Annotated in this window: 36 protein-coding genes and 1 pseudogene; 13 read left to right on the top strand and 24 right to left on the bottom strand. The window is 61.2% G+C overall.

Going from position 1 to position 41,013, the window contains the following annotated elements:
• A partial coding sequence (locus tag FFS64_RS21645) for a YgcG family protein (RefSeq protein WP_137807093.1) occupies positions 1-696 on the bottom strand: 696 nt, incomplete at its 3' end.
• An 8-nt stretch (positions 697-704) separates the two neighbouring features.
• On the bottom strand, positions 705-1,310 hold the full coding sequence (locus tag FFS64_RS21640; RefSeq protein ID WP_137807092.1) for a LemA family protein: 606 nt from the start codon (positions 1,308-1,310) through the stop codon (positions 705-707).
• 246 nt (positions 1,311-1,556) lie between these two features.
• On the opposite strand from FFS64_RS21640, the gene bglX reads away from it, so the two are divergent.
• Positions 1,557-3,848 carry a beta-glucosidase BglX gene (gene bglX / locus FFS64_RS21635; protein WP_137807091.1) on the top strand — a complete coding sequence of 764 codons (2,292 nt, stop codon included), beginning with the start codon at positions 1,557-1,559 and terminating at the stop codon, positions 3,846-3,848.
• Between the two features lie 69 nt (positions 3,849-3,917).
• On the opposite strand, the gene FFS64_RS21630 is transcribed toward bglX, so the two are convergent.
• The 9 genes from FFS64_RS21630 to FFS64_RS21590 form a co-directional block, all read right to left on the bottom strand.
• On the bottom strand, positions 3,918-5,075 hold the full coding sequence (locus FFS64_RS21630; RefSeq protein WP_137807090.1) for a phosphatidylserine/phosphatidylglycerophosphate/cardiolipin synthase family protein: 1,158 nt from the start codon (positions 5,073-5,075) through the stop codon (positions 3,918-3,920).
• 1 nt (position 5,076) lies between these two features.
• Complete coding sequence (locus FFS64_RS21625) at positions 5,077-5,667, bottom strand: YceI family protein (protein WP_137807089.1); 591 nt, start codon at positions 5,665-5,667, stop codon at positions 5,077-5,079.
• Positions 5,668-5,770: 103 nt separating this feature from the next.
• Positions 5,771-6,541, bottom strand: a complete 771-nt coding sequence (locus FFS64_RS21620) for an IclR family transcriptional regulator (protein ID WP_137807088.1) — start codon at positions 6,539-6,541, stop codon at positions 5,771-5,773.
• An 83-nt stretch (positions 6,542-6,624) separates the two neighbouring features.
• Positions 6,625-8,067, bottom strand: a complete 1,443-nt coding sequence (locus FFS64_RS21615; RefSeq protein WP_171017117.1) for an amidase — start codon at positions 8,065-8,067, stop codon at positions 6,625-6,627.
• A gap of 2 nt (positions 8,068-8,069) precedes the next feature.
• Entirely contained in the window at positions 8,070-9,380 is a 1,311-nt protein-coding gene (locus FFS64_RS21610) for a citrate-proton symporter (RefSeq protein ID WP_095195425.1), read from the bottom strand.
• Positions 9,381-9,458: 78 nt separating this feature from the next.
• The gene (locus FFS64_RS21605; RefSeq protein WP_137807086.1) at positions 9,459-10,634 is read right to left on the bottom strand and encodes a M20 aminoacylase family protein; all 1,176 of its coding nucleotides are present in this window, start codon (positions 10,632-10,634) and stop codon (positions 9,459-9,461) included.
• Between the two features lie 285 nt (positions 10,635-10,919).
• Positions 10,920-11,249, bottom strand: coding sequence for an amidase (locus FFS64_RS21600; RefSeq protein ID WP_137807085.1), 330 nt, complete (start codon positions 11,247-11,249; stop codon positions 10,920-10,922).
• A complete protein-coding gene (locus FFS64_RS21595; RefSeq protein WP_137807084.1) occupies positions 11,246-12,340 on the bottom strand; it encodes a serine hydrolase in 1,095 nt (364 codons plus the stop codon). Before FFS64_RS21595 ends, FFS64_RS21600 begins: the two co-directional genes overlap by 4 nt.
• 144 nt (positions 12,341-12,484) lie before the next feature.
• Positions 12,485-13,363, bottom strand: a complete 879-nt coding sequence (locus tag FFS64_RS21590; protein WP_137807083.1) for an acyl-CoA dehydrogenase family protein — start codon at positions 13,361-13,363, stop codon at positions 12,485-12,487.
• Between the two features lie 155 nt (positions 13,364-13,518).
• Here FFS64_RS21590 and olsB point away from each other — a divergent pair, with 155 nt between their 5' ends.
• Together olsB and FFS64_RS21580 are read left to right on the top strand one after the other, a co-directional pair.
• Positions 13,519-14,274 carry an L-ornithine N(alpha)-acyltransferase gene (olsB, locus tag FFS64_RS21585; RefSeq protein WP_137807082.1) on the top strand — a complete coding sequence of 252 codons (756 nt, stop codon included), beginning with the start codon at positions 13,519-13,521 and terminating at the stop codon, positions 14,272-14,274.
• The gene (locus FFS64_RS21580) at positions 14,274-15,065 is read left to right on the top strand and encodes a lysophospholipid acyltransferase family protein (RefSeq protein ID WP_137807081.1); all 792 of its coding nucleotides are present in this window, start codon (positions 14,274-14,276) and stop codon (positions 15,063-15,065) included. The genes olsB and FFS64_RS21580 overlap by 1 nt, the downstream gene beginning before the upstream one ends.
• A 106-nt stretch (positions 15,066-15,171) precedes the next feature.
• Here FFS64_RS21580 and FFS64_RS21575 read toward each other — a convergent pair whose 3' ends face one another.
• Positions 15,172-15,750, bottom strand: coding sequence for an ACP phosphodiesterase (locus FFS64_RS21575; protein WP_095195418.1), 579 nt, complete (start codon positions 15,748-15,750; stop codon positions 15,172-15,174).
• A 171-nt stretch (positions 15,751-15,921) separates the two neighbouring features.
• Between FFS64_RS21575 and FFS64_RS21570 the strand changes: the two genes are divergently transcribed.
• The 4 genes from FFS64_RS21570 (at position 15,922) to FFS64_RS21555 (ending at position 19,470) form a co-directional block, all read left to right on the top strand.
• On the top strand, positions 15,922-16,224 hold the full coding sequence (locus tag FFS64_RS21570) for a helix-turn-helix transcriptional regulator (protein ID WP_137807080.1): 303 nt from the start codon (positions 15,922-15,924) through the stop codon (positions 16,222-16,224).
• A gap of 91 nt (positions 16,225-16,315) precedes the next feature.
• A complete protein-coding gene (locus FFS64_RS21565; protein WP_137807079.1) occupies positions 16,316-17,482 on the top strand; it encodes an MFS transporter in 1,167 nt (388 codons plus the stop codon).
• A gap of 29 nt (positions 17,483-17,511) precedes the next feature.
• The gene (locus FFS64_RS21560; RefSeq protein ID WP_137807078.1) at positions 17,512-18,561 is read left to right on the top strand and encodes an alkene reductase; all 1,050 of its coding nucleotides are present in this window, start codon (positions 17,512-17,514) and stop codon (positions 18,559-18,561) included.
• A gap of 612 nt (positions 18,562-19,173) precedes the next feature.
• Positions 19,174-19,470, top strand: coding sequence for a DUF3077 domain-containing protein (locus FFS64_RS21555; protein WP_137807077.1), 297 nt, complete (start codon positions 19,174-19,176; stop codon positions 19,468-19,470).
• 466 nt (positions 19,471-19,936) lie between these two features.
• On the opposite strand, the gene emhR is transcribed toward FFS64_RS21555, so the two are convergent.
• Positions 19,937-20,569, bottom strand: a complete 633-nt coding sequence (emhR, locus tag FFS64_RS21550; protein ID WP_137807076.1) for an efflux system transcriptional repressor EmhR — start codon at positions 20,567-20,569, stop codon at positions 19,937-19,939.
• A gap of 267 nt (positions 20,570-20,836) precedes the next feature.
• On the opposite strand from emhR, the gene emhA reads away from it, so the two are divergent.
• The 4 genes from emhA (at position 20,837) to FFS64_RS21530 (ending at position 28,318) form a co-directional block, all read left to right on the top strand.
• Positions 20,837-21,994, top strand: coding sequence for an efflux RND transporter periplasmic adaptor subunit EmhA (gene emhA / locus FFS64_RS21545; protein WP_095195413.1), 1,158 nt, complete (start codon positions 20,837-20,839; stop codon positions 21,992-21,994).
• Between the two features lie 3 nt (positions 21,995-21,997).
• Positions 21,998-25,159, top strand: a complete 3,162-nt coding sequence (gene emhB, locus FFS64_RS21540) for an efflux RND transporter permease subunit EmhB (RefSeq protein ID WP_137807075.1) — start codon at positions 21,998-22,000, stop codon at positions 25,157-25,159.
• A complete protein-coding gene (emhC, locus tag FFS64_RS21535) occupies positions 25,159-26,619 on the top strand; it encodes an efflux RND transporter outer membrane subunit EmhC (RefSeq protein WP_137807074.1) in 1,461 nt (486 codons plus the stop codon). The genes emhB and emhC overlap by 1 nt, the downstream gene beginning before the upstream one ends.
• A 439-nt stretch (positions 26,620-27,058) precedes the next feature.
• On the top strand, positions 27,059-28,318 hold the full coding sequence (locus FFS64_RS21530; RefSeq protein WP_137807073.1) for an OprD family porin: 1,260 nt from the start codon (positions 27,059-27,061) through the stop codon (positions 28,316-28,318).
• Positions 28,319-28,432: 114 nt separating this feature from the next.
• Here FFS64_RS21530 and pcaC read toward each other — a convergent pair whose 3' ends face one another.
• The 11 genes and pseudogenes from pcaC to pcaR all read right to left on the bottom strand — a co-directional run bounded on the left by pcaC (position 28,433) and on the right by pcaR (position 38,117).
• On the bottom strand, positions 28,433-28,825 hold the full coding sequence (pcaC, locus tag FFS64_RS21525; protein ID WP_007976697.1) for a 4-carboxymuconolactone decarboxylase: 393 nt from the start codon (positions 28,823-28,825) through the stop codon (positions 28,433-28,435).
• A gap of 10 nt (positions 28,826-28,835) precedes the next feature.
• A complete protein-coding gene (gene pcaD / locus FFS64_RS21520; RefSeq protein ID WP_137807072.1) occupies positions 28,836-29,627 on the bottom strand; it encodes a 3-oxoadipate enol-lactonase in 792 nt (263 codons plus the stop codon).
• Positions 29,628-29,638: 11 nt separating this feature from the next.
• Positions 29,639-31,003, bottom strand: a complete 1,365-nt coding sequence (locus FFS64_RS21515) for a 3-carboxy-cis,cis-muconate cycloisomerase (RefSeq protein WP_137807071.1) — start codon at positions 31,001-31,003, stop codon at positions 29,639-29,641.
• 45 nt (positions 31,004-31,048) lie between these two features.
• Positions 31,049-31,207 (bottom strand): annotated as a pseudogene (locus tag FFS64_RS21510) (alpha-ketoglutarate permease); the annotation flags it as partial.
• Between the two features lie 176 nt (positions 31,208-31,383).
• Positions 31,384-31,950: a protocatechuate 3,4-dioxygenase subunit alpha gene (gene pcaG / locus FFS64_RS21505; RefSeq protein WP_137807070.1), complete on the bottom strand. Its 567-nt coding sequence runs from the start codon at positions 31,948-31,950 to the stop codon at positions 31,384-31,386.
• A 1-nt stretch (position 31,951) separates the two neighbouring features.
• Positions 31,952-32,656: a protocatechuate 3,4-dioxygenase subunit beta gene (pcaH, locus tag FFS64_RS21500; protein ID WP_095195405.1), complete on the bottom strand. Its 705-nt coding sequence runs from the start codon at positions 32,654-32,656 to the stop codon at positions 31,952-31,954.
• A gap of 37 nt (positions 32,657-32,693) precedes the next feature.
• On the bottom strand, positions 32,694-33,899 hold the full coding sequence (gene pcaF, locus FFS64_RS21495; protein WP_171017116.1) for a 3-oxoadipyl-CoA thiolase: 1,206 nt from the start codon (positions 33,897-33,899) through the stop codon (positions 32,694-32,696).
• Complete coding sequence (locus FFS64_RS21490) at positions 33,896-34,675, bottom strand: CoA-transferase subunit beta (protein WP_095195403.1); 780 nt, start codon at positions 34,673-34,675, stop codon at positions 33,896-33,898. Before FFS64_RS21490 ends, pcaF begins: the two co-directional genes overlap by 4 nt.
• Positions 34,675-35,532: a CoA transferase subunit A gene (locus FFS64_RS21485; RefSeq protein WP_008054173.1), complete on the bottom strand. Its 858-nt coding sequence runs from the start codon at positions 35,530-35,532 to the stop codon at positions 34,675-34,677. Before FFS64_RS21485 ends, FFS64_RS21490 begins: the two co-directional genes overlap by 1 nt.
• Before the next feature lie 272 nt (positions 35,533-35,804).
• Positions 35,805-37,151 carry an MFS transporter gene (locus tag FFS64_RS21475; RefSeq protein ID WP_137807067.1) on the bottom strand — a complete coding sequence of 449 codons (1,347 nt, stop codon included), beginning with the start codon at positions 37,149-37,151 and terminating at the stop codon, positions 35,805-35,807.
• Positions 37,152-37,274: 123 nt separating this feature from the next.
• A complete protein-coding gene (gene pcaR, locus FFS64_RS21470; RefSeq protein WP_095195401.1) occupies positions 37,275-38,117 on the bottom strand; it encodes a pca regulon transcriptional regulator PcaR in 843 nt (280 codons plus the stop codon).
• A 688-nt stretch (positions 38,118-38,805) separates the two neighbouring features.
• Between pcaR and FFS64_RS21465 the strand changes: the two genes are divergently transcribed.
• The gene (locus tag FFS64_RS21465) at positions 38,806-39,006 is read left to right on the top strand and encodes a hypothetical protein (protein ID WP_008056863.1); all 201 of its coding nucleotides are present in this window, start codon (positions 38,806-38,808) and stop codon (positions 39,004-39,006) included.
• Positions 39,007-39,382: 376 nt separating this feature from the next.
• Entirely contained in the window at positions 39,383-40,858 is a 1,476-nt protein-coding gene (locus tag FFS64_RS21460) for an inorganic phosphate transporter (protein WP_137807066.1), read from the top strand.
• Positions 40,859-41,013 lie beyond the last annotated feature (155 nt).

Raw genomic sequence — 41,013 nt, 5'->3', positions numbered from 1 at the left:
GCCTCCGCCTCCTCCGCCGCCAAAACCGCCACCGCCGAAACCGCCTGAGCCGCCCGAACCGCCGCGGCCGGCGGGAAGGATACCGAGCATCTGACCTACAAAAAAAGTGAGGATGAACAACAACACCAAAAACACGAACAGCCCCGGATGCCGCGAAACGAAATCGTCTTGCGGGTCACCGCTGGATTCATACACCGTCGACGGTTCGTCCAGAGGGTTCCCGCCCAGCACCACCAGCATCGCCGCCACGCCGTCGCTGATACCTTTGCTGAAATTGCCGGCCTTGAACGCCGGGGTGATGACCTGATTAATGATCACCGAACTCTGCGCATCGGTCAGGCGCTCTTCCAGGCCATAGCCGACTTCGATGCGCAGTTTGCGCTCATCACGGGCGACGATCAGCAAGGCACCGTTGTTTTTGTCTTTCTGGCCGATGCCCCAGTAGCGCCCCAGTTGATAGCCGAAGTCGGCAATGTCGGTGCCCTGCAAGTCCGGCAAGGTCACCACTACCAGCTGTTCACCGGTGACTTTCTCATGGGCCTGAAGCTGTTGCGTCAGTTGCTCGCGCACCGATGGCTCGATCATCCGGGCGTTATCCACCACCCGCCCGGTCAGCTCCGGAAACTTCAATTCGGCCTGGGCCGCCAGGGTGAACACCCACAGCAACAGCACCAGGCCAGCTTTCAACACGCGCATGGGCAACCTCAAAATTTGACTTCAGGTGGCTTCTCCGAACCCGGCGTGGCCTCGAAGGTCTCGCGAACCGGCAGGTTGCTGTACATCACGCTGTGCCACAGGCGACCAGGGAAGGTGCGGATCTCGGTGTTGTACTTCTGCACCGCCAGGATGAAATCGCGTCGGGCCACGCTGATGCGGTTTTCGGTGCCTTCAAGCTGTGACTGCAGGGCCAGGAAGTTTTGATTGGCCTTCAGATCCGGATAGCGCTCGGATACCACCATCAGTCGGCTCAAGGCGCCGCTGAGTTGATCCTGGGCCTGCTGGTACTGCTTGAGTTTTTCCGGGTTGTCCAACGTGGAGGCGTCGACCTGGATCGAGGTGGCCTTGGCCCGGGCCTCGATGACGGCAGTCAGGGTCTCTTTTTCATGGGCGGCGTAGCCCTTGACGGTTTCCACCAGGTTGGGGATCAGGTCGGCGCGGCGCTGATACTGGTTCTGCACCTGGCCCCAGGCGGCTTTGGCCTGCTCATCGAGGGTCGGGATATTGTTGATGCCGCAGGCGGTCAGCAACGTGGCCAACACCAGCAATGTGGCGATTTGCAGGTTCGACCGAGTGGCGAGTTGTACATTCATCAGAGTGATGCTCCCTTCACATTTCATGGAAAAAACAACCAGCGACCCTCTCGGCCGGCTCTTGGGGCATAATCGGCCGCGCTACTGGATCGCATCGGGGCAATAGGCTAAAAAATGCCCTGCGCAAAAAACACATCCGAACTTCGGCTGTCGTTTTTCAATCAGCACCCGAACAACAATAGACGCTCCCTAAATTTTGGCTGGCCGGCGAGTCCATCGCCGTTTGGGCCTTTGAGAAAACAATTCATGAAGAAGCTGTGTTTGCTGGGCCTGCTCGTCAGCCTGGCCAGTCATAACGTATTGGCCGCCACGACGCCCGCACCTCTGGAAAACAAGGACGCCTTCGTCAGCAACCTGATGAAGCAGATGACCCTCGATGAAAAAATCGGCCAGTTGCGCCTGATCAGCATCGGCCCGGAAATGCCCCGGGAGCTGATCCGCAAGGAAATCGCGGCAGGTAACATCGGCGGTACATTCAACTCGATCACCCGCGCGGAAAACCGTCCGATGCAGGACGCGGCCATGCGCAGCCGGTTGAAGATCCCGATGTTCTTCGCCTACGACGTGATCCACGGCCACCGCACCATTTTCCCGATCCCGCTGGCCCTGGCGTCGAGCTGGGACATGGACGCCATTGGCCTGTCCGGGCGCATTGCCGCCAAGGAAGCCGCGGCGGACAGCCTCGACATCACCTTCGCGCCGATGGTCGACATTTCCCGCGACCCGCGCTGGGGCCGGACCTCCGAAGGCTTCGGCGAAGACACCTACCTGGTGTCGCGCATTGCCGGCGTGATGGTCAAGGCGCTCCAGGGTGTCGGCGCCAACGCCGCCGACAGCATCATGGCCAGCGTCAAGCACTTCGCCCTGTACGGCGCGGTCGAGGGCGGTCGCGACTACAACGTCGTCGACATGAGCCCGGTCAAGATGTACCAGGACTATCTACCACCGTATCGCGCGGCGATTGACGCCGGTGCCGGCGGGGTGATGGTCGCGCTGAACTCGATCAACGGTGTACCGGCCACCGCCAACACCTGGCTGATGAACGACCTGTTGCGCAAGGAATGGGGCTTCAAAGGCCTGGCGGTCAGCGACCACGGGGCGATTTTCGAGTTGATCAAGCACGGCGTCGCCGCCGACGGTCGCGAAGCGGCGAAGCTGGCGATCAAGGCCGGCATCCACATGAGCATGAACGACACCTTGTACGGCAAGGAACTGCCGGGGCTGTTGAAATCCGGCGAGATCCAGCAGAGCGACATCGACAACGCCGTGCGTGCGGTACTGGACGCCAAGTACGACATGGGCCTGTTCAAGGACCCGTACCTGCGCATCGGCAAGGCCGAGGATGATCCAGCCGACACCTATGCCGACAGCCGTCTGCACCGCGCTGAAGCCCGTGACGTGGCGCGTCGCAGCCTGGTGCTGCTGAAAAACCAGGGCGAAACCCTGCCGCTGAAGAAAACCGCGAAAATCGCCCTGGTCGGTCCGCTGGCCAAGGCGCCGATCGACATGATGGGCAGCTGGGCCGCCGCCGGTCGCCCTGCGCAATCGGTGACCCTGTTCGATGGCATGAGCAATGTTATCGGTGACAAATCGACGCTGATCTACGCCCGTGGCGCCAACATCACCAGTGACAAGAAAATCCTCGACTACCTGAACTTCCTCAACTTCGATGCGCCGGAAGTGGTCGATGACCCGCGTCCGGCCAACGTGTTGATCGACGAAGCGGTGAAAGCCGCCAAGGATGCCGACGTGGTCGTTGCCGCTGTGGGCGAATCCCGTGGCATGTCCCACGAATCGTCGAGCCGTACCGACCTGAACATCCCGGAAAACCAGCGCGCGCTGATCCGTGCCCTGAAAGCCACCGGCAAACCGCTGGTGCTGGTGCTGATGAACGGCCGTCCGCTGTCGATTCTCGAAGAGAACGAACAGGCTGACGCAATCCTGGAAACCTGGTTCAGCGGCACCGAGGGCGGCAACGCCATCGCCGACGTGCTGTTCGGCGACTACAACCCGTCGGGCAAACTGCCGATCACCTTCCCGCGTTCGGTGGGCCAGATTCCGACCTACTACAACCACCTGAGCATCGGCCGGCCATTCACCCCGGGCAAACCGGGCAACTACACCTCGCAGTATTTCGATGACACCACGGGTCCCCTGTACCCGTTCGGCTACGGCCTGAGCTACACCGATTTCAGCCTGAGCAACATGGCCCTGTCATCGACCACGCTGAACAAGACCGGCAAGCTCGACGCCAGCGTCACCGTGAAGAACACCGGCAAGCGTGACGGCGAAACCGTGGTCCAGCTGTACATCCAGGACGTGACCGGCTCGATGATCCGTCCGCTTAAGGAACTGAAGAACTTCCAGAAAGTGATGCTCAAGGCCGGCGAACAGAAAGTCGTGCACTTCACCATCACCGAGGATGACCTGAAGTTCTACAACACCCAGCTCAAGTATGCCGCGGAGCCGGGCAAGTTCAACGTGCAGATCGGCCTGGATTCCAAGGACGTGACGCAGCAGAGCTTTGAATTGCTGTAATCCTTCAAACGCCGCAAAAACCTGTGGGAGCTGGCTTGCCAGCTCCCACAATGTTTTAGGGGGTGGCGACTATCCCCGCCGATCCAACAGATTCACCACCACCCGATCCACCCATCCCCACACCCGCTGCTTGACCCGCCGCCACAGCGGTCGGCGTTGCCATGTCTCCAGGCTGACTTCCTGGCTCAGGGCAAAGTCCCTTTCGAAACTCGCCGCCACCGCCCGGGTCAGTCCGGGGTCCAGGGCTTCAAGATTGGCTTCGAGGTTGAAGCGCAGATTCCAGTGATCGAAATTGCACGAACCGATGCTCACCCAATCATCGATCAGGACCATTTTCAGATGCAGGAAACACGGCTGGTACTCGAAAATCTGCACGCCGGACTTGAGCAGTCGCGGGTAGTAACGATGCCCGGCGTAGCGCACTGACGGGTGATCGGTACGCGGGCCAGTCAGCAGCAGACGTACGTCGACGCCACGGGAAGCCGCGCGGCGCAGGGAGCGACGGACTTTCCAGGTCGGCAGAAAGTACGGCGTGGCCAGCCAAATCCGCCGCTGGCCGCTGTTCAGCGCACGAATCAGCGATTGCAGGATGTCGCGATGCTGGCGGGCGTCGGCGTAGGCAACCCGGCCCATGCCCTCGCCCATGGACGGCACGCGGGGCAGACGTGGCAGGCCGAAATGCGCGGCGGGTTTCCAGGCGCGACGATGGCGGTTGGCGATCCATTGGCGGTCGAACAGCAGCTGCCAGTCGATCACCAGCGGGCCGGTGATTTCCACCATCACTTCATGCCATTCGCTGACGTCTTCACCCGGCGTCCAGAACTCATCGGTAACGCCGGTGCCACCGACCACGGCCATCGTTTGATCCACCAACAACAGCTTGCGGTGATCACGGTAGAAGTTGCCGAGCCAACGCCGCCAGCTCAGGCGATTGTAGAAACGCAGCTCGACCCCGGCAGCCATCAGGCGCTGGCGCAAGGTCAGGGTGAAGGCGAGGCTGCCGTAATCGTCGAACAGGCAACGCACTCGCACGCCGCGCTCGGCCGCCTGGACCAATGCCTGCACCATGGCCTCGGCACAAGCGCCCGCCTCCACCAGGTACAGCTCCAGTTCGACCTGTTCTTCGGCCCGGGCAATCGCCACCAGCATGCGCGGGAAAAACTGCGGGCCATCAATCAGCAGTTCGAAGTGGTTACCTTCACGCCAGGGAAAAATTGCACCGGCCATGTCAGCGCGCCGTGAAGATCAGGACAGCGCCCACCGGCACCGACAGGCTGATGGCCGACAGCCCGGCGACCTTGCGCAGGGTTTCCAGGCCGGGCGCCAGGTCGAAGTCTTCGGCATTAATCACCAACGGTTCCAGGGTTACCACCTGGAAACGCCGGTCATCGAGGCGTGTGGCCAGCAGTTCGGCGTTGTAGGTGTGTTGCTTGCCGTGCAAATCGACGGTCAGCGGCAGGCGCAATTCCAGTTGCGCACCGGGGGCGAGGTCGTTGATCGGGCGCAAGTCGATTTGCGTGGTGATCAGCGCTTCGGGAAAGGTCTGAATCTCGAACAAGTCCTTGCGCATGCGTTCGTCGCGCAATGGAATGCCGCTGTTGATCGAGTCGAGCTCGACTTCCACCTGCGCCAGGCCCTTGGGGTCGACCTTGCCGTGCAGCACCAGAAAGCGCTGCACTTCGGAAACATTGGCGTTTTTGGTGCTGACGAACGACAGCCGCGAGGATTCGCCGTCCAGATACCAATTGGCCCGGGCAGACAGCGAAGCGCCGGCCAACAGCAGGATGGCGAGGGTTTGGGTGACAGACCGCATGAACATAGAGACTCGTGGGGGCAGATAAACCTGTGCTGAACCTTAACTGGCCTGACACAGGTTGCAAACTTTCTGTTGCCTTGAGTCTATAACCCGTCACAAGTTCCGCTTAGGCCATCGCCTGCTGCACATCGCCAATGGTCGCCGCCAGGCTGTTGAGGTGCAGGCTCAGCACCCGCTCCACCGGCGCCTGATCCATCGGCCAGTGCAACGCCATGCTGCCGACCAGGCGACCCTCGGTATGAATCGGCAAGGCCACCGCACGAATCAGGAACGGCAGGCGCACCGGGTATTCCCAGTAGCCTTCGGTACGCTGGCCGAAGCCCTGATGCAGTGCCTCCTGGGTGGTGGTGTACAAGGATTCGTCGTTCAGCCGCTCGCGCTCGGCCAGGCGTTCCACCTCATGGCTTTGCAGTTCACCCAGGCAAGCGCGCCCCATCGCCGAATGAAACAGGCTGGCGTGCTGGCCGACGATCTGGCAGTTGTTCGGATAGCGTTTGCGCAACACCGTGGGGATCGCGCTTTCCATGACCTCCACCCGCTCGCCGTCAAAACACGACAAGTCCGCCACCAGCCCGGTGCGCTCGCTCAATTCCACCAACAGCGGCGCGGCGTTTTCCACCAGGCGCCGCTTGAAGCGTTGCCGGTTGTCACCGAACAGGCGCTTGGCGCACAGGCGATAACGCCGGTCGCTCAAGCCGCGATAGACCCAGCCCTGCTCCTGCAAGGTCAGCAACATGCGCGACACCGTGGCCTTGGGCAGGGTCGTCAGGTAGTGCAATTGCTCAAGGCCCAACGCCTGATGCTCGCCCAGCAACTCGACGATCGCCAGGGCGCGCTCCACGGAACGTACGCTGCCGGTTTCTGCCTTGCTGTCCATGTGATCGACCTCCGTATGCCCGAAATGGATGATCGATTGATCGGTTTACAAAAGAAAGCAAATTACGCGCCCGTCCGCAGTGCTCAGGCATTTTGCAGACAACCGGGTGGCCGCCGTTTGACCCATTGCGTCAGTTGTTCATGGGCATAAGCCAATTGCAGCACCGCACGGTCGGCCTGGGCCGGGCCAATGATTTGCAGGCCCATTGGCAAGCCGGCCGGGTTGAAACCCACCGGCACGTTCATGCTCGGCAGACCGGCCAGGGTCGGCCCGATCACCACTTCCATCCAGCGGTGATAAGTGTCCATGGCCTGCCCGCCGACGACGCGCGGCCAAGGGGTCTGTGCATCAAAAGGGAACACTTGGGCGGTGGGCAGCAACAGGAAATCGTAGCGCTCGAACAACTCGCTCAAGGCTCGATACCATTCGCTGCGGCTGATCGACGCCTGATAGACATCCGCCGCGGTCAGGCGCCGTCCGCCCTCGATCTCCCATCGGGCTTCGGCTTTGAGTTGCTCGCGCTGGTGCGGATCGGCATACAGCGCGCCGAGGCCGCCTTGCACCAGCCAGTGGCGGTGCACCAGCCAGGTTTGCCACAAACGCTCCATGGAAAAGTCCGGCTGGCAGGCCTCGACTTTGCAGCCCAGCGCTTCGAAGTCCGGCAACGCCGACTCGCACAGGCTCATCACCCCCGGGTCCATCGGCAGGTAGCCGTTGTAGTCGCCCAGCCAACCGAGCCGGACATCGCTAAAATCCTGCGCCAGCGACTGATGGAAAATCTCTGGATCTTGTGTCAGCGACAACGGCACACGCGGGTCGTAACCGGCCTGAGTGCCCAACAAGCGAGCCACATCCGTGACGGTACGGCCCATCGGCCCTTCGGTGGCCAGTTGCTGGACGAACACTTCCGGCGCCGGGCCGTGGGGCACGCGGCCCTGGGATGGGCGCAAACCAAAGACGTTGTTGAACGCCGCCGGGTTGCGTAGCGAGCCCATCATGTCGCTGCCGTCGGCCACCGGCAGCATGTGCAAGGCCAGCGCCACCGCTGCCCCGCCGCTGCTGCCGCCGGCGACCAGTGTCGGGTCGTAGGCGTTGGTGGTGGTGCCGAATACGCTGTTGTAGGTCTGCGAGCCGAGGCCGAATTCCGGGACGTTGGTCTTGCCGATGATGATCGCCCCGGCATTGCGCACCCGCGCCACGCTGATCGCATCCTGTTGCGGGACTTGCTCGGCGAACAGCGGCGAGCCCATGGTCGTGCGCAACCCGGCGGTGGCCGCCAGGTCCTTGATCGCTTGCGGCATGCCGTGCATCCAGCCACGGGACTGGCCCTGGTCCAGTTGTCGGTCACAGGCGTCGGCTTCAGCCAGCAGCTCTTCAGGCGGGCGCAGCGATACCAGCGCATTAACCTGCGGATTAAAACGCTCGATCTGCGCCAGATAGGCCTGCATTACTTCGCGACAGGACACCTGGCGTGCGTGGATGGCCCGGGACAGCGCATCGGCGTCCAGTTCGACAATCGGATGGATGCTCAAGGTTTCACTCCAAGGTCAAGTTCAACGGATTGCCTGGCGCGCGGTGCTTCATGCATGCAGTAAGTACCCAGCAGCGTCAGTACACAAGCGAACAGCACATAGAAGGATGGCGCCACCGGCGTGGCCAACGCCTTGCTCAGCCAGGTGACGATCAGCGGGGCAAAACCGCCGAACACCATGACCGCCACGTTGTAGGCCACCGAGACTCCCGTGGACCGCACTTCGATGGGAAACTGCTCGGCCAGCGCCGTCGGGGCCGGGCCGAAGAAACCACCAATCGCGCTGCACAACAACAGTTGCATCACCAGCAAACGTTCCACCGACGGCGCTGCCGCCACCCAGACATATAGCGGATACACCATCAGGAAAAACGCCAGGGTGAAGGCCATCAACACCGGACGCCGGCCAAGACGGTCCGACAGCGCACCGGACAACGGAATCACCACGGTCATCAGCGCCACCGCGAGCATCTGCACCAGCAGCACCTGATCCAGCGGCAGGCCCAGGTTCTTGTGGGCAAAGGTCGGCATGTTCACCAGCACCACGTAGAACGACACGGTCGCGCCACAGGCCAGGCCCATCGATACCAGAATGCTGCGCCGATGTTCGCGAATCACTTGCAGCAATCCCGGATTTTCGCCCTTGGCCTGTTTACGCGCCTCGAGGAATTCTTCCGGTTCCTCCATGTGCTTGCGAATCCACAACCCCACCGGGCCGATCAACAGACCGATGACGAACGGAATCCGCCAGCCCCAGCTGTCCAGCGCCTCGGGCGACAGCAGATGTGTGAACAACGCCACCATGCCCGCGCCGGAGAATACCGCCAGGCATTGCCCGACCAACTGCCACGAGCCGTACAGCCCCTTGCGGTGCGCCGGCGCGCTTTCCACCAGGAAGGCCGTGGCACTGGCATATTCGCCGCCCGTGGCGAAGCCTTGCAGCATCCGCGCGACCACGATCAACAGCGGCGCGCCCATGCCGATGGCGGCGTAGTTCGGCGCGAAGGCAATCAGCGCGATGGACACGGTCATCAGGCGGATGATCATCTGCATCGCCGCCTTGCGCCCTTTGCGGTCCGAATACATGCCCAACAAAATGCCGCCCACCGGGCGCATGAAAAAGCCGACGCCGAAGGTCGCCAGGGCCATCAACAACGATGCGTATTCATCCTCGGAGGGGAAGAACTGCCGGGCGATGATGCTCGCCAAAAAGCCGTAAACGATGAAGTCATACCATTCCAGCGCGTTGCCGATGACGGCGGCGACCACCTGCCGGGTACGCGAAACGCCAGTACTCGAAGTCTGCATGGGGAACTCTCCAAACCTGTTGGGTGATGCCGGGCGCGACATTACGCACCCGGTCCAGCGGCAGTAGAAAGTGAAAGGTCAGGCCGGCTTGAGCCAGCTCTCGGTCAGCGCGCCCCAGTACGCCGCGCCGGTCAGCAGGATGTCATCGTTAAAGTCATAGGCCGGGTTGTGCACCATCGGCCGCGATACGCCGTTGCCGATGAACAGGTAAGCACCGGGGCAACGTTGCAGCATCCAGGCGAAGTCTTCGCTGCCCATCAGTTTGGCGGTGTTGCCATCGACGGCGTCGGCACCGAGCAGCTCGACGCCGACTTGCCGGGCAAATTCGGTTTCGGCCGCGTGATTGACCAGTACCGGGTAGGCCGGACGGTGTTCGAGGGTCGAGGTGCAGCCGAAGCTGCGGGTCTGGGCTTCGATGATCGCGCGTACCCGCTCAAGGGTTTGTTCACGTACCTGGGCGTTCAGCGCACGCAGGCTCAGGCGCAGGATCGCCTGTTGCGGAATGACGTTGGCCGCTTCCCCGGCCTGCAATGCACCGACCGTCACCACCGCCGCCTGCTGCGCATCGATATTGCGCGCGACCACGGTTTGCAGGGCCATGACCACGCTGGCCGCCGCCACCAGCGGGTCCACCGCCAGATGCGGCATCGAGCCGTGGCCGCCGACGCCTTCAATCGTCACCGTGAGCAGATCCTGTGAGGCCATCATCGGCCCTTCGCGAAAGCCCAGATGCCCGGCCGGCAGGCCCGGCATGTTATGCATGCCGAACAGGGCGTCGCAGGGAAAACGTTCGAGCAAGCCATCGGCGAGCATCGCTTCGGCGCCGCCCTGGCCTTCTTCGGCGGGCTGGAAAATCAGGGTCAGGGTGCCGTCGAACTGGCGAGTCGCCGCCAGGTAACGCGCCGCACCCAGCAACATGGTGGTGTGGCCGTCGTGCCCACAGGCGTGCATGCAGCCCTGATGCCGGCTGCTATAGGCCGCGCCGGTGTTTTCGATGATCGGCAACGCGTCCATGTCGGCCCGAATCCCGAGCTTGCGCGGGCTGCTGCCGTTGCGCAGCACACCGACCACGCCGGTCTTGCCGATGCCGGTGTGCACCTCATAACCCCACTCTTTCAAGGATTGGGCGACCAGCGCCGAGGTACGGTTTTCCTCGAAGCCAAGTTCAGGGTGGGCGTGGATGTCCTGGCGGGTGGCGTGCAGGTCGCTGGCCACGTCGTTGAGCCAGGCAAGGATGTGCTGATGTCGGGTCATGACGATTGTCCTCGGGCCGGGTGTATTCCCGTTCTTTTTGTTCGCGGTGATTTCGCGACACATCAAGGCAGGTCGCGCTCACTGCCAGATAACCGCGAGTCGCGCGCGAGGACAATCGAATGTGGTTCCACGGTGTGGAACCTGAGGAGCCGATCAATTGAAACTCACATAAAACCCTGTGGGAGCGAGCCTGCTCGCGAATGCAATTGCAGCCCCACTACTTGTGTCGCGCCTGCCGACGCTTTCGCGAGCAGGCTCGCTCCCACAGGTGTTGTGTATATGGAGTCAGGGGTCCAAGCGACAGCCCTGACGCTCGCCAATCCAGGTCGCGCTGTTGCTGCGCCCTAACCCGCTGACGGTGATGCGTTTGGTCGCGGCGTCATCGTTAAAGCCGTTGGTCGGCAGCCACTGTTTCACGTAGCTGTGGCAATACGCCGAGTCATTGTTCATCACATATCGACACGAGCAATATTCCTTGGCGGTGTAGGCGCTGATGATGTCCGGGAATGCCCAGAGCGCCACGCGCTCCTGCCATCCCCATCCGAGCAAGGCGACTAGCAGAATCAACAACACCGTGCTGAACAGTCGTCGACGCACAAATGAACGACGGCTCATGGCTGCACCTTCCCGGCAAAGGCCTTGAGCGCGAGTTTGAGCAGTTCGTTGTGCCGGTAACTTCCATCACGGTCATCGCCGTAACGCACGATTACCAGGTTTTCGCTGGGGATCACGTACATCGCCTGCCCCCAATGGCCCAGCGCGGAGAAGGTATCGGCGGGGGCATCGGGCCAGGGTTGTGCCGCGCTATTCACCGCACGGTTCAGCCACCAGTGGCCGCCAGGCACTGCATCATCCTGGTTGGTGCGATAGTGGACGAACGGTTCGCGGTTGAATGCGACCCAATCCTTGGGCAGCAATTGCCGATCGCCCCAGCGACCGTCGCGGGCCATCAACAAGCCGATGCGGGCCAGGTCGCGCGCGCTGAGGTAGGCGTAGGACGAGGCGACGAATGTGCCCGTGGCATCGGTTTCCCAGATCGCATGACGAATGCCCAGCGGCTCGAACAATGCGGTCCACGGATAGCTTGCGTAACGATCCGGGCCGACGATGGTTTTCAGTGCGGCGGACAACAGGTTGCTGTCACCGCTGGAATAACGGAACGCCTGCCCCGGTGCGGCATAGGTGTCGTGAGCAGCGGTGAACGCGGCCATGTCCGGGTGTCCACGGGTGTAGAGCATGGCGACCACCGAGGACTTCAACGGTGCGTATTCATAGTCTTCCTGCCAGTCGAGTCCGGATGCCCAATGCAGCAGGTCGGCCATGGTCATCTCAGGGTATTTTTTTAGCGGCGGATAGTATTGGGCGACCGGATCCTGCAGTTTGAACCGGCCTTCGCCATAGGCCACGCCGAGGACCGTGGCCATCAGGCTCTTGCTGATCGACCAGGTCAGGTGCGGCGTCTCGGCGGTGGTCGGGTCGGCGTAGCGTTCGTAGATCAACTGGCCGTCGCGGATCACCAGCAAGGCGTCGGTACGGATGCCTTGGTGGGTGGTGTCATCGCGGGGTGGGAAGGCGTATGCCTCAAGTGCCTGAAGCGCCGGGCCGGTGATGGTCGGGCCGGCTGGCCATTGCTCGGTGGGCCAGTTTTCAGCGTGGGCTGTGAGGCTGAGCAAGAGGATGAAAAATAAGGACAAGCCTTTGAACATGGCGAGGGCTCAGGGTGAATAACCTGCTGAGCCTAGCCGAGGTTGATGACAGTTCCGGGATTTGTATCGTCTGTAATATCGCCTTCGCGAGCAGGCCTGCTCCCACAGGGGAATGCATTTCAAACTGTGCTCGCGAAGGGTCCGTCAATACGCCGCCAACGCCTTGGCCAACCGCTTCACCCGCGCCCCCGTCGCCAGATCCATCACCGCTTGATCGCGCTGCCACATCGCCGCCCACTCCGGCGGCCCTTCGACCAGCGCCTGATTCACTTCAGCCTTGAGCCCCTCGAACTGCGCAAACAATCCACCAAGCAGTACATGTCCAGCTTGATTGCCGGGCGCCTGGCGGCTGACTTCGGCACAACCGGCCAGCAGCGCCAGTAAACGCAGTTGCAGGGATTGCGGCCAGTCGCTGTCCTGACCGACGCCATACAGCCATGCCGTCATCGCGCTCAGCACATAAATGTCTTCCAGGGTGCGAAACGGTTTGACGTAGGCATCCCAGCCATCCCCCGCCAGCAATTCGCACAGCGCGTTATCCAAAAACAACCGACCGTGACTGATGTCCGGCATCAACGGGATCGCCGGCAGTTTCTCCACCCGCACCCCCGGCTCATCGGGATAGACCACCGCCAGGCTCAGGCGCGGATTTTCGCCGGGTTGTTCGCAACGCGCAGCGACCAGCAACCAGTCGGCGGCGTCGCCCGCAGTGACGAAATCCTTTTGCCCGCTCAAGCGCAATTCCCTCAGGCGAGTCTGCATGCTCGCCACCCGCAGGCTGCGTTGTTCGGTGGCGCACAGCGCGCCGAGGCTGGGCGGCGCGCTCGGCCAGAGCATGCGCAACGCCGCCTGATACCCCACCAGAAACGCCAGTCCCGGTGTCGCCATCATGCGTCCACCGACCACCGCCAGTTCAAACGGGGTGACGTTGCCCAGCTGCTGCAACAGCGTCACGAAACCCTCGCCCAGGTCCGGGTAGGCGGGCAAGCGATCGCGGCGATTCAACAGGGTCTGCCAGGGCATAAGAGGCTCCTTGTGGGCTGTCATATAAGCATCACCAAAGCTTAACGGCGATGACACCGGGGCTACATAGCCTGACTTTGCACAACAAGGCTGGATAAAGAAAGTCGATCCGCTGTAACCCAAAGACGGGTGAGCAGCCCGCACGGAGATTCGCCATGACTCAGATCGCCCGCATCAGCGACACCGGCAACGAACGCCGCCTGCAAGCCGAACGCCTGGTGGGCGCCGAGGCTTTGCAAGAGGCACAGGCCTTGCGCTTCAACGTGTTCAGCGGCGAGTTCAATGCCAAGCTGAAAGGCGCGGAGCAGGGTCTGGACATGGACGACTACGATGTTCATTGCGCCCATATCGGTGTGCGCGACTTGAACACCGGCCGCCTGGTGGCGACCACCCGCTTGCTCGACCACACGGCTGCCAGCAGCCTGGGTAAATTCTACAGCGAAGAAGAATTCAGCCTGCATGGCCTGGTCCATCTGCAAGGCCCGATCCTGGAAATCGGCCGTACCTGCGTCGACCCGGCCTACCGCAACGGCGGCACCATCGCCGTACTCTGGGGTGAGCTGGCCGAAGTGCTGAACCAGGGCGGCTACAGCTATTTGATGGGTTGCGCGAGCATCCCGATGCAGGACGGCGGCATCCAGGCCCATGCGATCATGCAGCGTCTGCGCGAACGTTACCTGTGCACCGAACACCTGCGGGCCGAGCCGAAAAAACCGCTGCCGTCCCTGGATATCCCATCGAACGTCATCGCGGAAATGCCGCCGCTGCTCAAGGCCTATATGCGCCTGGGGGCGAAGATTTGCGGCGAGCCGTGCTGGGACGAAGACTTCCAGGTCGCCGACGTGTTCATCCTGCTCAAACGCGACGAACTCTGCCCGCGCTACGCCAAACACTTCAAGGCGGCTGTGTAATGCGTCGGTTGCGCGTGTACGCGCGAATCGCGCGAGTGCTGCTGGTGGTTGCGCTCGGCCTGAGCATGGCCACTGTGTTCGGCGTGTTCGAACGCCTGGGCCTGGCTCACTCGATGGTCCGCCGCCAGCGCTGGTCGCGGTTTTTCATGGCGCGCCTGAGCAACGCCCTGCCCTTCGATGTGACCGTGCACGGTGAGTTGCCGAAGACACCGATGCTCTGGGTCAGCAACCACGTGTCCTGGACCGACATCCCGTTGCTGGGGATGCTCACGCCGCTGTCGTTCCTGTCCAAGGCCGAAGTGCGCACCTGGCCGGTGGCGGGCTGGTTGGCGGCCAAGGCCGGCAGCCTGTTTATCCGTCGCGGTTCGGGCGACAGCCAGTTGATCCGCAAACAGATGACCCGCCACCTGCAACAGGCACATCCGCTGCTGATGTTCCCCGAAGGCACCACCACCGATGGCCGCTCGCTGCGCACTTTCCACGGACGCCTGCTGTCGGCGGCGATCGATTCAGAAGTGAAGCTGCAGCCGGTGGCGATTCGTTATGTTCGCGACGGCAAGCCCGATACGCTGGCGCCGTTCGTTGGCGATGATGATTTGCTCTCGCACCTGATGCGCTTGTTTGCCAATGACCGGGGGGCGGTGGAGATTCACCTGCTCAAGCCGATCCCTTGCGAAGGCCGCGAACGTGCCGCACTGGCGTTCGAAGCGCAGCAGGCGGTGCAGAAGGCGTTGTTTGGCGCCGTGGTGGAGCCTCAACAAGCCCCGATGCGTCCTGCGATTGCAGCCTGAGTACATTTCCCTGTGGGAGCGGGCTTGCCCGCGATGAGGCCGGATCATCCGATGCATGTGTTAACTGACACATCGCCATCGCGGGCAAGCCCGCTCCCACAGTGATCTATGTTGCCGGTCGGTTTTGGGCAAATGCCTGAAGCTGCGGATAGAACAACCGGAAATCCTCGCTCAACGGCTCATACAACACCCGCAATTCCTGCATCGCTGCCGCCAGTTCCTCTGGCCGGGTCAAGCGCCGCGATATCCCCCGCAACACCTGTTCCAGCACTTCAAACTCCTGATACGAACCCAACCAGTCATTGGCCACCATGTGCGGCGCGATCCGCGCCAGGCGCTCCGGCAGTTGCGGCTGGCTGGACAGCACCCGGTACACGTCGGAGGTGAACAACTCCAGCGGCCGGTCCGCGTACAGCGTCCAGTCCCGTGCCAGGCAGTGATCGAAAAACACGTCGAGAACGATCCCGGCATAACGCCGGCGAGTCAGGGAAAAACGCGACAACGAGGCATCCACCAACGGATGGCGGTCGGTGAACACGTCGATGCTGCGATGCAGCTGGATGGCCGCCTCGATCTCCGGGTCGAACTGCCCTTGCAGCCGTCCCTTGACGAAATCGCCATAGAGACTGCCGAGCAATTGACCGGGACGCTGGCCACCGAGATGAAGATGTGCGAGATAGTTCATGGACGCAGCTTAGCACTGCGCCATTGTGCCTATACAATCCTCGTATCGTTATAACCCGATATATCGATTTATGCGGTCGTCAGATCGAAATCATATTGGTATATCGCGAAATACCGATTTAAAGTTCGCTTCATCGCGATATAGCGTTTTACTAATCACGAGCCCCCGATCATGAACATTGACCTCGACGAAATAATAAAAGCCCTGGCGCACCCGGTACGGCGAGACATCCTGCACTGGCTAAAAGACCCAACCGTCGAATTCCCCGATCAGTCTCACAGCAACGAGCACGGCGTTTGCGCCGGGCAGATCGATCAACGTTGCGGGTTGTCGCAGTCCACGGTGTCCGCACACCTGGCGACCCTGCAACGCGCCGGCCTGATCAGCAGCCGCAAAGTCGGACAGTGGCATTTTTTCAAACGTAACGAGGAAACCATCCAGGAGTTCCTCAAAGTCTTCAGCCAAGAGCTCTGACCCTGTGGGGCGTTCTCAATTGGTTTTCAAGCAGCGCCGTGAAAACCAATTGAGAACGCCCCCACGTCAGCCAGCCAAAAGGAAACAAACGATGCCCCTCTCGCTACTCATCCTGGCGTTAAGCGCCTTCGCCATCGGCACGACCGAATTCGTCATCATGGGCCTGCTGCCCAACGTGGCGGCCGACCTCGGTGTGTCAATCCCCGGCGCTGGCTGGCTGGTGACCGGTTACGCCCTGGGCGTGGCCATCGGTGCGCCGTTCATGGCGCTGGCCACCGCCAGGCTGCCGCGCAAGGCCGCCCTGGTAACGTTGATGGGTATCTTCATTGTCGGCAACCTGCTCTGCGCGGTGGCCAGTGACTACAACGTGCTGATGTTCGCCCGTGTCGTCACCGCCCTGTGCCACGGCGCCTTCTTCGGTATCGGTTCGGTAGTTGCGGCGGGCCTGGTGCCGGCCAACAAACGCGCCTCGGCCGTGGCCTTGATGTTCACCGGCCTGACCCTGGCCAACGTCCTCGGCGTGCCGCTGGGCACGGCGCTCGGTCAGGAAGCCGGCTGGCGCTCGACCTTCTGGGCGGTGACCGTGATCGGCGTCATTGCATTGATCGGCTTGATTCGCTTCCTGCCGGCCAAACGCGACGAAGAAAAACTCGACATGCGTGCCGAACTGCGTGCCCTCAAAGGCGCCGGTATCTGGTTGTCCCTGAGCATGACCGCGCTGTTCGCCGCTTCGGTGTTCACCCTGTTCACCTATGTCGCGCCACTGCTGGGCGAAGTCACCGGTGTCTCGCCCCGTGGCGTGACCTGGACCCTGATGCTCATCGGCCTGGGCCTGACCGTCGGCAACATCATCGGCGGCAAACTGGCTGACAAGGGCCTGGCCGCGACGCTGATCGGCGTCTTCATCTCGATGGCCGTGGTGTCCACGGTGCTGACCTGGACCAGCGTCGCGCTGATTCCGACCGAAATCACCCTGTTTCTCTGGGCCACCGCGTGTTTCGCCGCCGTGCCTGCCCTGCAAGTCAACGTGGTGACCTACGGCAAGGCGGCACCGAACCTGGTCTCGACCCTGAACATCGGCGCCTTCAACGTCGGCAACGCCCTGGGCGCCTGGGTCGGTGGCAGCGTCATCGCCCACGGTTTCGGCCTGACCAGCGTGCCCCTGGCGGCAGCGGCCCTGGCGGTACTCGCCTTGCTGGCGACCCTGATCACTTTCCGTCAGAGCGGTAATCCCGAGCTGGCTCCTGCTACCAACTAACTCACTGATACCTCACGAGGGTGCATTTCATGACGACTATTTTCGATCCGATCAAACTGGGCGACATCGAGCTTGCCAACCGCATCATCATGGCCCCGCTGACCCGCTGCCGCGCCGACGAAGGTCGGGTGCCCAACGCGCTGATGGCCGAGTACTACGTTCAACGCGCCTCGGCCGGCCTGATCCTCAGCGAAGCCACCTCGGTTACCCCGATGGGCGTCGGCTACCCGGACACCCCGGGCATCTGGTCCAACGACCAGGTACGCGGCTGGTCCAACGTGACCAAGGCGATCCACGGCGCCGGCGGCAAGATCTTCCTGCAACTGTGGCACGTGGGCCGGGTCTCCCACGAGTCGTACCTGAACGGCGAAGCGCCGGTCGCTCCAAGTGCCATCCAGCCCAAAGGCCACGTCAGCCTGGTTCGCCCATTGTCCGACTACCCGACGCCACGCGCGCTGGAAACCGCTGAGATCGCCGACATTGTCGACGCTTACCGCGTCGGTGCCGAAAACGCCAAGGCTGCCGGGTTCGATGGCGTGGAAATCCACGGCGCCAACGGCTACCTGCTCGACCAGTTCCTGCAAAGCAGCACCAACCAGCGCACCGACAACTATGGCGGCTCCCTGGAAAACCGTGCCCGCCTGTTGCTGGAAGTGACCGATGCCGCGATCGAAGTCTGGGGCGCAGGCCGAGTCGGCGTACACCTGGCACCGCGCGCCGACGCCCATGACATGGGTGACGACAACCTGGCCGAAACCTTCACCTACGTCGCTCGCGAACTGGGCAAACGTGGCATCGCCTTCATCTGCTCCCGCGAAAAAGAAGCCGACGACAGCCTCGGCCCACAGATCAAGGAAGCCTTCGGCGGCCCGTACATCATCAACGAACGTTTCACCAAGGACAGCGCCAACGCCTGGCTGACCGCCGGCAAGGCCGACGCCGTTGCCTTCGGCATCCCTTTCATCGCCAACCCGGACCTGCCGGCACGCCTGAAAGCGGATGCACCGCTGAACGAGGCGCGTCCGGAACTGTTCTATGGCAAAGGCCCGGTCGGCTACATCGACTATCCGACGTTGTAATCGTTAGCCGTTGAAATGCAAAAGCCCCGGACTCGTAAGAGCCGGGGCTTTTTGTTGTGTCGAAATCATCCAGGTGCGGCAAGTCTCGAATGGCAACCTGTGGATGCGGTCGTTGAGCCGTGGAGCGCATTTGGTCCATATAAGCTCAAACTGTCCTCTGTCCCAGGACAAAGGACAGTTGCTAGCCCAGGATGCATGAAGAGTCAAGACCGTACTCTTGCTGATCAGCGAGGTATGTTTTTTCGCCTGATGTTTAGTTCCGCTTATTTAAGGTGTCGAAATATCGGATGACGCCTTAGGACGTTGTAGGCAAACTCCGAATCTCGCTTTTGGGCTCTTTGATGCCTTGTTGCGCTTTTCTTTGACGGGATAGTCTCCGGACGTCGCTGACCATTCGGCGATCGGGCTTGGAAACCCGTCTGACCAAAGCGCAACAGCGCCCCCAATTCGTTGCAGCAGCTTTTTCGCTTGCGATGTCTAGTTATGGCGGCTGTGCGTGGGACGCCTTTGGGCGTGCCGGTTTCCTTGGTCCCGGTTTTCCAACCTGCGTACAGCTGCCACCCCTTCGCTTGGAAACGAACGTGGCGGCTCCTCAATCCAAGGAGTTACACCATGAGCAAAACCAGTCCGCCCGATCCTTCAGAACTGAAAACCGTTGGCTTCACCCCCTTCCTGTACCTCTCGAATCACCCCCTGTTCCACGTCTGCCGAGACGTCCCCATCACCGACGCCCTAGCCCAAGCCTCCAATCTGTTGTTCCTCGCCAGGGAGCTCACTGTGGATGCTGCCTATGCCAAAGACACCGACCGCCACGCCTGGGCGGCGCATTACCTGACGGCGATGAGTAAAGCCGTGATTGATGATGTGACGAAGGTGTTGGAGCGTGGGACTGATCGCACTCACAAGTAAGCCGCGCAATAGCGATAACTCATGAACTCGAAAGCCCCGGTTCCAAAGAGCCGGGGCTTTTTATTGACTGGGTTTGGCGCAGCTTCTGTGGGAGCGAGCCTGCTCGCGAAATACCCGAGGGCGCTGCGGGGTATCTGGTTTTACGCGTTATTGCTCACGACCTTCGCGAGCAGGCTCGCTCCCACAGGAAATTGAGTAAACCCGCGAGAGTCAGATCGGCTGCCTGGCCGCCATCGCTGCGATGCGGCGACCCGACAAGCCAGCTCCCACAGGGAGCGGTTCAGCACTCGGTATTCACGCTTTCTCACAAACGCGACACAAAATCCCTACAAAATACCGAGCTTGCTACCTGTCAACCGATCAAACGTAAGTATATAAAAGCACCCCACTGCCCCGGCGCCCATGAAGAACTGTTCATCCAAGGCTTCAGCGGTTGACACACGGGAAGCCGATTACGCATGTTGTTTCATTTACGCAGGCTGGGGCTGAAACGCAGCATATCCAGCCCGGTATCGACCCAACGCTCGGCCTCGGTGTGCAGCTGGAAACTGTCCGGCGCGAGCAACCATTGGTACAGCAGGCCGTCTATATAAGCATGAATGCTGACAGCCGCGCGGGCGGTGTCGAGATTTTCCGGTAGCTGCCCGCGGTTCACGGCATTGCGCAGGGTCAGGCCGATGCGCATGTTGCAGTCCAGGCTGGCGGTCCGGCGCTGCTGGCGCAGGTCGCACATTTCATCGGTGAATTCGCACTTATGAAACAGAATCTCGTTGATGCGCCGGGTCTTGGGGTCCAGTGCAACTTCATGAAACAAATGAATCAGCAGCCGGCGCATGCAGCCCAGCGGGTCGAGCTCGTCTTCGCTCTCCGCAGCCTTGGCCAGTTCATCAAGGGGCTCATGCAAGCTGTCGAGCATGGCCTGCACCAGATCGGCCTTGTTGCTGAAATGCCAATAGATGGCGCCACGGGTCACGCCGGCCAGGGTCGCGATGTCCGCCAGCGTCGTGCGGGCCACGCCCCGCTCGAAAAAGGCCTTTTCGGCCGCCTCGAGTATCTGGCTGCGGGTTTCTTGAGCTTCCTCTTTGGTGCGACGGACCATGGCAGTACAACCTCAATCAGGGTGCTTCAGCGATGTCTGAATATCAGCTGAATAAAAGTGGGGCGAGCGTTCTTGGGCATCGTCCCCGGGCCTACAATTCGAACCTTGCGACGGCTTCTGTAACAGCGAGGGTACACAGCCAAGGTATTTACAAACAACCGTGAATGTAAGTATATTCCTTAGCAAGCTACTTATCCACCCGGCACCCAATTTTTAACGTTCCATCTTTTCTTGTGCGTTTTTTGCGCGCCTGACCCGAGGATTTTCATGCAATTCAAGCCAGCTGTTACCGCTCTGGTCGCCGCCGTCGCCCTCGCATCGCTGCTCAGTGGATGCAAAAAGGAAGAAGCGGCACCCGCCGCACCACCGCCTCAGGTCGGCGTCGTCACCCTGCAGCCGCAAACGTTTACGTTGACTTCCGAACTGCCGGGCCGCACCAGCGCGTTCCGCATCGCCGAAGTGCGTCCGCAGGTCAACGGCATCATTCTCAAGCGCCTGTTCAAGGAAGGCGGCGATGTCAAAGCCGGCCAGCAGCTGTATCAGATCGATCCGGCGGTCTATGAAGCGACCCTGAAAAGCGCCGAGGCCAACCTGCGCTCGACCAAGTCGATCTCCGACCGCTACCAGCAACTGGTCAACGAGCAAGCCGTGAGCCGTCAGGAATACGACACCGCCGTGGCCAACCGTCTGCAGTCGGAAGCCGCGCTGCAATCGGCCCAGATCAACGTGCGCTACACCAAGGTCTACGCACCGCTGACCGGCCGTATCGGTCGTTCTTCGGTGACCGAGGGCGCGCTGGTCAGCAACGGTCAGACAGAAGCCATGGCGGTCATTCAGCAACTTGACCCGATCTACGTCGATGTCACCCAATCCTCGGTCGAACTGCTGCAATTGCGCCGCGAACTGGAAAGTGGCCGCCTGCAGAAGGCCGGCGACAATGCAGCAAAGGTCAAGCTGACCCTCGAGGACGGCAGCCATTACCAGCAGGAAGGCAAGCTGGAGTTCTCCGAAGTCTCGGTTGACCAGACCACCGGCTCCGTAACACTGCGTGCCGTGTTCCCGAACCCTGATCACACCCTGCTGCCAGGCATGTTCGTGCACGCCCAGTTGCAGGCCGGTGTGAACAGCGCGGCGATTCTGGCCCCGCAGCAAGGCGTGACCCGCGACCTCAAAGGTTCCCCGACCGCGCTGGTCGTCGGTCCCGACAACAAGGTCGAACTGCGTCAGCTCAAGGCCAGCCGCACCGTGGGCAACCAATGGCTGATCGAAGACGGCCTGAAGGCCGGCGATCGCCTGATCACCGAAGGACTGCAATTCGTCAAACCTGGCATCGAAGTCAAGGCCAGTGAGGCGACCAACGTTGGCGCAAGGAACCCGGCCCCCGCGAAAGCAGCTGAACAGGCTTCCGTCGGCAAAGGGGAGTAAACCATGTCGAAATTTTTTATCGACCGTCCGATTTTTGCCTGGGTAATTGCCCTGGTGATCATGCTGGTCGGGGCACTATCGATCCTCAAACTGCCGATCAACCAATACCCGAGCATTGCGCCGCCCGCGATCGCCATCTCCGTGACCTACCCGGGCGCTTCCGCGCAAACCGTGCAGGACACCGTGGTGCAGGTGATCGAGCAGCAGCTCAACGGTATCGACAACCTGCGTTATGTGTCCTCGGAAAGTAACTCCGACGGCACCATGACCATCACCGCGACCTTCGAGCAAGGCACCAACTCCGACACCGCGCAGGTTCAGGTCCAGAACAAGCTGAACCTGGCCACCCCGCTGCTGCCGCAAGAAGTGCAGCAGCAGGGTATCCGCGTGACCAAGGCAGTGAAAAACTTCCTGTTGGTGATCGGCGTGGTGTCCCGTGACGGCAGCATGACCAAGGACGACCTGTCCAACTACATCGTGTCCAACATGCAGGACCCGATCTCGCGGACCGCCGGTGTCGGTGACTTCCAGGTATTCGGCTCCCAATACGCCATGCGTATCTGGCTCGATCCGGCCAAGTTGAACAACTACAACCTGACCCCGATCGACGTCAAAACCGCCATCGCCGCACAAAACGTCCAGGTGTCGTCCGGTCAGCTCGGTGGCTTGCCTGCCCTGCCCGGCACGCAGCTGAACGCGACGATCATCGGCAAGACCCGCCTGCAGACCGCTGAGCAGTTCGAAAAGATCCTGCTCAAGGTCAACAAGGACGGTTCCCAGGTTCGCCTGAAAGATGTCGCCGACGTCGGTCTGGGGGGTGAAAACTACAGCATCAACGCCCAGTTCAACGGCGCTCCGGCGTCCGGCCTGGCTGTGAAACTGGCCACCGGTGCCAACGCCCTCGACACGGCCAAAGCCCTGCGCAAGACCATCGATAACCTCAAGCCGTTCTTCCCGCAAGGGATGGAAGTGGTGTTCCCGTACGACACCACCCCGGTGGTGACCGAATCGATCAAGGGCGTGGTTCACACCCTGGTTGAAGCGGTCGCGCTGGTGTTCCTGGTGATGTTCCTGTTCCTGCAAAACTTCCGCGCCACGGTCATCACCACGATGACCGTACCGGTGGTACTGCTTGGTACGTTCGGCATCCTCGCGGCAGCTGGTTTCAGCATCAACACCCTGACCATGTTCGGTATGGTGCTGGCCATCGGCTTGCTGGTGGACGACGCCATCGTCGTGGTGGAAAACGTCGAACGGGTGATGAGCGAAGAAGGCCTGTCACCCAAGGAAGCCACCAAGAAATCCATGGGGCAGATCCAGGGCGCCCTGGTCGGTATCGCCCTGGTGCTGTCGGCGGTACTGCTGCCGATGGCGTTCTTCAGCGGTTCCACTGGCGTGATCTACAAGCAGTTCTCGATCACCATCGTCTCGGCCATGGCCCTGTCGGTACTGGTTGCGCTGATCTTCACCCCGGCGCTGTGCGCCACCATGCTCAAGCCGATTCCGAAAGGCGAGCACGGCACGCCGAAACGCGGCTTCTTCGGCTGGTTCAACCGTAACTTCGACCGTGGCGTTCGCAGCTACGAGCGCGGCGTGGGTAACATGCTGGCGCAAAAAGCACCCTACCTGCTGGCCTACATCCTCATCGTGGTCGGCATGATCTGGCTGTTCACCCGGATTCCGACGGCGTTCCTGCCGGAAGAAGACCAGGGCGTACTGTTCGCCCAGGTGCAGACACCGGCCGGTTCTACGTCCCAGCGTACCCAGGTGGTGGTGGACGAGATGCGTGAGTTCTTGTTGCGTCCAGGCAAGGAAGGCGGTGAAGGCGATGCGGTGAACTCGGTGTTTACCGTGACCGGCTTCAACTTCGCCGGCCGTGGCCAGAGTTCGGGCATGGCGTTCATCATGCTCAAGCCGTGGGATGAACGTAACGCCGACAACAGCGTGTTCAAGGTTGCAGCCCGTGCGCAGCAGCACTTCTTCACCTTCCGTGACGCCATGGTGTTCGCCTTTGCGCCACCGGCGGTACTGGAGCTGGGTAACGCCACCGGTTTCGACGTGTTCCTGCAAGACCGCGCCGGTATCGGTCACGACAAGCTGATGGAGGCCCGTAACCAGTTCCTCGGTATGGCGGCGCAGAGCAAAGTGCTGGCGCAAGTGCGTCCGAACGGCCTGAACGACGAACCGCAATACCAACTGGAAATCGATGACGAGAAGGCCAGTGCCCTGGGCATTACCATCGCCGACATCAACAACACCCTGTCGATTGCCCTGGGCAGTAGCTACGTCAATGACTTCATTGACCGCGGTCGGGTGAAGAAGGTGTACGTGCAAGGTCGTCCCGGTGCCCGCATGAGCCCTGAAGACCTGCAGAAGTGGTACGTGCGCAACAGCGTCGGCACCATGGTTCCGTTCTCGGCATTCGCCAAGGGCGAGTGGATCTACGGCTCGCCGAAACTGGCCCGTTACAACGGCGTGGAAGCGATGGAAATCCTCGGTGCCCCGGCACCCGGTTATTCCACCGGTGAAGCCATGGCCGAAGTCGAAGCCCTGGCCCAGAAACTACCGGCCGGTGTCGGTATTTCCTGGACCGGCCTGTCTTACGAGGAACGTCTGTCCGGCTCCCAGGCGCCTGCGCTGTATGCCCTGTCGCTGCTGATGGTGTTCCTGTGTCTGGCGGCGCTGTATGAAAGCTGGTCGATTCCGATCGCGGTGATGTTGGTGGTACCGCTGGGGATCATCGGTGCGCTGATGGCCACTAGCCTGCGCGGCTTGTCCAACGACGTGTACTTCCAGGTGGGCTTGTTGACGACCATCGGCCTGGCGGCGAAAAACGCCATTCTGATCGTCGAGTTCGCCAAGGAACTCCACGAGCAAGGGCGCAGCCTGCGCGATGCGGCGATCGAAGCCTCCCGCATGCGTCTGCGGCCGATCATCATGACCTCGCTCGCGTTCGTCCTCGGTGTGGTACCACTGGCTATTTCCACGGGCGCCGGCTCAGGTAGCCAGCATGCCATCGGTACTGGTGTGATTGGCGGTATGATCACCGCCACCGTACTGGCGATCTTCTGGGTCCCATTGTTCTTCGTCACCGTATCGTCCATGGGCCAGCGCAAAGTCGTCGACCAGGACGCTGCCATTGAACCTTCTAAAGAGGCTGGCTAATGAGCAAGTCGCTACTCTCCCTGGCAGTCGCCGCCTTCGTGCTCGGTGGCTGCTCGCTGATACCTGATTATCAGCAGCCGGATGCTCCGGTGGCAGATCAGTACCCGCAAGGTCCGGCGTACTCGCCGGCCCAGGCGCCTGCGCAGGCGGCTGCAGAGCAAGGCTGGAAGCAGTTTTTCCATGACCCGGCGCTGCAGCAGCTGATCCAGGTGGCCCTGGAAAACAACCGTGACCTGCGTGTCGCGGCCCTGAACATCGACGCCTTTGCGGCTCAATACCGCATCTCCCGCGCCGACCTGTTCCCTGCCGTTTCGGCCAACGGCACCGGCAGCCGCCAGCGCGTTCCGGCCAATGCTTCGCAAACCGGCGAGGCAGACATCACCAGCTCCTACTCAGCCACCGTCGGTATCAGCGCCTATGAACTGGACCTGTTCGGTCGGATTCGCAGCCTGAACGAAGAAGCGCTGCAGAAGTACTTCGCCACCGAAGAAGGCCGGCGCAGCACCCAGATCAGCCTGGTAGCCAGTGTGGCCAATGCCTACCTGACCTGGCAGGCCGACAAGGAGCTGTACAAGCTGACCCAGGACACCCTTGCCGCGTTCGAGGAGAGCTACAAGCTCACCGCCCGCAGCAACGAAGTGGGGGTCGCCTCGGCCCTGGACCTGGCGCAGTCGCGGACCTCGGTGGAAAACGCCCGTGCGCAACTGGCCCGTTACACCCGCCAGGTCGCCCAGGATGAAAACAGCCTGGTACTGCTGCTCGGCACCGGCATCCCGGCCAACCTGCAAGCGGCCAGACCGCTTAACGACGACTTGCTGAGCGACGTACCGCCCGGCCTGCCGTCGGACCTGCTGCAACGTCGTCCGGACATCCTGCAAGCCGAGTACAACCTCAAGGCCGCCAACGCCAACATCGGCGCGGCGCGTGCTGCGTTCTTCCCGAGCATCAGCCTGACCGCCAATGCCGGAACCCTGAGCCCGGACCTGTCCGGGCTGTTCAAGGGCGGTTCGGGCACCTGGCTGTTCCAGCCGCAGATCAACCTGCCGATCTTCAACGCCGGCAGCCTGCGCGCCAGCCTGGATTACTCGAAAATCCAGAAAGACATTGGCGTGGCGAACTACGAGAAGTCCATTCAAACGGCCTTCCAGGAAGTCGCCGACGGCCTGGCCGCCCGCGAGACCTACACCCATCAGTTGCAGGCGCAGCGTGACTTCGTCACCGCCAACCAGGATTACTACCGCCTGGCCGAGCGTCGCTACCGCATCGGCGTCGACAGCAACCTGACCTTCCTCGATGCCCAGCGCCAGCTGTTCAGTGCCCAACAGGCGCTGATCACCGACCGTCTGGCGCAACTGGTCAGCGCGGTCAACCTGTACAAGGCATTGGGCGGTGGCTGGAACGAACAGACGGCGAAGAACGAGCCGTTGAAAGAAGAAGCGCCGAAGCTGAAGTTGTTCTGATAGCGCTGTGAACACAAGAAGCCCACCGATTGGTGGGCTTTTTCTTGGCTGCGGGAAAAGGTGTGCTGGCCGTACTGACCTCATCGCTGGCAAGCCAGCTCCCACAAGTTCTCAGTGGTTCACAAAATTCGTGTACGACACGGACATTGTGGGAGCGGGCTTGCCCGCGATGAGGCCTGGGCAGTCACCCCAAGAATCAGAGCCAATCTCGGTTCGATAATCGCCCAGAACCCTCTTTCACAGATTGAACCATCCAGTACATTCACATCACCATTCGAATCACAAAACCAATAACAACAGGTTCGACACCATGCCCCCGCGCCCTGCCCTGTCCGGCTGATCCCAAAGCTCCACCCAAGAAATGTCGACTTTGTGTCTGCACCGTCCCGGATGCGGCATTACCCAGTTTCATCCCCAAGAATTAGAGAGACCCGAACCCATGACGCCTTCCACCGCGCAGTATTTCGTTCCCAGCCTGATTGCCGTTGCCCTGGCCAGCACTGCCCTGCCCGCCCAGGCCGAGGAGCCGGGCTTTGTCGAAGGCGCCAAGGTCAACCTGAACCTGCGCAACTTCTACATCAACCGCAACTTCACCAACCCGACCAAGGCGCAGGGCAAGGCTGAAGAATGGACACAGAGTTTCATCCTCGACGCCAAGTCCGGTTTTACTCAGGGCACCGTCGGGTTCGGCCTGGATGTGCTGGGGCTGTACTCGGTGAAACTTGATGGCGGCAAAGGCACCGGCGGTACGCAACTGCTGCCGTTGGATAGCGATGGGCGCCCGGCGGACAACTTCGGCCGTACCAACGTGGCGTTCAAGGCCAAACTGTCGCAGACCGAAGTGAAGGTGGGCGAATGGATGCCGGTGCTGCCGATCCTGCGTTCGGACGATGGTCGCTCGCTGCCGCAAACCTTCCGTGGCGGCCAGATCACCTCGAAGGAAATCAATGGCCTGACGCTCTACGGCGGTCAGTTCCGCCAGAACAGCCCGCGCGACGACAGCAGCATGGACGACATGTCGATGACCGGCAAAGCCGCGTTCACCTCGGACCGGTTCAATTTCCAGGGCGGCGAATACCTGTTCAACGAAAAGCGCACCCAGATCGGTGTTTGGAACGCCGAACTCAAAGACATCTACAGCCAGCAATTCATCAACCTGACCCACAGCCAGCCCGTCGGCGACTGGACCCTGGGCGCCAATCTGGGTTTCTTCTACGGCAAGGATGACGGCAGCGCCGGCGCCGGCGACCTCGACAACAAGACCATGTACGGTCTGTTCTCGGCCAAATACGGTGGAAACACCTTTTATGTAGGTCTGCAAAAACTCACCGGCGACAGCCCGTGGATGCGGGTCAACGGCACCAGCGGCGGCACCCTGGCCAACGACAGCTACAACTCCAGCTACGACAACGCCCGGGAAAAATCCTGGCAAGTGCGCCACGACTACAACTTCGTCGCCCTCGGCGTGCCAGGCCTGACCCTGATGAACCGCTACATCAGTGGCGATAACGTACACACCGGCACGATCACCGATGGCAAGGAATGGGGGCGGGAAAGTGAACTGGGCTACACCGTGCAAAGCGGCGCGCTGAAAGACCTGAACGTGAAATGGCGCAACTCGACCATGCGCCGCGACTACAGCAACAACGAGTTCGACGAAAACCGGGTGATCATCAGCTATCCGATCAGCCTGTTGTAAACCCCACTGCCGCCATCGCGGGCAAGCCCGCTCCCACAGGTTTTGCATGTGCCACACGATTTGGGCATGACACAAAACCTTGTGGGAGCGGGCTTGCCCGGGTAGAAACCGGGGTCACTCCCGCGATTCAACCCCCAACTCATCCCACACCGACTCCGCCAGGTGGAACGTGGCATTGGCCGCCGGGATGCCGCAGTAGATCGCGCTCTGCATGATCACTTCCTTGATCTCGCCGCGGCTGACGCCATTGTTGGCGGCGGCGCGCAGGTGCAGTTTGAGCTCACCCTCGCGGTTCATGCCGATCAACATGGCGATGGTGATCAGGCTGCGGGTGTGGCGCGGCAGGCCCGGGCGGGTCCAGATGTCGCCCCAGGCATGGCGGGTGATCATCTCCTGAAACTCCGAGTTGAACTCGGTCAGGGTGGTCAGGCTGCGGTCGACGTGAGCATCGCCCAGTACGGCGCGACGGACCTTCATACCCTCGTCGTAACGTTGTTTCTCGTCCACGGATTTTTCCTCAACGAGCCTGCAGAAAGGCCAGTACGCGATCGCTGAAATCCGCGCCGGCCTGAACGTTGGACAAGTGCGCCGCATAGAACTCGGCGTACTCGGCACCCGGCACATGTTCCTGAATGAAATGCCCGCCGGACGGCGGCGTGACCGCATCCTGGGTGCCGGCAATCACCAGCAGCGGCGCCTTGATCGAGGACAATTGATCGCGGAAATCGGCATCGCGCACTGCCGCGCAATTGGCCGCATAGCCTTGCGGTGAAGTGGCCGCCAGCATGTCGGTGATTTGCTTGGCCGCTGCCGGGTTAGCCTCGGAGAAGTCCGGGGTGAACCAGCGGGCAATCGACGCATCGCGCAAGGCGACCATGGCCGCGGCACCGTCGCGCAGTACGGTTTCGATGCGCGGGTTCCACACCGACGGATCGCCGATTTTCGCCGCGGTGTTGCACACGATCAGTTTGTTCAGGCGCTCGCCGGCGTTGATGCCCAGCCATTGCCCGATCAGCCCGCCCATGGACAGTCCGCAGAAATGTGCGCGTTCGATGTGCAGCGCATCCAGCAGCGCCAGCACGTCGCGGCCCAGTTGTTCGATGTTGTACGGCCCTGGCGTCACCAGGGATTGGCCGTGACCACGGGTGTCGAAGCGCAGCACACGGAAATGCTCGCTGAACGCGGCGATTTGCGCGTCCCACATGTGCAGGTCGGTGCCCAGGGAGTTGGACAGCACCAGCACCGGCGCATCCACCGGGCCATCGAGTTGGTAATGCAGTTCGCCCTCGGCGAGTTGTACAAAAGCCACAGCAATCTCCTTCAGGCAGTCAATGCAGAATGTTCAGCCACCGCTCGCTCGACCCAAGTGCGAGCCTGTCCGAGGTAGTGGGCGGGGTCCAGCAGATGATCGAGTTCTTCAGCCGACAGCTCGGCTGTCACTTGCGGCTCGTCGCCAAGCACCGCGCGCAGATGACGTTGTTCGGCCACGGCGCGTTTGCAACATTGCTCCAACAGGTGATGCGCGGCGTCGCGCCCGACCCGTTGCGCCAGGACAATGCTCACCGCCTCGGCCAGCACCAGGCCTTGGGTCAGATCGAGGTTGCGGACCATGCGCCCGGCGTCCACTTCCAGCCCCTGCGTCACCAACAGCGCTTGCTTCAGGCTGCCGGACACCAGGCAGCAAATCTCCGGCAGGGTTTCCCACTCGGCGTGCCACAGGCCGAGACTGCGTTCGTGTTCCTGTGGCATGGCGCTGAATAACGTCGAGAGCAAACCGGGTACGCGGGTTGCCGCGCCGATCAACACCGCCGCGCCCACCGGGTTGCGTTTGTGCGGCATGGTCGAAGAACCGCCCTTGCCCGGCGCCGAAGGTTCGAACACTTCGCCCGCTTCGGTCTGCATCAACAGGCTGATGTCGCGACCGAGTTTGCCGAGGCTGCCGGCGATCAACCCGAGTACCGAGCCGAACTCCACCAGGCGATCACGCTGGGTGTGCCAAGGCTGATCGGGCAAGCCCAGTTGCAGCTCCTCGGCCAGTGCCTGGGCAATCGGCATCGCCTGCTCACCAAGCGCCGCGAGGGTGCCGGAAGCACCACCGAATTGCAGCACCAGCAGGCGCGGCTTGAGATCTTGCAGACGTTGACGACTGCGGGTGACCGCCCCCAGCCAGCCGGCGATCTTCATACCGAGGGTGACCGGCGTCGCATGTTGCAACCAGGTACGTCCGGCCAACGGCGTGGCCACATAACGTTGGGCCTGGGTGGCGAGGGTTTGCCCCAGTTGCGCCAAATCACTGTCGATCAGCTCCAGCGCCCGACGCAGTTGCAGCACCAGACCGCTGTCCATTACATCCTGACTGGTCGCCCCAAGATGCACGTAACGTTCGGCCTCGGCATCCTGCGTTGCGATCTGCTTGCCCAATGCCTTGACCAACGGAATCGCCGAATTGCCGGCGCTGGCAATCGCTTCGCCGAGGGCGGCAAAGTCGAAATGCCCGGCCTGGCACGCGGCTTCGATCGGTGCCACCGCGGTTTGCGGAATCAGACCGACCCGCGCTTCGGCGCGGGCCAGCGCGGCTTCGAAGTCGAGCATGGCCTGGACCCGGCCCTGATCGCAGAACACGTCGCGCATATCGCGTGCAGTGAAATAGGCATCAAACAATTGATTGCCCGGTCGCTGGTTCATAAACAGTCCCTGGAAGTGCGGGCCGGTCAGGCCCGCGGGTATGAATCAAAGGTCGTGATGCAAATACTTCGCTTGCTTGGGCAGACGCTGGCTGAACAGGAACGCTATCGCCATCATCACGCCCACGGCCTTGAGGCTCAAGGCTACATATTCCGCCGAATCGCCGAGGATCGCATTCGACACCGCATACGCCAGGCCAACGCGGGGACTGTGAAAGTCTGGATACACTTTGTAATAGCCCCGCTCCACGGATGGATCAGCAACACGACTCCCCTGTGGGAGCGGGCTTGCCCGCGATTGCATTGGGTCAGTCACCATTAATGTTGGATATGATTCCGTCATCGCGAGCAAACTCGCTCCCACAGGTTTGCGCTGGTCACTCAATAATCGAAGAACACCGTCTCCGCATCCGTGCCCTGCAGAATCACATTCCAGTGGTAAACACCGCTCGCATCCTGCTTCGCCAACAAGGTGCCGCGACGCTCGGCCGGCACGCATTCCAGCAGCGGATCGTCTACGTTTGCCGGTTCGCCCTCGAAGTAAATCCGCGTCAGCAAGTGCTTCACCAGGCCACGGGCAAACACCAGCACCACCAGATGCGGCGCCTGGGTCGTGCCTTTGAGGCCTTCGACCGTGCCCGGTTTGATCGTGGTGAAACGGAAACGCCCTTCGGCATCCACCGGCACCCGACCAAAACCTTCAAAGTTCGGGTCCAGGGGCTTGTCCTGGTCGTCTTCCGGGTGGTCGTACTTGCCGGCGGCGTTGGCCTGCCAGACTTCCAGCATCGCGTCGTTGACGATATCGCCATTGCCATCGACCACTTGCCCGGTGATCGCCACGCGCTCGCCCAGGGTTTGTTCGACGGTCAGGTTTTCGCGGTTCAGCCAAGTCAGGCCGATGTGGTAGTACGGCCCTACGGTGTGGGACGTGGTCGCAGTCAGCGTCATCTTATTTCTCCATCGGCGTGGCATCGCGGCCGCGCAATACGATGTCCCAGCGATAACCGAGGGCATAGGAAGGGATGGTTTTTTCCAGATCGAAACTGGCGATCAGGCGCTCTTTGGCGCTGGTATCGGGCACGCAGTTGTAGATCGGGTCGTAGGCCAGCAACGGATCGCCCGGGAAATACATCTGGGTGACCAGGCGCGTCAGGATGCTTGGCCCGAACAGCGAGAAATGGATGTGCGCCGGGCGCCAGGCGTTGTGGTGGTTACCCCACGGATAAGCGCCGGGCTTGATGGTCTGGAACTGGTACCAGCCATCGGCGTCGGTCACGGTGCGGCCGGTGCCGGTGAAGTTCGGGTCCAGCGGTGCGTCGTGCAGGTCGCGGGCATGGGCGTAACGACCGGCGGCGTTGGCCTGCCAGATCTCCACCAGAATTCCCGGCACTGGCAGACCGTTCTCATCCAGCACACGGCCGTGAATGATGATGCGCTCACCCAATGGCTCACCCTGGTGCTGGGCGGTCAGGTCGTTGTCCTTCTCATTGACGCGCTCGGCGCCAATGGTCGGCCCGGTGATTTCCGACAACGAATGCGGCAGGAACACCAACGGCTTGGACGGCGAGCGCAGGTTGGTGGATTGGTAGGTCGGGTGCAGGTACGGCGGCTGGGTGCCTTCCTGCGGACGACGGTAACCAGGCTTGTCAGTCATGAAACATTCCTCAGTTCTTATCAGTCTTCAGAGCGCGTCAGACGCGCTCGATCGCCAAGGCCAGACCCTGGCCAACACCGACGCACATGGTCGCCAGACCTTTCTTGCCACCGGTTTTTTCCAGCTGATGCAACGCAGTCAGCACCAGCCGCGCACCGCTCATGCCCAAGGGATGGCCCAAGGCAATGGCACCGCCGTTCGGGTTGACCTGGGTCGCGTCGTCGGCGATTCCCAGTTCACGCAGCACCGCCAAACCTTGGCTGGCGAAGGCTTCGTTGAGTTCGATCACGTCGAAATCACTGACCGCCACACCCAGGCGTTCGATCAGCTTGCGCACCGCCGGTACCGGGCCGATGCCCATCACCCGCGGGGCGACACCGGCGCTGGCCATGCCCAGCACTTTGGCGCGAGCGGTCAGGCCGTGTTTTTTCACCGCTTCGGCCGAGGCCAGGATCAACGCCGCCGCGCCGTCGTTCACGCCCGAAGCATTGCCTGCGGTGACGGTTTTGTCAGGGCCATTGACCGGTTTCAACTTGGTCAGGGCTTCCAGGGTGGTGTCGGCGCGAGGATGTTCGTCCTGGCTGACCACGGTTTCACCTTTCTTGTGGGCAATGCGCACTTCGACGATTTCTTCGGCGAAATAACCTGCAGCTTGCGCGGCGGCGGTGCGTTGCTGACTGCGCAGGGCAAAAAGGTCCTGGTCTTCACGGGACACTTGGTAATCATCGGCGACGTTGTCGGCGGTCTGCGGCATCGCATCCACGCCGTACTGGGCTTTCATCAGCGGGTTGATGAAGCGCCAGCCGATGGTGGTGTCTTCGAGTTTCATGTTGCGCGAGAACGCGGCGTCGGCCTTGCCCATCACGAACGGGGCGCGGGACATCGACTCGACACCGCCGGCAATCGCCAGCTCCATCTCGCCACTGGCGATGGCGCGGAATGCGGTGCCAATGGCGTCCATGCCCGAGGCGCAGAGGCGATTGAGCGTGACGCCCGGAATGGTTTCCGGCAGCCCGGCCAGCAGCAGCGCCATGCGCGCCACGTTGCGGTTGTCTTCGCCGGCCTGGTTGGCGCAGCCGAGGAACACCTCGTCCACTGCTGTCCAGTCCACCGATGGGTTGCGCTCCATCAGCGCCTTGATTGGCACAGCGGCCAGGTCGTCGGCACGAACCGTCGACAGGCCTCCGCCGAAACGGCCGATGGGGGTGCGAATGGCGTCGCAGATATAAACGTCACGCATCACGCTTCTCCGGGTGCTTGGCCGTGGGCCGCTGCGGTACGGGCTTCCAGATCGCGCAGAGCGGTCAGTTCGACCTCGGTCGGCTCGGCAGTGGTATCAACGCTGTCGGCAAAACGGATCGGCCAACCGGTGGCGGCCGTCACTTGCTCGCGGGTCACGCCCGGGTGCAGCGCGGTGACCACGAACTCATGGGTGCCCTCTTCCGGTTCCATGATGCACAGGTCGGTGATGATCCCGACCGGACCGGCGCCCGGCAGACCGAGGCGCTTGCGCGAATCGCCGCCCTCACCGTGACCGACCGAGGTAATGAAGTCGAGCTTATCGACGAAAGAACGCGCCGACTGTTTGAGGATAATCAACACGCTCTTGGCGGAACCGGCAATTTCCGGCGCGCCGCCGGCACCCGGCAGACGGACCTTCGGTGCGTGGTAATCACCGACCACGGTGGTGTTGATGTTGCCGAAACGGTCGACTTGCGCCGCGCCGAGGAAACCGACGTCAATGCGACCGCCCTGCAGCCAATAGCGAAAAATCTCACCAGTCGGGACCACGGTGTCGGCGGTTTCCGCCAGCTCACCGTCACCGATCGACAGCGGCAGTACGCTCGGCTTGGCACCGATCGGGCCCGATTCGTAGATCAGGACCACGTCTGGCGACGAAGTCAGGCGCGCCAAGTTGGCCGCTTTGGATGGCAGGCCGATTCCCACGAAGCACACCGAGCCGTTCTTCAGGCGACGGGCAGCGGCGACGGTCATCATTTCATTGGTGGTGTAAGTCATTACTTCGCCTCCGAAGCGGCGGCCAGTTTGGCCTGGAACTCACTGAAGTCAGCGCTGCCATGGATGTACTCGTTGATCCACGCGGTGAAGGTTTCACGGTCGCGGGCAATCGGGTCCCAAGCCTGGTAGAAGCGGTTGTCGCGTTCGTTGTAACCGTGAGCGTAGGACGGATGCGCGCCACCCGGTACGTGGCAGACGGCGCTCAAGGCCCAGGTCGGCAGCACACAGGAGTTCATCGGCGCGTTGAGGTCATCGACGATTTCTTCCACGGTGACGATGCAGCGCTTGGCAGCCAATGCGGCCTCTTTCTGCACGCCGAGAATGCCCCACAACAGCACGTTGCCCTTGCGGTCGGCTTTCTGCGCGTGAATCACGGTGATATCCGGACGCACCGAAGGCACTGCTGCCAACACTTCGCCGGTGAACGGGCAGGTCACGGACTTGATCAGCGGGTTGACCTTCGGCAAATCGGAACCGGCGTAGGCACGCAGCACCGCGAACGGCAGGCCGGATGCTCCCGCGACGTAGGCGTTGGCCAGGTCGGCGTGGCTGTGTTCTTCGATTTCCAGCGCATGGGGCCACTGTTTCTCGACCGCATCGCGCAGACGGTGCAGCGAACCGACACCCGGGTTACCGCCCCAGGAGAAAATCAGCTTGCGGGCACAACCGGCACCGATCAACTGGTCGTAGATCAGGTCAGGGGTCATCCGCACCAGGGTCAGGTCTTTCTTGCCCTGGCGAATGATTTCGTGACCGGCGGCCGTCGGGATCAGGTGAGTAAAGCCTTCGAGCGCGACCGTATCGCCGTCGTTCACGAACTGCTTCACCGCGTCATGCAGCGAAAGAATTTCAGCCATTGGGGCAGGCTCCCATTTGTTATTAACCAACAGTGGTCGAAAAAGGCGCCGATGCGCAGCGCCGGAATGACTTGAAGATTAAGCCTGTGAAAAACCTCAAACAATCCGATAATCGACTGAGTGTTCGTTTATCGAACACATTGTTGCATACCTACCGATCCCAAAAGCTTCGCGGGCAAGCCTCGCTCCTACAAGGATTACGCTATTCCTGCAGGAACGAGGCTTGCCCGCGAAGAGGCCACCAAAATCATTGAAGATTCCGGCTCAGCCTGTCAGGTCGCATCCGCATGACTGACCACGCCCTTAATCACCACCGCCGCCGTCGCCAGCGCCGCCGGAATCACCAATGCCGTCAGCACTTGCTCGAAGTTCCAGCCCAGACCCAGCAGCGTGGCGCCCATCCAGGCCCCGAGAATCGCGCCGAAACGGCCAATGCCGAGCATCCACGACACGCCGGTGGCGCGCCCCTGGGTCGGATAAAAACGCGCGGCCAGCGATGGCATTGCCGATTGCGCACCGTTGACACACATACCCGCCACCAGCACCAGAGTCGCCAACAGCGTGATACTGCCCAGGCTCTGCCCCACCGCGTAGGCAAACACCCCGGCCAGCAGGTAAAAAATGCCGATGACCTTGTGCGGATTGAACCAGTCCATCGCCCAACCCACGCCCACTGCGCTAAGCACACCACCGAACTGGAACAATGCACCGATGAACGCCGCTTGCTCCATGCTCGCGCCGCTGTCGCGCATCAGGGTCGGCAGCCAGCTGGTCAGCAGATAAACGATCACCAACCCCATGAAGTAGGTCAGCCACAATAACAAGGTACCGACGCTGTAGGTGCCGGAGAAGATCACCGCGAACACATTGCGCGCCTTCACGGTTTTCTGTTCCGGCACGCTGAAGCTTGCGGCCTGGGCGACCACCGCCGGGTCGATGGGCGCCAGCGTCTTGCGCACTTTGTCGGCGCCCCGGTTACGGACGACAAGGTAGCGCGCCGATTCCGGCAGCCAGAACAGCAAAACGACGGCAAGGATCAGTGGCAGAATCCCACCGATCAGCAGCAGGCTGTGCCAGCCAAACGCCGGAATCAGCTTGGCCGAAATGAATCCGCCACCGGCCATGCCGAGGTTGAAGCCGCAGAACATGCTGGTCACCAGCAGGGATTTCTTGCGCTCCGGGGTGTATTCCGAGAGCAGTGTTGTGGCGTTCGGCATACCGGCCCCTAACCCAAGGCCGGTGAGGAAGCGCAGCACCAACAATTGATCGACGTTGGTGCTGTAAGCCGAAGCCAGGCTGAACGCACCGAACAACAACACGGCCCCCACCAGTACGACTTTTCGTCCGAAACGGTCAGCCAATGGGCCAGAGCCCAGTGCGCCGAAAACCATGCCGATCAATGCCGCACTCATCACCGGACCGAGGCTGGCGCGGTCGATGCCCCAGTCCTGAGACAGGGCCGGCGCGATGAACCCCATGGCCGCGGTGTCGAGGCCATCAAGGAAGACAATCAGGAAACACAGGATCACTACGCGCCATTGGTAGCGCGAAATGGGTTGAGCATTGATGAAGGACTGCACGTCGAGGCAGTTTCCTACAGCAGACTGAGGCTGGTTCATTATTTTTATTCCATGGATCGCAGTCGAACGGGGCCAGCCGACGCTGGCGCAGCCGCGACAGTAATAATCCAGGGGAAACAGCGTCAATTCAGTAAACGCGACTCTGTGCGTTTATCGAACAGCTTAGGCAAACAGCTGGGCGCTCAGATCACGGCTTGCGCTTAACAAACCGGGGAGAAACCGCTGCTCCAGTTCGTTACGGCTGACCCGTCCCGCATGAGTGCTGACGTTGAGGGCCGCGACCACCTGGCCGGAAGCGTCGTACACCGGAACGGCAATCGAACGCAGACCCTGCTCAAGTTCCTGGTCGACGATGCACCAACCTTGTTGCCGTACCTCCTGCAGGCATTCGAGCAATGCTTCGGGGGTATGAATGGTGCGGCTGGTCTTGGCCTGCAGGTCGGCGTGGTCGAGGTACTCCCCCAGCGACGTGTCGTCCAGGGCGGCCAGCAGGATCCTGCCCATCGATGTGCAATAAGCCGGCAACCGACCGCCCACCGAGAGGTCCACCGAAATCAGCCGTTGAGTGGTCGCCGAGCGGGCTATATATAGAATGTCATCACCTTCCAGGGTGGCCATGTTACAGGCCTCATGCAATTGCTCGCTCATGCGGTCCAGGTACGGCTGGGCAGAAACCGCCAGCGGCGTCGAGGAAACATAGGCATGGCCGAGGGTCAGCACTTTGGGCAGCAATGAGTAAGTGCGGCCGTCGGTGGTGGCGTAGCCGAGTTTGATCAGGGTATGCAGGCAACGTCTTACCGCGGCGCGGGGAATTTCCGTGCGGTGGCTGATCTGAGCAATGGTCAGGTGCCGCTTGCGCTCCTGGAACGCCTGCACGACAGCCAGCCCGCGAGCCAGAGAAGTCATGAAATCCGGATCACCGGTCAGGGCTTGAATCCGTTTGGCTGGCGATGCGACGATCGGCGGTGCCACTGACGCGAAGGAATTGCGCAATTGATCGTTCATATAAGGTCCTTTTCCCACACGGATCAGCAGCTATTACAAGCGGCATGGGCCCGGCAAACAAGCCCGGCCAACCAAGATCGGGCGATTATCGAACCATCGACCGATAATCGCAATCGACCCCATCGACCTCTCAGCCTGCCAACGATCCGAAATACGCACCTTCCCGTATGTTTTCAAGCAAACCCGAAGACCGATTTAAAGGTGCATATAGTTGCCCTAAGTTGTTCGACTTAATGGCGCCAGAAAGGCAACGTTGCACAATGACATCGGCCAATGCACTAGTTGCCGGTAAAAGTTGTGGCCAACCAAAACAATCACACATCAAGATCGACTTTTAACTCTTTGACGATAGTGTTCTGTGAATCGCTCGCTATAATGCAAATCAGTAGCCAGGCGATTTTTTACCCGCCGATCCCGCTACCCGGTGGCGCGATGTTCCATCGCTGCTGCCCCCGGCAAGTGTCCGACGCTGACTGCACCCGCATCGCCAACGCGCTCGCCGAAACAGGAAACTGATGCTACGTCAGCTATTTATCTCTGGTGCCGTGGCCGCCTGCAACATGGACGTACTGATCGCCCTGCCGTAAAAACGATGCCTTTATGGGCCTTGTCCTTTCGACGAGCGTGGTCAATACATTGAACGCAGCGCGTTTCACCAGAATTCATCTCAACTCAATCAGGTAGCACTGTGACGAAAGACGAACTGCGCGCGGAACTTGAGCGCCAGGAACAACGTTACAAGGAAGTTTACGGCGGGGAAGTCACCACCTACGCCGCCCAACCCGAACCGGAACGCAAGCCCTGGCGTAAACGCGCCACCGTTCAGGATCAGGTATTCAAGCAAGAACTGGAAAAAATGGAAAAGGAACTCAAAGCCGAAGAGCCATAAGCACCTCGGCTTGAATCCTTCCAGGGTCTGCGTTTGCTCCCGTTAAAAGCGGGATGTATTGATGTTGCCTTTTGCGCCCGCTACGAGCGGGCCGCGGCTACCTTGCCCATCTGACAGGGTAAAAGGCTCATATCTGACTCTTCCTTCAGAAATTTCACACAAGCGTTCAAATCCCTCCTTCAAACGAGTGAAACCCTTGTGGCGACAGCGTTTCCAAAGAAATTCAACGACTTGCAAGCACCGAAAAATCACCGGGGCTCAGGGCGCGGCTGCAAAATAATTCGTTGAAGAATGTTACCGATGAGCAGCTAGTGCATCGATTGACAGTCTTTTCTGGCATAATCGCGCCCCCTTATGACCGGGTCAGAAAACCTTCATGATCGATTTATTCAGCGGACTGGATGCTTGGGTGCTTGTGAGCCTCTTGCTCGCCCTGGCTTTTGTCCTCGCCTTCGAGTTCATCAATGGATTTCATGACACCGCTAACGCGGTAGCCACTGTTATCTACACCAAAGCGATGCCGCCTCATCTGGCGGTGTTCTTTTCCGGTGTGTTCAATTTCCTCGGCGTGTTGCTGGGCGGCGTTGGCGTGGCGTATGCCATTGTTCACCTGCTGCCGGTGGAGCTGCTGATCAACGTGAATACCGGCCATGGCCTGGCGATGGTGTTCTCGTTGCTCGCCGCAGCCATCACCTGGAACCTGGGCACCTGGTACTTCGGTATCCCCGCCTCCAGCTCCCATACGCTGATCGGCTCGATCCTTGGCGTGGGCCTGGCCAATGCCCTGATCAACGATATTCCGCTGGGCGACGGGGTGAACTGGCAAAAGGCGATCGATATCGCGATGTCGCTGGTGCTCTCGCCAATGGCAGGTTTCCTGATCGCCGCACTGGTACTGATCAGCCTTAAATGGTGGCGTCCGCTGTCGAAGATGCACAAGACGCCGGAACAGCGCCGCAAGATCGACGACAAGAAACACCCACCGTTCTGGAATCGCCTGGTGCTGGTGATCTCGGCCATGGCCGTGAGCTTCGTGCACGGCTCCAACGATGGTCAGAAAGGCATCGGCCTGATCATGCTGGTGCTGATCGGTATCGTGCCGGCGCAGTTCGTTCTTGACCTGAACAGCACCACCTATCAGATCGAACGTACCCGCGACGCCACCTTGCACTTGAGCCAGTTCTACAAGCGCAATGCCGACTCCCTGGGCGAGTTCCTGGCCCTGGGCAAAAGCGTATCAGGCGATCTGCCGGAGAAATTCCGCTGCAACCCGCAACAGACAGAACCTACCATCGACGCCCTTCTGGGTACCCTCAAGGGTGTAGCTGACTACCACTCGCTGTCGTCGGAAAGCCGCATCGAAGTACGCCGCTACCTGCTGTGCCTTGACGATACTGCGAAGAAAGTCGCCAAGTTGCCTGGCCTCGCCCCCCGTGAAAAGGCTGACCTGGACAAACTGCGCAAAGACCTGACCACCACCACCGAATACGCCCCGTTCTGGGTGATTCTGGCGGTCGCCCTGGCCCTCGGCCTGGGTACCATGGTTGGCTGGAAACGCGTGGTACTGACCATCGGCGAGAAAATCGGCAAGCAGGGCATGACCTACGCCCAGGGCATGTCGGCCCAGATCACCGCCGCGTGCATGATCGGCATGGCCAATATCTTCAGCCTGCCGGTGTCCACCACCCACGTCCTGTCCTCGGGCGTCGCCGGGACCATGGTCGCCAACAAAAGCGGCCTGCAAGGCGGCACCGTCAGAACCATCCTGTTGGCCTGGGTACTGACCCTGCCGGCCACGGTCGCCCTGTCGGCCGGTCTGTTCTGGCTGGCTTCAAAGGCACTGGGTAGCTGATACGCAGTTGTACGAAAAAGGCGCGCTCCGTGAGGACCGCGCCTTTTTTATTGCTGCCAGTCACCACGAAACAGCTGTGGGAGCGAGCCTGCTCGCGAAAGCGGTCAAACAGACGCCATTTTCATTGCGACGACCTCCGACTTCGCGAGCAGGCT

Origin of the sequence: Pseudomonas sp. G(2018), from assembly GCF_005502415.1 — a bacterium.
Classification (GTDB): Bacteria; Pseudomonadota; Gammaproteobacteria; order Pseudomonadales; family Pseudomonadaceae; genus Aquipseudomonas.
Note: the sequence above shows the minus strand (reverse complement) of the source record. Positions and strands in the feature narration are given on the sequence as shown.

Bases quoted from the DNA above. Each gene is read 5' to 3' on its own strand.
- FFS64_RS21640 (WP_137807092.1), bottom strand. From the start codon at position 1,310: ATGAATGTACAACTCGCCACTCGGTCGAACCTGCAAATCGCCACATTG.
- bglX (WP_137807091.1), top strand. From the start codon at position 1,557: ATGAAGAAGCTGTGTTTGCTGGGCCTGCTCGTCAGCCTGGCCAGTCAT.
- FFS64_RS21630 (WP_137807090.1), bottom strand. From the start codon at position 5,075: ATGGCCGGTGCAATTTTTCCCTGGCGTGAAGGTAACCACTTCGAACTG.
- FFS64_RS21625 (WP_137807089.1), bottom strand. From the start codon at position 5,667: ATGTTCATGCGGTCTGTCACCCAAACCCTCGCCATCCTGCTGTTGGCC.
- FFS64_RS21620 (WP_137807088.1), bottom strand. From the start codon at position 6,541: ATGGACAGCAAGGCAGAAACCGGCAGCGTACGTTCCGTGGAGCGCGCC.
- FFS64_RS21610 (WP_095195425.1), bottom strand. From the start codon at position 9,380: ATGCAGACTTCGAGTACTGGCGTTTCGCGTACCCGGCAGGTGGTCGCC.
- FFS64_RS21605 (WP_137807086.1), bottom strand. From the start codon at position 10,634: ATGACCCGACATCAGCACATCCTTGCCTGGCTCAACGACGTGGCCAGC.
- FFS64_RS21600 (WP_137807085.1), bottom strand. From the start codon at position 11,249: ATGAGCCGTCGTTCATTTGTGCGTCGACGACTGTTCAGCACGGTGTTG.
- FFS64_RS21595 (WP_137807084.1), bottom strand. From the start codon at position 12,340: ATGTTCAAAGGCTTGTCCTTATTTTTCATCCTCTTGCTCAGCCTCACA.
- FFS64_RS21590 (WP_137807083.1), bottom strand. From the start codon at position 13,363: ATGCCCTGGCAGACCCTGTTGAATCGCCGCGATCGCTTGCCCGCCTAC.
- olsB (WP_137807082.1), top strand. From the start codon at position 13,519: ATGACTCAGATCGCCCGCATCAGCGACACCGGCAACGAACGCCGCCTG.
- FFS64_RS21580 (WP_137807081.1), top strand. From the start codon at position 14,274: ATGCGTCGGTTGCGCGTGTACGCGCGAATCGCGCGAGTGCTGCTGGTG.
- FFS64_RS21575 (WP_095195418.1), bottom strand. From the start codon at position 15,750: ATGAACTATCTCGCACATCTTCATCTCGGTGGCCAGCGTCCCGGTCAA.
- FFS64_RS21570 (WP_137807080.1), top strand. From the start codon at position 15,922: ATGAACATTGACCTCGACGAAATAATAAAAGCCCTGGCGCACCCGGTA.
- FFS64_RS21565 (WP_137807079.1), top strand. From the start codon at position 16,316: ATGCCCCTCTCGCTACTCATCCTGGCGTTAAGCGCCTTCGCCATCGGC.
- FFS64_RS21560 (WP_137807078.1), top strand. From the start codon at position 17,512: ATGACGACTATTTTCGATCCGATCAAACTGGGCGACATCGAGCTTGCC.
- FFS64_RS21555 (WP_137807077.1), top strand. From the start codon at position 19,174: ATGAGCAAAACCAGTCCGCCCGATCCTTCAGAACTGAAAACCGTTGGC.
- emhR (WP_137807076.1), bottom strand. From the start codon at position 20,569: ATGGTCCGTCGCACCAAAGAGGAAGCTCAAGAAACCCGCAGCCAGATA.
- emhA (WP_095195413.1), top strand. From the start codon at position 20,837: ATGCAATTCAAGCCAGCTGTTACCGCTCTGGTCGCCGCCGTCGCCCTC.
- emhB (WP_137807075.1), top strand. From the start codon at position 21,998: ATGTCGAAATTTTTTATCGACCGTCCGATTTTTGCCTGGGTAATTGCC.
- emhC (WP_137807074.1), top strand. From the start codon at position 25,159: ATGAGCAAGTCGCTACTCTCCCTGGCAGTCGCCGCCTTCGTGCTCGGT.
- FFS64_RS21530 (WP_137807073.1), top strand. From the start codon at position 27,059: ATGACGCCTTCCACCGCGCAGTATTTCGTTCCCAGCCTGATTGCCGTT.
- FFS64_RS21515 (WP_137807071.1), bottom strand. From the start codon at position 31,003: ATGAACCAGCGACCGGGCAATCAATTGTTTGATGCCTATTTCACTGCA.
- pcaG (WP_137807070.1), bottom strand. From the start codon at position 31,950: ATGACGCTGACTGCGACCACGTCCCACACCGTAGGGCCGTACTACCAC.
- pcaH (WP_095195405.1), bottom strand. From the start codon at position 32,656: ATGACTGACAAGCCTGGTTACCGTCGTCCGCAGGAAGGCACCCAGCCG.
- FFS64_RS21490 (WP_095195403.1), bottom strand. From the start codon at position 34,675: ATGACTTACACCACCAATGAAATGATGACCGTCGCCGCTGCCCGTCGC.
- FFS64_RS21485 (WP_008054173.1), bottom strand. From the start codon at position 35,532: ATGGCTGAAATTCTTTCGCTGCATGACGCGGTGAAGCAGTTCGTGAAC.
- FFS64_RS21475 (WP_137807067.1), bottom strand. From the start codon at position 37,151: ATGAACCAGCCTCAGTCTGCTGTAGGAAACTGCCTCGACGTGCAGTCC.
- pcaR (WP_095195401.1), bottom strand. From the start codon at position 38,117: ATGAACGATCAATTGCGCAATTCCTTCGCGTCAGTGGCACCGCCGATC.
- FFS64_RS21460 (WP_137807066.1), top strand. From the start codon at position 39,383: ATGATCGATTTATTCAGCGGACTGGATGCTTGGGTGCTTGTGAGCCTC.